The sequence below is a fragment of the Luteimicrobium sp. NPDC057192 genome, assembly GCF_042670205.1.
Lineage (GTDB): Bacteria > Actinomycetota > Actinomycetes > Actinomycetales > Cellulomonadaceae > Luteimicrobium.
In genome coordinates, this window is record NZ_JBHUWD010000021.1 from 1 (window position 1) to 57,671 (window position 57,671).

Sequence of the window (57,671 nt, forward strand, 5' to 3'; positions counted from 1 at the left end):
GCTGTCGAGACAGTTCCCCGCGCCCACGCGTGCCCGACTGAGCGGGCAGTGCGGGCGCTGCTGGCGTCAGCCGGTGACGTTCGCCGCGAACACGTGCAGCCTCGGGTTCGTCCCGAACGTCACGTACGCCACGGTCTTGCCCGCCGTGACGGGGACGGTCGTGGCGTACAGGCTGACCTTCTGGTTCTTCTGGTTGGTCGAGCCCGCCGGACGGTTCCAGTACGGCGTGGTGGCGACGAGCACGCTGCCCGCGACCGCCTTGTTGCTGTACCAGTCGTTGACGTCCACGGTCCCGGACGACGTGCTGCCGTCCGTGTACGTGATCGTCACGTCGCCCTTCTGCTCGCCGTTGGTGCCGACGGCGAGCAGCGCGAGTCCGGTGCCCGCGCCCGACAGCGCGACCGTCTGGCCCGCCGTCGTGACGGCGTCGGGCTTGTCGGCGGCGACGTCCGGGAACACCAGCCCCCCGTACCCGCCCGGGATCGCCTGGCCCGGCACGACCCCGACCGACGCGAGCGCCTGCAGCGAGAACGAGTAGCCGGAGCCGTCGAGGTTCCCGGCGGTCTCGTCGGCGTCGTCGCTCACCCCGACCGTGTCGAACGCGGCGGCGAGCGACGCGTAGGGCACCTGGGTGGTCGCGGTGCCCGACGACGTCCCGCCCGCGTACGTCGACGTCGCGGTGATCGTCGCGTCACCGGGCGCGGCGTCCTCCGGCACCGACACGCGCCACGTGGCGCTGACCGAGCTCCCAGCGGCGACCTTGTTCGTCCTGATCGCGCGGGGCGACGTCGTCCAGCCGTCCGGGAGGTCGAGGCTCGTCCGGACGTTGCGGGCCGTCGTCGTGGACTTGTTGGTGAACGTCGTGCGGACCGTCACCGTCGTCCCGGCCTTCGCGAGGCCGGGCGCCTTCACGGTCACCCAGCGCGGCTGCGTCGTCGTGGTGACCGAGAAGTAGTCCTTCGTCGGCAGGCTCGACGACGAGTCCCCGGCCCGGACCGTGTACGTCCCCGGGGTCAGGGCCCAGGTCTGCGCCTTCGTGTTCCACACCGAGGCCTGCTGGGCGTCGATCGTGACCGACACCTTCGTCGACTTCCCCGGCTTGAGCGTGACCTTCTGGAAGCCGACGAGCGACTTCGGCGGCTCGCCCGCGCTCTTCGGCTGGGACACGTAGACCTGCACGACGTCCGAGCCCGCGACCTTGCCGGTGTTGGTCACCGTCGCGGTGGCCTTGATGCTGCCGCCCTCCTTCATCGTCGCCTTGTTGAGGTGCAGGCCGGAGACCCTGAACTTCGTGTACGACAGGCCGTACCCGAACGGGAACAGCGGGTCGATGCTCTTCGCGTCGTACCACCGGTACCCGACGTCGAGGCCCTCCGAGTACTGCACCTTGCCGTCGACGCCCGGCCACTGGGCGTCCGTCGACGCCGGGACGTCCGCGAGGGACTTCGGGAACGTCACCGGGAGCTTGCCCGACGGGTTCGTATCGCCGAACAGGATCGACGCGATCGCGTTGCCCGACTCCTGACCGGGGTACCAGGCCTCGACCACGCCGGCGACGTCGTCGACCCACGGCATGGTGACCGCGGAGCCCGTGTTGAGCACGACGACGGTGCGCGGGTTGGCCTGCGCGACGGCCTCGATGAGGTCGTCCTGCTGGCCCGGGAGGTCGATGTTCTCCAGGTCGCTGCCCTCGGACTCGTAGTCGTTCGCGTAGACGACGGCGACGTCGGCCTTCTTCGCCGCCGCGACGGCGTCGGCGAGCGGGTCGCTGCCGGGCACGGTCCAGCCGAGGCTGACCTCGTCGCCGCCCCCGGCCTGGTAGTAGTCGACCTCGACCTTGACGGGCGTGCCCTGGGTCAGGTCGAGCGTCGCCGTCTTGGTCTGGGCGCCGTGGTCACCCCAGTTGTCGATCACGGTCTTGCCGTCGACGATCAGGCGCGAGCCGTCGTCGCTGGTCAGGCTCAGCGTGTAGCTGCCCGACGACGGCGGCGTGAGCGTGCCGGTCCAGCGCGCCGAGAAGTTCGTGCCCGGGACGCCGGTGGCCGGGGCCGCGCCATTCCAGGAGAACGCGACCTGCGGGTCCGTCCGCGTCACGACCGGAGCGCCCGAGAGGTCGGTGTTCGCGAAGTACTCGCCGGTCAGACCGGTGCCGGTCCCGGAGGCGGGCGCCAGGTACTGCGCGTCGATCGCCGGCAGCTTGCCGGAGCTCGACGGGCCCTGCGCGTACGTCACGTCGACGCCGGCCTTCGCCGCGCGGTCGGTGATGCCCTGCAGGGGCGTGACCGTCCCGGTCCCGCCGACGGAGGCGCTGCCGCCGCCCGCGCTCATGGTGTTCGAGCCCGCCCCGTCGCCGATGACGGCGACCGAGTGCGTGGCCTTCGTGAGCGGCAGGACGTTTCCGGCGTTCTTCAGCAGCACCGTGCCGTCCTCCGCGACCTGGCGCGCCGTGGCGACGTGGGCGTCCGTGGAGGCGACGGCGTCGGGCGTGTCGGGGCTCGGGTCCGTCACCAGGCCGAACCGGAACTCCTGGCGCAGGATGCGGGTCACCATGTCGTCGACCCGGCTCACCGACACCTGGCCGTTCTGCACCGCCGTCTTGAGCGCCGTCCCGAAGTACGTCGAGCCCGGCATCTCCATGTCCATGCCCGCGTTCGCGGACGCGACCGTCGAGTGCGTGCCGCCCCAGTCCGACGTGATGAAGCCGTCGAACCCGAACTGGTTCTTCAGGATGTTGTTGAGGTAGGCGTTCTCGCACGCGAACGGCCCGTTGACCTCGCTGTACGAGCACATGGCCGAGGACGGCTTCGCCTCGTCGACGATCGTCCCGAACGCGGCGGTGTAGATCTCGTGGACCGTGCGGTCGTCGACGATCGCGTCGTCGGACGTGCTGTTGCGGTTGGTCTCCTGGTTGTAGACGGCCCAGTGCTTGACCTGCGCCATCACGCCCTGCGACTGGATCCCCTCGATGTCCTGCGCGCCGATCTGGCCGGTCAGGAACGGGTCCTCCGAGTACGACTCGAAGGCGCGGCCCCAGCGCGGGTCGCGCACGATGTTCACGGTCGGGCCGAGGTCGACGTCGACGCCCTTGGTCTTGTCCTCCTGACCGATGACCTTGCCGTACGCCTTCGCGGCGGACGTGTCCCACGTCGCGGCCAGCGCCGCCGCGGACGGGAGCTGGGTCGTGTCGTTCATGCGCACGCCGACCGGGCCGTCCTGCAGCTTGAGCTGGGGCACGCACAGGCGCGGGATCCCCGCCACGAGGCCCGTATAGGAGCCGGCCGCCGTCCCGTGGACCATCGTGATCTTCTCGTCGAGCGTCATCTGCGCGACGACCTGCTGGGCGCGCGCCGTGTCCGACGCGTGGACGTGACCCAGGGGCACGCGTCGTCCGACGCCGCGGTGGCCGCGCCGGGCGACCCGGTCGCCGCCTGCGCGACGGCAGGCGCCGCCGCGAGCGCGAGGGCGGCCGCTGCGGCGACGCCGACGGTGCGCGCGCGCCTTCTCCGCCTGGGGTGCTGGGGTGCTGCTGTCGTTCCGGACACCTGTCCTCCTGAGATACCTCGTCGTTGCTCAGGGACCGTGCGGGCGACGTGGGCGGCGGACTGCGTCGTCGGCGTCGTCGCGCCCGGGACGACGCGCGTCCCGAGGCACGGTGGGCACGCGGCCTCGCGCACCCGGGTCCATGTCACTCGCATGATTGACGTTCGGCAACTTGAGACAGCGTTGTCCGAGAAACTGACGGAAGACCGGGCCCGCGGGCCGCGCACGGCATACTGGGGCACCGGCGCACCACGCCCGCGACCCCGCCACGGATGAGGACCCCATGACCGACCCGACCGACTTCTCGCTGCCCGACCCGCTCGAGGACGCGCACGACGCCATCCGGCAGCTCGCGGCCGCCATGCAGTCCGTGGAGCTCAACGTCGCGCAGCTCCCCGACACGAGCGTCTCGAGCAACCTGCTGCTCGGCTTCGGCGACGACGGCTACGTGCTCGTCACCGTCATCGGCGGCAACGAGGTCACCACCTACGTCACGACCGGCGCCGCGGCCGACCTCGAGCACGACCGGCTCGCGGCCCTCGAGTTCGCGAACGCACGCACGCGCGAGAACCCCGCGCTCCCCGTCTTCCTGCACGACGGCGGCGACGAGCACTGGGACCTCCTCGTCCAGCAGAGCCACCCGACGGCGATCCTCACGCAGAACGCCCCGTTCCTGCGCGGCATGATCACCGCGAACATCGCGCGCACCGTCGCGATCCGCGAGTCGCTCGCCGAGACGCAGCTCGGGGGCCGCGCCTACGAGGCGACGCCCGAGGACCTCCAGCGCCTCGCGCAGCGCGCCGTCGTCTGAGGCCGGGACGGGCGAGCGCGGCTCAGCCGCGCGCCCGCCCGGCACCCAGGCCGAGCGCGGCGAGCGTGAAGCCCTCGAGCGCCGTGGCGATCAGGACGCCCCCGACGACGTCCGACGGGCGGTGCGCGAAGCCCGTCACGTTGTAGGTGCCCGCCAGCGCCACGAGGAGCACGACGACGAACGTCGCCTCCGCGCGCCACCTCGCCGTCCCCCACAGGGCGAGGACCGCACACGCGAGCGCCGCCGTCGTCGCCATGTGCGAAGACGGGAACGTGTTGTACGTGTAGGCGTACGTGCCGTGGAACGGCCGGACGAGGACGTCCTTGAGGAGCTCGGAGCCGAGCGCCGCCAGCCCGACCACGACCACCTGCGCGACGACCGCGCGCACCGCGCCGCGTCTGACCGCACGGACCGCGAGCGCCACGGTCGCCACACCGAGGGCGATCGGGACGCCGTCGCGGATCGCGCCCGCGTGCTCGGCGAGCGGCAGCGCCTGGAAGCGCGCGAACACGAGCACGTCCTGTCGCTGGCCCGCGTCCGTGCACACCTCGACGAGGTAGACGAGGACGAGGCCCACCACGGACACCGCGGCCGTGACCAGCAGGTGCACGCGGTCGAGCGGCACCGTGTACGCCGTCCGGCTCGGAGCGGCGGACGGCGCGTTCGGCCGGGCGGGCGCGTCCATACGCGCACCGTACGCGAGCACCTCCGGCCGCCGACGGACGGCGGACGAAGTTCACCCCGGGCGTCCGCGACGAGGTGACCGACCCTCCGTCGCGCTGCGGTTCGGGTGGCCGGGCGGCGGGGCTACGTCCGGTCGGCGGAGCCGATGACCCGCAACCGCCAGCCCGCCGCCTCCCACGCCGCCCGGTCGAGCACACGACGACCGTCGACCACCACCCGCCTCGACACGAGCGCGCCGAGCCGCGCCGGGTCGGCGTCGCGGTACTCGCGCCACTCGGTCAGCAGGACGACGGCCCGAGCGCCGCGCACCGCGTCGTCCAGGTCCGGCACGTAGGTCAGGCCGGGCGCGACCCGGCGAGCCGACTCGATCGCGCGGGGGTCCGTCACCACGACGTCGGCGCCGGCGGCCGCGAGACGGAGCGCGACATCGAGCGCCGGCGAGTCCCGGACGTCGTCGCTGTCCGGCTTGAACGCCGCGCCCAGCACGGAGACCCGCGCACCGACGAGCTCGCCCACCTCCTCGCGCACCAGGTCCGCGACGTGCTCCCGCCGCCGCAGGTTGATCCCGTCGACCTCGCGCAGGAGCCCGCCGGCGCTGTCCGCCCCGAGCTCGTGCGCACGCGCCGAGAAGGCCCGGATGTCCTTCGGCAGGCACCCGCCTCCGAACCCGACCCCCGCCCCGAGGAACCTGCGCCCGATACGCGGGTCGAGGCCGATCGCGTCCGCGAGCGTCCCGACGTCACCGCCCGCGACCTCGCACAGCTCGGCCATCGCGTTGATGAAGGAGATCTTGGTCGCGAGGAACGAGTTCGCCGCGACCTTCACGAGCTCGGCCGTCGCGAGGTCGGTGACGATGCGGGGCGTCCGAGCGTCGAGCTGGCTGGCGTACACCTCGTCGAGCACGGCCGCCGAGGTCGTGTCGCCGGGGGCGAGCCCGTAGACGAGCCGGTCCGGGTGGAGCGTGTCGTGGATCGCGAAGCCCTCCCGGAGGAACTCGGGGTTCCACACGAGGTGCGCACCCGCGGCCTCGACATCCCGTCGGTGCCGCTCCGCGGTGCCCACGGGCACCGTCGACTTGCCCGCCACCACGTCGCCCGGCTGCAGCACCGGCAGCAGCGCCTCGAACGCCGCCTCGACGTGGCGCAGGTCCGCCGCGTCGGAGTCGGCGCGCTGCGGGGTGCCGACGCACACGAAGTGCACGGCCGCACCCTTGGCGTCCGCGACGTCCGTCGTGAACGAGAGCCGCTCCGCACTGCTCGCGCGTGCGAGCAGCTCGTCGAGCCCCGGCTCGTAGAAGGGTGCGCGGCCGTCCGTCAGCGCCGCGACACGGTCGGCTGCCACGTCGACCCCCACGACCTCGTGGCCGAGCGACGCCATCGCCGCCGCATGGACGGCGCCGAGGTAGCCGCACCCGATGACGGAGATCCTCATGGCAGCCTGCCCCCGCACGTGGTGCCGGGGGGACCGGTCTCGCCGTCGTCGAGGCGCACCACTCGATTCTTGCGGAAGGGAGCGCGGCCCGCAGAGGTTCGGGCGATCCGCGGTCATCCGGCGATCATGCGACCGGTGCCACCGGCGGCACGATCAACGGCTCAGCGCGTGCCCACCGCCGCCGCGGCCGACACCTCGCCGACGACGACCGCGTCGATGAGCTGCTTGGCCCACGCGAGCACCTCGACGCCGTGCAGGGGCTTGCCGCCGATGCGCGCCGTCGTCGGGAAGGGGACGAGGATCGTTCGCACGGCGGGCTTGATGATCGCACCCGGGTAGAGGCGCTTGAGCCGCAGGGTGGCGGACTCCGCGAGCTCGACGGGCGCGAACCGCACGAACTTGCCCTGCGCAGTGACGTCGGTGAGCCCGGCGCGGCGCGCGTGGTTGCGGAACGCGGCGACGTCGAAGAGCGCCGACGCGACCTCGGGCAGCGCGCCGTACCGGTCGACGAGCTCGGCGCGGATCTCGGCGAGCGCGGCGTCGTCCTGGGCGCCGGCGATCTTCTTGTACGCCTCGAGGCGCAGGCGCTCGTGGGCGATGTACTCGACGGGCAGGTGCGCGTCGACGGGGAGCTCGACGGTGACGTCGGGCGCCTCCTCCTCGCCGCCCTCGCCGCGGAACGACGCCACGGCCTCCCCGACCATCCGGACGTACAGGTCGAAGCCCACGCCCTCGATGTGGCCCGACTGCTCGCCGCCGAGCAGGTTGCCGGCACCGCGGATCTCGAGGTCCTTCATCGCAACCTGCATGCCCGCACCGAGGTCGGTGTGGGCGGCGATGGTCGCGAGGCGGTCGTGCGCGGTCTCGGTCAGGGGACGCTCGGGCGGGTACAGGAAGTACGAGTACGCCCGCTCGCGGCCACGCCCGACGCGCCCGCGCAGCTGGTGGAGCTGGGACAGGCCGAGCTGGTCGGCCCGCTCGAGGATCAGCGTGTTCGCGTTGGAGATGTCGAGGCCGGTCTCGATGATCGTCGTGCAGACGAGGACGTCGAGCTCCTTCTCCCAGAACGACCGGATGACCCGGTCGAGCTGGCCCTCGCTCATCTTGCCGTGCGCGACGTCGACCCTCGCCTCGGGGACGAGCTCGCGGATGCGCGCGGCCGCCTTGTCGATGGACTCGACCCGGTTGTGGACGTAGAAGACCTGGCCCTCGCGCAGGAGCTCGCGACGCACGGCCGCGGTGATCTGCTTGTCGTCGTACGCGCCCACGTACGTGAGGACGGGGTGCCGCTCCTCGGGCGGGGTCGCGAGCGTCGACATCTCGCGGATGCCCGTGACGGCCATCTCGAGCGTGCGCGGGATCGGGGTCGCGGACATCGCCAGGACGTCGACGTTGGTGCGCAGCGCCTTGAGCGTCTCCTTGTGCTCGACGCCGAACCGCTGCTCCTCGTCGATGACGACGAGCCCGAGGTCCTTGAAGCGGATGCTCCCCGAGATGAGGCGGTGCGTGCCGATGACCACGTCGACCGACCCGTCCGCGAGGCCCGCGATCGTCTCGTTCGACTCCTTGTCGGTCTGGAACCGGGACAGCGCCCGGACCGTGACCGGGAACTGCGCGTACCGCTCGGAGAACGTCTCGAAGTGCTGCTGGACGAGCAGCGTCGTCGGGACGAGGATCGCCACCTGCTTGCCGTCCTGGACCGCCTTGAAGGCAGCCCGGACCGCGATCTCCGTCTTGCCGTAGCCGACGTCACCGCACACGAGCCGGTCCATCGGGACCGACTTCTCCATGTCGGCCTTGACCTCGTCGATCGTGGAGAGCTGGTCGGGCGTCTCGATGTACGCGAAGGCGTCCTCGAGCTCGCGCTGCCACGGGGTGTCGGGGCCGAACGCGTGCCCCTCCGTCGCCATGCGCGCCGAGTAGAGCCGGATGAGCTCGCTCGCGATCTCCTTGACGTGCTTGCGGGCGCGGCTCTTGGTCTTCGACCAGTCCGAGCCGCCCATCTTCGACAGCGAGGGGGCCTCGCCGCCCACGTACTTGGTGACCTGGTCGAGCTGGTCCATCGGCACGAACAGCCGGTCCCCCGGCTGCCCGCGCTTGCTGCTCGCGTACTCGAGCACGAGGTACTCGCGCGTGGCCGCGTTCGCGCCCGTGCCGAGCGTGCGCTGCACCATCTCGACGAACCGCCCGACGCCGTGCTGCTCGTGCACCACGAAGTCGCCCGCGCGCAGCTGCAGCGGGTCGACGACGTTGCGCCGCCGGCTCGGCATGCGGCGCATGTCCTTGGTGCCCTGGCCGGCGCGGCCCGTGAGGTCGGACTCGCTGAACACGGCGAGCCTGAGCTCGGGCATGACGAACCCCGGGACGCCCGGCGCGACCGTGACGAGCACGATCCCCGGTTCGGGTCCGTCGGGGGCCTCGGTCGCCGTCAGCGACGGGACGAGCCGGGCCGCCGTGTCCGACGAGCGGAGCTGCTCCGTCATGCGCTGGGCAGGGCCGTGGCCCTCGGTCGTGAGGACGAGGCGCCACTCGGCGTGCTGGAGGCCGCGGACGTCGTCGACGGCGCGCTCCACGTCGCCCGCGTAGCGCTCGACGTCCCGCGCCGGGATCGTGAGCGTCTCGACGCCGTCGACGGCGCCGTCGGTCAGCTCTGCGAGGTCGTCGGTGCCCAGCCCGAACGACGAGAACGTCCACCAGCCCAGCCCGCGGCGGGCCGACTCGTCGCGGGCGTCCGCGAGCGTGAGGAACGACGCCGCCGACAGGTCGAGCGGGGTGCTCCCGCCGCCCGCGGCCCCCGTCCACGCGGCAGCCAGGAATTCCTCCGTGGTCGCCACCAGGTCGTGCGCACGACGGCGCACGCGCTCGGGCTCGACCGCGACCAGGAGCGCGTCGTCGGGCACGAGCGAGAGCACCGGGACCATCCGGTCCACGAGGACCGGGGTGAGCGACTCCATGCCCTCCACGGCGATCCCGTTGCCGATGCGCTCGAGCATGTCGACGGCACCCGGGAGCCGCTCCTGCAGGCCGAGCGCCCGCGCCCGCACCTCCGGGGTCAGCAACAGCTCGCGGCACGGCGGCGCCCACACGCCGCGCTCCGCGACCTCGAGGCTGCGCTGGTCGGCGACCGCGAACCAGCGGATCTCCTCGACCTCGTCGCCCCACAGCTCGACGCGCAGCGGGTGGTCCTCGGTGGGCGGGAACACGTCGAGGATGCCGCCACGGACCGCGAACTCGCCGCGCCGCTCCACCATGTCAACGCGCGTGTACGCGGCGTCGGACAGGCGCTGGGCGACGTCCTCGAGGTCCACCTGGTCGCCCGCGTGCAGCTCGACCGGTGCCAGCTCCCCCAGCCCCTCGACCACCGGCTGGAGCAGCGCCCGCACCGGGACCACCAAGATCTTGATCGGCCCGGTGTGGCTCGTGCCCGACGGCGCCAGCCCGCTCCCGGGGGTCGCCGCACCCGCGTCCGCGGTCTGGCCGGTGGTGGCGGCCCGGTCGACGGCGCTCGGGTGCGCGAGGCGACGGAACACCGCGAGACGACGCGCCACCGTGTCGGCGCGCGGCGACAGGCGCTCGTGCGGCAGCGTCTCCCAGCTCGGGAGGACGGCGACGGCGTCGTGCTCGTCGTCGGGGAGGTACGCGCGCACCGCGGTCGCGAGCTCGTCGGCCTCGCGGCCTGTCGCCGTCACCACGACGAGCGGACGCTTCGCGCTCGCCGCCGCCAGCAGCGCCGGGCGGACCCCCACCGACGCGACGACGTCCAGCTCGCCGCGCGCACGGACACGGTCGACGACGGACGCGGCGGTCGGATCGGCCAGGACGGCGGGCAGGAGTCCGGTGAGGTTCATGCGATTCCTTCGGAGTGCGCGGACACGGCGGGGCGCGCGCGGGCAAGCACGTGCGGCCCGATCCGTGGGACCCGGGGGCCGCACGCAGAGGCGGGCGCACTCGGGCCCGGAGATCGGGCTGGGGTGATGGAACCAGCCTACGCGGCGGCACCGACACCCGGGCGACCAGCCCAGCAGGATCTCCCCTACTGTGAGGTCCATGCGACTCGGGCGCCGCCGCGGCACCACCACGACCCCGCCCCGACCACCGGCGGTGCTGGTGGTGCTCGAGCAGCCCTGGCACTCGATGATGCAGCTCGCGGCGGGGGCGCGACGACACGGGCTGCACGCCGTGCACGTCGGGCCGACGAACGGCCGCGACGAACGTCTCATGGTCGCGCTCGTGTTCGGCGGCACGACGACCGTGGACGCGCTCGTGCGCGGCGGCGAGCGGCCGTGGACGGCGGTGGACGCGCAGGGCCGCGACGTGGACGTGGTGGCGCTCGCGCGCAGGGCGGACGAGGCCGCGGCGACCGTGCCGGAGGCGGCGGTCCTGGACAACGCGGCGCGCCTGGCCGACAAGCTCGCGGTGTCCCGCACGCTCGCAGGTCACGGCGTCCCCGTCCCCGCCGTGCTCGACGCCAGCACCGACCCCGCGGTCGCGGCCGAGTCGCTCGGCGTCCCTTTCTTCGTCAAGGAACGGGTGGGCGCGGGCGGGACCGGGGTCCACCTGGTGGACGACGCGGAGCAGGCACGCGACCTCGTCACGCGGCTCGGTACGGACGCGACGTTCTTCGAGGCCGCCGTCGACGGCGAGACGGTGCAGTACTGCGCGGCCCACGCGGACGGCCGCGTGATCCTCGACGTCGTCGCGCACACGGCTGCCCGGACCGGCAACATGCCGGCCAGCGAGCTCGAGCTTCTCGACGACCCCGCAGTCCGTGCCGTCGGCCGCGCGACCGTCGAGGCCCTCGGCGGGCGCGGGCTGGTCAACCTCGACGTGCTGCGGACCCCGGAGGGCGGCGCCTACGTCGTCGACGTCAACGCGCGGGCGTGGGACTCGCTCGTGCCGCTCCGGCGCCTCGGCTTCGACTTCGTCCACGCCTACGCGGAGGCGCTGGGCGTGCGGCCGGTGGGCAGCACGCCCATCCCATCCCCGAAACCCGGCAGCAGGATCCGCTCGTTCCCCGGACCCCTGCTCGGAGAGGCACCCCACCTGGGCTGGCTCCGGCTCGCGGGCCGCGCGACGCGCGAGGCGTGGCCGTTCCTGCGCTGGCTCGGGCCGCGCTACGTGCTGCACGTGGCGTGGCTGACGGTCCTCGCGAAGCGCTCGGCCCGGCACCGGACCTGACCGTCCGCGGAACGCCGACCGGGTGACTTTCGGCGGCTGGCACCGCGCGACGGCGCGACCGCGGCCGGCCGTCCGTAGGCTGGCTTGGTGCGGTCACAGGCAGCGCTCAACCATGACGCAGACAAGGTCGGCGTCCCGACGGTCTGGGAGGTCGTCGACGGGGTTCCTCACGACGACCCGGCGCTCGAGTCGGAGTGGGAGGCCCTGGCCGTGCGGCGAGGCGCCCCCCGGTCCGCGCCGAGCTGTGTGCTGCCCTGGTACCGGTTCGTCCTCGCCGAACCCGCGCGCGCACGGATCGTCGTGGCGCGGCGCGACGGACGCGTCGTCGGGATCTGGCCGCTGTTCCACACGCGCGACACGTGGGGCTTCGTCACCTACCGGATGGCCGGGCACCAGACGATCGTCGGGGTCGAGCCGCTGGCCGTACGCGACGACATCGCCGCCAAGGAAGCACTGGTCGCGGGCCTCGCCGGGCTCCGCCCGGTCCCCGACCGCGTCGAGCTCGAGTGCGTCGAGGACCCTTACGACTGGCTCGGCGCTGCACGTGCGGCGTTCCCGTCGTGGCGGGCACAGGTCCGGACCGACGCGTCACGAGCTCCGTTCTTCGAGCTCGACGACGAGACCTACTCGACCTGGGTCGAGCACCGGCGGACCGGCGGCGGGAAGAGCGTCAGGCGCTACACGAGACGGCTCGCCGACCACGGGTACCACCCACGCCGGTTCACGGAGCCCGCCGAGATCGTCGCGAGGCTCCCCGCGCTCCGAAGGCTCTACCTCGCGCGCAAGGCGGCGCGAGGCGGGTGGGGAGCGGACTTCGACGACGCGATGCTCGCCATGGTCTCGGACGTCGTGGCGAGCCTGGTCGACGGCGAACGCGTCGTGCTCTACAGCGTCGAGAGGGATGCGGACGACGTGGCCGCCGTCGACCTCGTCCTGGTGGCCGGGAACAGTGCCAACCTCTGGATCGGGGGGATCGGCGACGTCCTGCCTCAGTACTCGCCAGGGCAGGTGAACCTCACCGCGATCATCGACGACTCGCATGCCGCGGGTCTGCGCATCCTCTCCCTCGGCCCCGGCGAGGAGGACTACAAGTCGCGGTACAGCACCGGGGCGCAGGACGTCGTCGCAGCAGCCCTGGTCCGCCACAGCCGAAGCCTGACCCACCTGAACACCCCCGCGACGTTCCTGCCCAGCGGGGCACGCGACCTCGCGCGGCAGCTCAAGGCCCGCGTCAAGCGCTCCTAACGACGCGGCTCAACGGCCGCACGTGCTCCGCGCCGCCCCGCCGTCGAAGCGTGCGGCCGTCCACCGGACCAGATCGCGTGTCGCCGGCGACGACGCCTCGACGATGCCGCCGTGCGTGGTGTCGGGGTACTCGCGATAGTCCAGGGTCGAGCCCGATGCGCACTGCTCGCTGACATAGGCGGCCTGGGAGTCGGGCGTGACGAGCGAGTCGGCCGCGCCCTGGAGCAGAAGCACCGGGGACACCATCCGCCCGCTGGGGACGTTCTCGGCCAGGCGCTCGCGGAGCCGTCCTGCCTCCGGCCCCTCCGCCCACACCGGGCGGTCCAGCAGCCCGGACGCGCCGACGAGCTCCGCCGCGCGAGGGTCGTCGAGGCACAGGTGCGCCAGCCGCTTCAGGGTCATCACGGCGTCGGGCTGGACGGTCATGGCGTACGTGACGTCGTCGTACGTCGACGTGTAGGCCGCCAGGACGTAGGCGACGTACACGGCGCTCGTGGGCACGACCGGAAGGTCGTCGATGATTCCCGGAAGGTTCGACGCCGGGGCGACGGCGGCGACGCCGTCGATCGCCAGCTCGGGTGCGTAGGTCGGCGCGAGCTTGTCAGCCCAGAGCGCCGCCCCGCCGCCCTCGGAGTAGCCCCAGAGCACCGTCCTGGTCCTCGGTCCGACGACGTCGAGCTGTCGGGCGGCGCGAACGGCGTCGAGGACCGAACGCCCTGCCGGCTGGCCGACGACGTACGGATGCTCGCCAGGCGTCCCGAGACCCACGTAGTCGGTGGCGACCAGCGCCCATCCGCGGCGGAGCGCCTCGCCCGCCACCGTGAGGCCTCCGGCTTCCAGACCGTCGGCCATCCGGGAGGGAGCGCAGTCGTCCGCGACGCCTGTGGTGCCGTGGGCCCAGGCGACGACGTGGTGGACCGTCGTCGGGCCCGAGCGCGGCACGAGGACGACGCCGCTCGAGACGGTCGGGGCGCCGTCGCCGGCAGAGGTCGTGTAGAGGATCCGCCACCCTCGGGCCTCGGTGGGGATCTCGTCCCGGGTCAGAGGCTCGCTGCGGAGGAGCACGCCGGGCTCGGACGGCACCGAGGAGGGCGCCTGGTAGAAGTCGGTCGCTGCCGCGCTCGCCGTCGCGCGACCGCCGTCGTCGCCGCACGCCGCGAGGGCCGACGCCACCGCCACGCAGCAGGTCACCACCCACCCCACCCACACCACCCGACGCCTCGGGGCGATCGGCGCGGCCGGGCGGCCCGGGTCGGCCTGCCCGCGCCGCCGGCTTCGTCGCACGGGACTCCTCACGCCGTTCAGAGGGTCGGGAACTCCGCCACGGGAACGCCGTGGAGGCACATGTCGTGCCATACGGTCTCTCCCGTCTCGCGACGAACCGGGAACGCCCCGCGCTTGACCCCTTCCTTCGGGAGCCCGACCTTGCCGGTGACCAGGCATGCCGCCCGGTTCTCCCGCACGTGGGTGACCTCGAACCGCTGGAACCGCGCGTTCGCGGCGAGCCACTCGAGGAGCACGGTCGAGGCTTCGATGCCGTAGGAGCGCCCGCGAGCCTCGGGCATCATCCCGAGGGCGAACTCGACGGCTCCCCGTTGGTCACGCACCGGGAGCATCTCGATGTCGCCCAGGTAGCGGTCGTCGCCGTCGACGATGGCGAGCGCGACCGGGAGCGTGCCCGCGGCGAGGCTCTCGCGCTGCGACTCGCACCAGCTCCGTGCGGCGGCCTCGTCGCGCATCGGCGAGGCGTACGCGGTGCGCCAGAGGTTCATCCCGGCCGACTGCTCGAGGACCAGTCGGGGCGCCGCGTCGGTCTCGGCCCGGTACGACCGGACGACCACGCCCCGCCCGGCCAGGCCGCCGGCGGGGAACGGCGGGACGACCCGCTCCTCGGGCGGTAGGAGCCGCTTGCGGAGCCGGTCGGCCACCGCTGTCCGAAGCCTGCTCATGACCACGCCACCTCTCGGCACCTCATCGCTCTTCCGCCCCCGAGTGCGGTTCGTACCAGTCACGCCCGTGCAGGGGAACCGGCGCGGAGGTCAGCCTGATGTGCCGGTCTCGCTTGCGCGAGAACACGCTCATGGCGCTCATGAGCCAAGGACGGCGTGCCGCTCGGTCCCACTCCTTCAGCACCGCCGGCCAGTCCCGCTCGCTCGCGTGCCCCGAGACTGCCGACTTGCTGAGCATCTGCTCGCGCGTCCGCACCCAGGACATGTGCACGATCCCCTCCGTGACGGGGATCACCTCGTCCACGCGGACCTCGGCGTGGTTCCAGGGGTCGGTGTTGCGCGCCCGGAAGTCCACGCGGTACACGCTGGCACGAGTCTGGCGGCAGAGCCGCAGCCGCGCACCGGGCCGGACCGCGACCGGGCCCGGGTAGCCGGCCCTGGACCTCCAGAACCGCGTCGAGAGCTCGAGGAACTGGTCGCCCGCCCGCTGGTAGAAGAACCGCAGCGGGTAGTCGAGGGAGTCCGCGCCGACGGCGTCCGCACGCCGCAGGCAGGCCAGCAGACGCTCCGGAGAAGCGACGATCTCGTCCGTGTCGAGCTGCAGCACCCAGTCGACGCCGACGCCCGCGCGCTCGAGCGCAGCCTGCCGTTGCGCGGTGTCGAGCTCGAGCGTCGGCCGGCTCGGGTCCGAGAAGCGCCCCGGCAGCTCGATCACCTTGCCGTCACGGTCCAACGCCCGCAGCCGCGCGAGCGCGTCGTCCACCGGGAGCGGATCGCCCGACCACGACAGCCCGTCCTGGTCGTACGCGACCACGATGTGGTCGACCAGGTCGTAGTACGACCCCACGGAGTCCTCGATCCACGCGGGGTCACCCGCGAGGACGTACGCGCCGAGCCTCACCTCGCCCCCCCGAGCTCTCCTGCGACACCCAGGCGAACGAGCGCGGCCGCCCCGGCGACACCGCCCGCGGCGCACGCGACTGCCCGCGACAGCCCGTTCGCGACGCCGCGCGCCTTGGAGTCCTCCCCGAACAGACGCGGCCTGCGGGCCGCCGCCAACGCGGCGTAGCGCACGTGCCCGAGGGCGGTGCGCGCCCCGACGCCCAGGTAGCGGCGGAACCTGACGTCGCCCACGCCGACCGTCCGGCCCAGGAGGACCAGGTGGTTCCGCTCGCCGTAGTACGTGTACCGCAGGTCGAACCGCCGACCCTTCGCGTAGGGGCCGGCGACGTGCTCGACCACGGCCTCGGGAACGTAGACGATCCGGTAGCCGGCGAGCCGCAGCCGGAGCGCGATCTCCGTCTCCTCGCGCAGGCAGGTCCCCGGGTAGTGGTCGGCGAGACCCCCGACCTCCTCGACGGCCGAACGGCGCACCGACATGTTCGCGCCGAGCATGTGGTCGACCTCGACGTCGCGGCCGGGATCAGCCGCGAAGTGCCCGGTCAGGGTGCCGTTCGGGAGGAAACGGCCGATGACCCCGAGGCCCTCACGCTCCTCCCCCGGCTGCCCGTTGGTCGCGCGGCCTCCGACCGCAGCCACCGCGGGGTCGTCGTAGCGCCGCAGGAGACCCTCGAGCCAGTCGGGCTCGGCGTACGCGTCGTCGTCGACGAAGGCGACGACGTCCACGCCTCCTGCCGCCGCGACACCGATCATCCGGGACGTGGCGGTGTGGCCCGCGCCGCGCTCGTTGCGCAGGTAGGTGACGTCCGGGAAGCCGGCCACGACGTCACGCGTCAGCGTTCCCGGCGAGGCGTCGACGACGATCACCGCTGCCGGCGCGACCGTCTGCGCGGCGAGGTGATCGAGGCAGCGACGGACGTGGTCGGGCCGGTTGTAGGTGGCGACGACGACCGCGGCCGACCGCGGGTGGGGCTCAGGCACGCGGCCATTATCGGGCCGGTTCGACCAGGCTCCGGGACCGCCGTGCCCAATTCACCCGGGCGAGAGCCTCGGCCCCGGCGCAGCCGGCAGCCCGAGGACGTCCCGCCACACGGCCGCGTGCCCGGCCGCGCAGCGGTCCCAGGTGAACTCCCTGGCCCGGGCGCGGCCCGCCGCCACGAGCGGCCCGAGGTCGGAGCTCTCGTCGAGCACGTGGACGAGCCCGTCGGCGATCCCCGAGCCGTCGGGCTCCACGAGCACCGCGCAACCGCCGCAGACCTCCGGCAGAGCGCTCCTGTCCGCTGCGACGAGCGGCGTACCGCACGCCATCGCCTGGAGCGCGGGGAGACCGAAGCCCTCGTGGAGCGACGGCACGACGACGCCGGCTGCGCCGGCCATGAGCCCGACCAGCGTGTCCTCGTCGACCTTGCCGAGCCGGTGCGCGCCCTCCAGAGGGCCGAAGAGCCGGTCCCGACGCTCCGACGGCGGCCCGCACAGGACGAGGTCGACGTCGGGATGCGCTGCCCGCACGCGCGGCCACGCCGCGGCGAGACCCTCGAGGTTCTTGCGGAGCGTCGAGCCGCCGACTGTCAGCACGTACCGACCGGGGACCCCGAGCGCGCGGAGCCGATCCTCGGCGAGCGGGCGGGCGTCGAAGAACACGTCGTCGACACCGTTGGGCACCACGCGTACCCGGTCGAGCCCGAGGAGCTCGGCGGCGTCGTCCGCCGAGTACTGCGAGACCGCGAGCACAGCCGCCGCCGCACGCGTCTCCTCAGCAGCGAACCGCGGCGGCGCGGACTCGTCCGGGAACCGCCACGCCACGGTGTCGTGCACCGTGACGATCTCCGGAACCGACGCCGGCGGCAGCGACAGGCTCATCCGGTGCACGACGTCGTTGCGCCCGTACGCCACCGCGCCCACCGCGCGTCGGACCGACCGCGGTGCACCGTCGAGCACCCAGTGGGGCAGGCGCGCCGTCCCGGGCAGCGGCGAGCGGAGCGTGCGCACGACCGCTTCGCGGACCTCGATCCCCGGACCCGCCGCGCGCGCGGCGCGCTCCGCGATCCGAGCCTCGTAGGCCTGCTGGCCCATGGGGTTCGCGGACGCGAACGTCGCGAGGGCGAGCCGGGAGGTCATGCCGCAACCCTAGGTCGGACGCGCCCGCGCCCGGGGCCCGCGACCGGGCGAAATGCGTCCGGGGGCCACCGCCGCCGCCCCCGTCCCTCTACGATCACGAGCGTGTCAGTCGTGGCCCTCGTCGCCAGCTCCTTCCTCCCCCGCGTCGGCGGAGTCGAGGAGCACGTGCACCGCCTGGCGCCCCGGTTGCAGGACCTCGGCCACGAGGTCGTGATCTGGACCGTCGATCGCGGGGATGCTCCCGTGACCCTCCCAGGGATCACCGTCCGTCACCTTCCCACGCCCCTGCCGGCCGCGAACGCCCGCTCTGCCGCCCGGTTCGCCTGGGAGGGCCCGCGGGCCCTCGCGGCCTGGGTGCGGGCGGCTCGGGCCGACCGCCCGGACGTCCTCCACGTCCAGTGCTTCGGCCCCAACGGGACCTGGGCGACAGCGATGTCGCGACTGCTCGGGATCCCGCTCGTCGTGGGGGCGCACGGCGAGACCTTCATGGACGCCGACCGGGTCTTCGAGACGTCCGTCGTGCAGCGCCGCGCACTCCGCTACGCGCTCGGCCACGCAGCGGCAGTGACCGCCTGCTCGGCCTACGCCGCCGAGGACCTCGCGCGCTTCGGCCAGGACCCTGCCGGCGTCGACGTGGTGCTCAACGGCGTGGACCCTGACGAGCCGGCCGCCCCGGAGCCGGGCTGGCTCCCCGCGCGGTACGTGCTCGGCACCGGTCGCCTGGTCCGCATCAAGGGCTTCGACCTGCTCCTCCGCGCGTTCGCGACGGCGGGCCTCGACGACGAGCTCCGGCTCGTCGTCGCGGGCGCGGGGCCGGAGCGAGACGCGTTGCACGCGCTCGCGGCCGAGCTCGGGGTGGCCGACCGCGTCGTGCTGCCCGGTTCCCTGCCGCGGGACCAAGTCGTGACCGTGATGCGGCGGGCCGAGGCTCTCGTCGTGCCGAGCCGCGTCGAGGCGTTCGGGATCGTGGTCCTCGAGGGGCTCCGGGCCGGGGTGCCCGTGGTGGCCACGGCGCGGGGCGGCGTGGTCGAGATCGTCACCGACGGCGTCGACGCGCTCGTCGTCGACCCGGAGGACCAGCGCGCCCTGGCGGTCGCGCTGCGGCGGGCGGTGGTCGACCCCGCGCTCCGCGAGCGGCTCGCCACCGCCGGCCCGCGGACCGCAGCGCTCTTCACCTGGGAGCGGGTCGCCCGGCTCGACGACGCCGTCTACCGTCGCCTCCCCGCGCGTCGTCGACGCTAGATCACGTCGGCGAAGTTGCGTTCCCAGGACTGGAAGAAGAGCGCACCGAGGTAGAACACGGCCAGCGACACCCCGGCAAACGCGCCGATCTGCCAGAGCGGCGGCCGGTCGAGCCCGAGCAGCGACCAGCGGAACATCCCCAGCATCCAGGTGAGCGGGTTCGCGTTGAACAGGCCCCGGAGGTTGTCCGGCACCTCCGAGACGGCGTAGGCGACGGGCGACGCGTACAGCAGGATCTGGGTCAGCCACGGCAGCACGTAGCCGACGTCGCGGTACTTGACCTGGAGCGCGGCGGCGGCCAGGCCGAGCCCCGACGACAGCAGCACCACGAGCACCACCCAGACGGGCACGAGGAGCACCGGCCACCCCGGGTTGATCCCGTACACGATCAGCAGGACCACGCCGAGCACGAGCGCGACGAGGAAGTCCAGGAGCACCGACGCAGCGCCCGACAGGGGCACGATCATGCGGGGGAAGAACACCTTCGACACGAGCGACTGGTTCGACACGAGCGACGGCGCCGCCCGGCCCAGCACGTTGTTGAAGAGGTTCCAGGCGAGCATGCCCATGTACGAGAAGACGAAGTACGGCACGCCGTCCGAGCTGAGGTTCGCCACCTGGCCGAACACGATCGAGAAGATCCCCGCGGACGCCAGAGGCTGCAGGACGACCCACGCCACGCCCACGACGGTCTGGCGGTACCGCAGCAGCACGTCGCGCTGCGCGAACCGGTACGCGACCTCGCGCGCCTCCCACACCTCCGACCAGCGTGGCAGCGAGAAGCGTCCCGGAGGGGTGATGACGGTGACGCGAGACCGACGCGCGGCAGCCCGGGCCGACGCTTCCGCGCCACGCCCGTGCCGCGCCCCGGTGCTCAGCGCGAGCTCCTCGCGGTTCACGGCGCACCCACCGCGGGCGCGGGGACCGCCTGGTACGAGAAGTCCGACAGCACCATGCCCGCGGCCAGCGCCTCGTCGCCCGCCAGCTCGGGGTAGGGCGACACCGGGATCACCTCGAAAGCCGCCGCTCCCTCCCACGAGTCGAGGATGCCTGTCTTGCACACGTAGACGTCCACCGTGTAGCGGCCGGGCTTGAGCCAGAGGTTGGTGACGGAGAGCGTGACGGACTGCGCGCTCGCCGGGTCGAGCCAGACGCCCACGTTCCGGGAGTCGCACTGCACGACGGTGACGCCGTTCTCGTCGTTCACGTGCACCGACACGAAGTACTGCCCGACCATCTCGGGGTTGGCGTCGAGATCGATCTCGATCAGCTTGTCCTCGGCGGGCTCGTAGCTGTCCTCAGAGAGCCGGACCGCCCTGGCCCGCAGCTCCCCGGTCCCCGCACGCCGCGACGCGACCGCCTGGGTGGCAGCGAACGTCGCGAAGCTCGCCCGGTATCGTTCGAGCGCCCCGTCGACGCCGCCGTAGTACTCCAGCCGGCCACGCTCGAGGTAGAGCGCGGACGTGCACAGGGCGGTCACGGTCTGCATCTGGTGGCTCACGTAGAGGACGGTGCGCCCGTCCTTCGCGACGTCCCGCATCTTGGCGAGCGACTTGTTCTGGAACTCGGCGTCCCCCACCGCGAGGACCTCGTCGATCGCCAGGATCTCCGTCTCCAGGTGCGCGGCGACCGAGAACGCCAGCCGCACGTACATGCCGGACGAGTACCGCTTGACCGGGGTGTCGAGGAACTTCTCGACGCCCGAGAAGTCGACGATGCTGTCGAACTGACGCCGGATCTCGCCCCGGTTCATGCCGAGGAGCGAGCCCGACAGGAAGATGTTCTCCCGGCCGGTGAGCTCGGGGTGGAAGCCCGTCCCGACCTCGAGGAGGCTCCCGATCCGGCCGGAGAGCTCGATCCGCCCCCGGGTCGGGGCGGTGATCCGGGTCAGGAGCTTGAGCAGCGTGGACTTCCCCGCCCCGTTGCGTCCCACGATGCCGACGGCCTCGCCCCACGGCACCTCGAACGAGACGTCGTCGAGCGCGCGGAACTCCTCGTAGACCGTGCGCCGCAGGGGGTGACGGAGCCGCTCCGTCGCCGCCTCGACCACCGTGTTCGGCCGGAAGCCGCGCCGCCCCACGCGATACGACTTCCCCAGGCCCGCGACCACGACCGCCCGGCCGGCGGCGGGGCTCACCGACGGCCTCGCACGCGGGTGTCGCGACCGGGCGACGTCAGGATCAGCACTCGGCCATTATCCGGGCTCGGCCCGTCCAGGACGACGCGTCCACGGCAATTCACCCCGACCCCGTCGGCTGAAGTTGCGCGTCTCCTGGATAGGCTCGGGCCCATCGGAGCGGGCCTCGAGACAAGGCGGATCGCGTGACACGACGTCTGGTCCACGTCATCACCCCCGGCGACCACTTCTCGCCCAGCACCGGAAGCGCCGTCCCGACCGTCGTGCACGGGCTGTCCGCCGCGACGCCGCCCAGCGCGCCCCGCCCCGCCGTCGTCGTCGCGCGGGGCACGTACGCGGACCGTTACCCCAGCGCCGAGGTCCTCGAGTACGACGAGCGCCTCCCCCGGCGCACCGACCGCTACCAGGACCTGCTGGCGGCCCGCACCGTCGGCCGGCGGCCCGCCGCCGCGGCACGCTTCGGCGCAGCGCTGACGGACCAGGCCAGCTGGGACCCGGGGATCGTCCTCGTCCACAACGCGCCCCAGGGCATCCCCGTGGTGGACGACGCCCGGCACGTCCCCGTCCTCTACGCGCACAACCAGCTCCTGCGGACGTACTCGCGGCGCGAGGTCGCCCGGACGCTCGGCGGCGCCGCGCGCCTCGTGTGCGTCAGCGACTTCCTCGCCCGCGCAACCGCCGACCGGCTGCCGCCCGGCCTGCGCGACCGCGTGGCCGTCGTCCGCAACGGCGTCGACACCGACGCGTTCCGCCCGCCCCGGCGCTGGGAGCGCCGCGACCGGCTCGAGGTCACGTTCGTCGGCCGCATGCTCCACGAGAAGGGCGCTGACGTGCTCCTCGGCGCGCTCACGCTCCTGGACCGTGGCGACATCCACGCGACGGTCGTCGGGAGCGCGGGTTTCGACCCCCACGCCGCCCCGACGGCGTACGAGACGGAGGTCGCGCGGTCGGCCGCCGCGCTCGGCGACCGGGTGACCCGCCGGCCGTTCGTCCCGCGCGCCGACGTCGCGGAGCTTCTCCGGGGCGCTGACGTCGTCGTGGTCCCGTCCCGCTGGCCCGACCCGTGCCCGCTCACGGTCCTCGAAGGGATGGCCTCGGGAGCGGCCCTCGTCGCGTCGACCGTCGGCGGCATCCCCGAGCAGCTCGGCGACGCCGGCATCGCCGTCCCCCCGGACGACGCGGCGGCGCTCGCGGAGGTGCTCGGAGCGCTCGCGGACGACGACGCGCTGCTCGCGCGCTCGAGGGACGCCGCCCGCGCCTATGCCCTCACGCGGACGTGGGGCCGCAGCTACGACGACCTCGCGTCAGCCCTGGCGGGCGCGGTCTAGGCCGGCGCGTGCCCTGCGCAGGCGCTCGAGCCTCGCCCGGGGCGACGGCACGGGCGTCCCCAGCGCGTGCGCCACGACGGCGACGGCGTCGGGAGCGTGCGCAGGGACGTCCTCGTGCACCGTCTCCACCCACGGGCTCGAGGCGTCGCGTACCCGCTCCTGCGGGTAGAGGGCGATCGGCGGCACCGGCGCCGCAGCGCGTCGACCGTCGGCCGCCGGCACGGCGCCGAAGTGCGGGGCGAGCAGGTCGAGCAGGCACCGCCCGTCGCCCGTCGGCAGGTGAGCCGTCGGGGTCGCGCGCGGGTTGAGCTCGAGGAACGACGCCCCGCCGTCCGGCCGTGCGTGGAAGTCGAGCCCGCACAGACCCGAGAGCCCGAGCGCCTTGACGACGGCACGTGCGGCCTCGCCGAGCTCCCCTGGCTCGACGGGCTCGACGACCGTGGCGGGCCCGCTCCCGAAGCCGGCCGTGGGCACGACCCGCAGCGCGACCTCACCGAGCACCTCGCCCTCCCAGCACGCCACCGAGACCGTGGCGGGCGTGCCCGGCACGAATGCCTGGACCGAGACGCGCGGGAGCGTGCGCGGGTCCGCGACGTACGAGGCGTCGTCGTCCCTCCACCAGCGGACCACCCCTCGGGGCAGCGACGGCCGGCGCGAGAGCCGTGCCCAGGCCTCGCGGGCCTCGGCGACGTCGTGGACCACCAGGACGCCCTGGCCCGCCCAGCTCCCGTCGGTCTTCAGCACGGCCGGCAGCCCCACCTCGTGGAGCGCCGCCTCGAGCCGGTCGGCGGAGGCGAGTCCGAGGGTGGGCGGCACGTCCACGCCCGCGTCGCGCGCGACCGCCGTCGTCGCGACCCGGGAACTGCGCCGGCCGAAGGTCTCGGGACTGCCCAGCGAACGCGCGACCGCGGCCGCCGCCCGGGAACCGAGCAGACCGCGGCGGTAGGCGTCGACGACCGCCGCCTCCGCGACGTCGTCGACGGGCACGACGGCTGCGCCGTCGCCCACCCGGTCGAGCGCCCGTGCGACCGATCGAGCGCGTCGCAGCGGTGCGAACAGGCCAGGCGTCGTGACCCACGCCAGCCGCGCCACCGGGTGTCCGGCGGGCCCGACGAGCGCCACCTCGAAGCCCGCGTCGCGTGCGGCCAGCGCCAGGTGGACCGTGTGCAGCCAACGGTGCGCCGTCACCAGCACCAGGAGCGGCCGCCGTCCGAGGGGCGACCCGCTCACGCGGCTGCCACCGCGTCCCGCTCGACCGCCCGCGAGACGTGCGCGGCGACCCGCGGAGCGGCGAACTCCGCGCCGACCATGAAGCGCATGAGGGGCCCGAACGAGCCGGCCGCGGCGTTGCCCACGTAGTAGAGCCCGGGGACCGACGACTCGAAGCTGCGGCTCAGCTCGGGCATCGCGCCGACGCGCCGGGTCGCCGCGCGCAGGTCGGACGCGAGGAACGGCAGCCGGTCGAGGTCGGCGTGGTACCCGGTCGCCGCGATCACGTGGTCGACGCGGAGCACGCGCGGCGCGCCGCCGTCCCGGGCCGCGAGCCCGAGCGTCACCTCCCCGTCCGCCGTCGCGCTCACCACGTCGACCCCGGTCACGAGGTCCGCGCCGCCCAGCACCTTGTCCTTCATCCAGCCGCCCGACACCGGTCCGAGAAAGTTCCGGACCACCTCGAGCCGCCGCTCGGGCGGTAGCCTGCGGAAGACGTCGGGAAGGTCCTGGCAGAACTTCTGCTTCCATCCCGCGCCGAGCCCCGAGGACGGCTTGCGGACCCGCTCGCGCCACGTCCGGGCGTGCCCGTCGTCGACGCCCCAGAACGGGATCTCGGACCGACGCGTCACCAGGTGGACCCGCGCACCGGCGTCGAGCAGCGAGCCCGCCACCTCGACCGCCGAGGACCCTGCGCCGAGCACCGCGACGCGCTGCCCTGCGAACCCGTCGAAGTCCCGGTGCGCACTGCTGTGGGTGGCCCGACCGCCGAGCGGAGCGAGCTCGCCGGGGACCCAGGCGAAGTGCGTGATGCCGGCCGCGACCACGACGCGGCGGGCGCGCACCTCGGCACCGTCGTCGAGGGTGACGGCGAACCCTCCCGGCGCCCGGTCGAGCGCCCGGACCGCGCGCGTGTCGAGCCCCGGGACCAGCTCCCGCTGGAACGCGAGCCCGTACCGGACGAAGGTCTCGAGGCTCACCCGCGGAGACCGGTCCCCGTACGGCAGGCCCTCGCGGGCGGCGTAGTCCGCGAGCCGCCACCCGTCCGTCGGCGCGTCCAGGCTCGACGCGAACCCGTCGGACTTGAGCAGCATCCCCGCGGGCATGTGCGCACGCCATGTCACCATCGGGTCGCCGAAGACCTGCGTCGCGATCCCCCGGTGCAGCAGGTGCGCCGCCGTCGAGAGCCCGTACGGCCCCGCCCCGACCACCACGACGTCGGTGTCCATCCCGTCCCCCTGTCCGTCGAGCCGTTCACACGGCACGATCGACCTCCTTCGCGGCGTCGTACGCGCCGCGATACCTTCCGCGGACCAGACGCACCGCGTTGCGCTTCAGGTCGAACGCCAGCAGGCGCCAGTTCCGGCCGTTCCAACGGCGTGCGACGGCGGCCGCGGCGGCCGCCCGCTGACGGGGTGTCCCCGGGCCGGCGAGCGCCGCCCGGTACATGCGCGCGGACACGTACCACTGGGGGAACGCGACCGGACGCCGCCACTCGGGCCGGTACGCCCGGACCTGGTCGAGGACGTCTTTGCCCTGGTCCTTGCTGAGCTGGGCGTCGTGGCGCCGCGCCTCGAACAGCACCTCGGGCACCTGGATCCACGTGCCCCGCAGGGCCATCTGTATCCCGAGGACGTTGTCGCTCCCGAAGTAGTCGCCGAGGCCGCCCATCGCGCGCAGCTCCTCCGTGCGGAGCACACCGCCGTAGCCGATGGCCTCGTAGAGCCCGAAGTCGAGGAACTGGTCGACGCGCCGCACGGCGGACGGGGTGGCGATGACGGCATGCCTGTCGTCCTCGACGCCCACGGGCCGGCCCTCGGAGTCGATCCAGCGGACGCGCGAGAACGCGACGACGGCGGTGGCGTCGGCCGCGAGGGCGTCCGTGCACCGGCGCAGGTGGTCGGGCAGGGCGACGTCGTCGGCGGCGTTCCAGGTGAAGTAGGGGGCGCGCGCCGCCTCGAGGGTCCGGTTGAAGTTGCGTGCGAGGCCCCGGTTGACGGGGGTCGTGAGGAGCCGGAAGCGGGGGTCGTCGCCGACGACGTCGCGGACGACGTCGAGCGAGCGGTCGGTGGACGCGTTGTCGCTGATCACGACCTCGATGTCCGGCAACGTCTGGGCGCGCAGCGCCAGGAGCGTGCTCTCGAGGTACCGCTCGCCGTTGTAGACCGGCACGCCCACGGTGACGCGGGGCGTGCCGGGAGGACCGCCGGTCACCGCAGGACGACCTTGTCCGCCACGAAGCCCTCGGCGTAGCGCGTGCCCGCCTCGACCCCCCGCAGCCGCAGGACGCTGCGGAACGTCTCCTCGTCCCACCAGCCCCGCCCGTGCTGCGACGGGTAGGACTCCTCGAGCAGCCGGACCTTCCGCCGCACGACGTCGTCCGTCAGCGGCACGTAGACCTGCGCGGGACCGTGGTCGCCGTCCCACTTGGGGATCTCGTACCGCAGGACGTTCGCACCCCGGAAGACGGGCTTGACGAGGTCGGCCACGACGCGGTGGTCCTGGTGGGCGTCGTCGAGGCGCGGCGCGAGGACGAGGTCCGGTCGTCCGACCTCCTCGACGAGGGCGTGGAGGAACCGCTTGGCGTCGCCCCACGCCGTGGGGAACCGACCGTCGGGGAGGTTCGCGAAGCGCACGGTTGCGCCCCGCGCGACGGCGGCGGCCGCGGTGCGGGCCTCGGCGCGCCTGGTGTCGTCCCCGCTCAGCACGGCGAACGAGAGATCCGCGCCCGCGTCGGCGAGAGCGAGGAGCGTCCCGCCGGCGCCGAGCTCGATGTCGTCGGGATGGGCGCCGAGCGCGAGCACGCGCGCCGGCGCGCCGAGCAGCTCAAGCATGCGCCACGTCCTCGGGGAAGTAGTGCCGTCGTCGGGCCGGTGGTCCCCCCGCCTCGACGCTCCGGCGCAACCAGTCGTCCTGGGCCCGGACCGCCGCGGAGGCGCGGTCGGCGCGCGAGGCGATGCGCTCGCGCAGGCGGGGGCGGTCGGCGAGCTCTTTGACCTGCGCCACGACCCGCTCGGGGTCGAAGTCGGTGATCGGCCACGCGTAGTCCTCGAGGTCCGCGAGCCTGAGGATCTCGCGCTGCTTGGAGCGGCCGTACCCGAGGGCGACCATCGGCGTCCCCGTCCGCGCCGCGACGAGAAGGTTGTGGTACCGCGATGCCACCAGCACCTCCATCGCGGCGACCTCCGCCTCGACGTCGGGAAGGGTGCTCGCGTCCGAGACCCGGACCTTTCCCCGGGCGACGAGCTCCTCGAGATCCAGCAGCTCCACGAAGGTGCCGTCCGAGTCGGAGCCGCGCAGCAGGACGACCTGCTTGCCGAGGTCGACCAGCCGGACGACGAGCTCGCGCGCGCGCGCGACGTAGGCGTCCCGGGTGACGGCGTCGGGGTTGCGGTAGCCCGCCGCACCGTCGTACGCGAGGAGCCCGAGACCGACCACTCCGGGCTGCGCGGCCACCAGAGCGCTGCGCGGGTCGCCGAGCACCAGGTCGGGCACGACACGCGGAGTGCTGCCGGTGCGGTCGGCGACAGCAGCGGCGGACGCGTCGTCCCGTACGGTCACGAGGGTCGAGAGCCGGAGCGCGGCGGTGGAGAGGCGCCGCGCCAGGGGCGAGCCCGCGTCGTCGGCCCCGACGCTGAGCGCGAGCAGGGGACGCCGGAGGACGAAGGACCACAACCCCAGCACGCACAGGACGAAGGGGATGGCGCCCGGCACGGCCCACTGCGTCTCGAAGACGCCCGTGCCGGGCACCACGAGCACGTCGGAACGGAGCACGAGCCAACCCAGCCAGAAGGTGTCGACGCCCTTCATCACCATCCGCCCGACCAGCGAGCGCGGGTGCCGGACCGGCGCGACGACGGGGCGTGCCCGCACGTGGTGCTGGTCGGAGACCACGTCGGGCAGGTGGCACAGCACCGTGACGTCGACGTCGCGGGCGGATCGCAGGACCTCGAGCTCGTGCTCGAGGCACGCGTCGTTGCCGTAGTTGCCCACGCCGAACTCCCCTACCAGGGAGACGCGCACGTGGCGGCTCACCGGGCTCCACCGTTCGAGTGGTTCAGGTCCGGCACCTCGACGACGGGCACTCGACGGGGCCCTGGTGACCGGTGCCGGTCCCACACCGCCCAGGGCCGGTCACCCGTGCGGTTCATCTCCTCGAGCGTCGACCGCTCCTTGAGGGTGTCCATCGGCGCCCAGAACCCGCCGTACCGCGTCGCCCGGAACCGGCCGTCGTGGGCCGCACGGACGCACGCGTCCATGACGAGGTCCTCGCCCTCCCCCAGGTAGTCGAAGATCCCCTGCCGCAGCACGAAGTAGCCCCCGTTGATGCACATCTCCATCCCGGCGACGGGCTCGAGGTCCGTCATCCGCCCCTCGTCGTCGATCCGGACCACGTGGAACGAGTCTTGCGGCGGGACCGCGAGGAGGGTCCCGACGGCGTCGGTCGCGAGGAACTCGTCGACGATCTCGTCCATGGGCGCGTCCGTGAGCACGTCGCCGTAGTTGGCGAGGAAGACGTCGTCCCCGTCGAGGTACTGACGCACCCGGCGCAGCCGCTCGCCGATCGCCGTGTCCATCCCGGTGTCCACGAAGGTGATCCGCCACTCGCTGATGTCGCTCGACAGCAGCTCGATCTCCTCGCCACCCTTGGTGAGCACGAAGTCGTTGGAGTGGGTCTCGCGGTAGTTGAGGAAGTAGTCCTTGACGGCGTTCGCGCCGTACCCGAGGCACAGGATGAACTCCGTGTGCCCGAAGTGCGCGTAGTACTTCATGATGTGCCACAGGACCGGCCGCGAGCCGATCGGCATCATCGGCTTGGGCAGCGAGTCGGGGCCGGAGCGCATGCGCATCCCGAGGCCCCCGCAGAACAGCACGACCTTCATCGTCCACCTCCCGCGCCGACCATCGGCTCTCTCCGTCTGTCCAGGGCTTCCAGCACCGGGGCCGTGAGGTCCGCGTCGCTGCCGAGCCGCCATCGTGTGACGCCGAGCTCGGCCGACCAGGCCGCGACCTGCTCGGCGACGTCCTGCGCGCTGCCTCGCATCGACGCCGGTGAGTGGGTCACCGCGCCCGAGTCCACCGCCTCGGCGATCCAGCCCGACCGCGAGCCGCTGCCGTCGACCCGCACGTCGTGCACCGTCAGCTGGATCTCGGGCGCGGGCCGCCCCGCCTCGTCCGCGGCACGTCGCACGACCGCGATCTTCGCGCGGATCGCGTCGACCGTCACCTCCGCGGCGAGCGCGCCCGGGTCGTGGTCGGCCATCGCCGGGTGGACGCTCACGACGTCGGCCCGGGCACCGGCGAGACGGAGCATCCGGGGCAGCGAAGCGCCGATCCAGACGGGCACACCGCCAGGACGCGCCGGGGCAGGCAGTGCGTCCAGGCCCTCGACGTGGTGATGCACGCCCGCGTAGCCGACGGTCCCACCCTCGCGCCACCGTCGCAGGATCTCGAGGGTCTCGACCAGGCGCGCGGTGCGGACGGCCGGCGGGTCGAAAGGAAGCCCGCTCGCGGCGTAGTCGGCGGCGAGCCACCCGGCCCCGAGCCCCAGCGCGAACCGTCCCCCGCTCAGCACGTCGAGGGTCGCGGACGCCTTGGCGAGCCAGGCAGGCCGGTGCAGGTCGTTGACCAGGACGAGGGTGGCGAGGCCGATCGCGTCGGTGCAGCCGGCCGCCACCGAGATCGCGGTCCACGCGTCGAGCTGCCACCCCCCGGCCACGTGCTCCGAGACGGCGACCGTGTCGTAGCCCTGCGCCTCCGCGCGGCGCACCGCGTCCCGCCAGGCACCCGGCTCGGGGTCGAAGCGGGGCAGCGAGGCGATGAAGCGGAGCGTGCTGACATCCACGCGGGCACCTCGAGGACGGTCCGGACGACAAGACGTTGCAAGTCTCGGACCGGCGGCGCACCGGGCCAACGTCCCGCGTCCGAATTCATCCGGGATCGACCGCAACTTCACCCCCGTGCCCCATGCACGCTTTCGTACCGTAAGCGCATGCGCGTGACGACCACCCGGCTCGACGGCCCGCTGCTCTTCGTCCCTGAACCGCACCGCGACGAGCGTGGCCTGTTCACGCGCACGTTCGACGCCGACGACGCCCGCGCGGCCGGCCTCGACCCGGGCGCGTTCCTCCAGGACAGCCAGTCGCGGTCCGTCGAAGGCGTGGTGCGCGGGATGCACGGCCGGGTCGGCGGCGGGGAGGCGAAGCTCGTCCGGGTGGCGCACGGGGCAGTCCTCGACGTCGTCGTGGACGCGCGGCCGGCCTCGCCGACGTTCGGGCAGGTCGAGACGTTCCGCCTCGACGACACCGACTTCGTCACCCTCTACGTTCCGCGCGGCTTCCTCCACGGCCACCAGACCCTCACGCCGACGGCGGACGTCTGCTACCGGATCGACGCGCTGCACGACCCCACCGAGGACGTCGGCGTGCACTTCCTCGACCCGGACCTCGCGATCGGCTGGCCCGCGCCCGTGACGATCGTGAGCGAGCGGGACCAGGCCGCGGGCTCGTGGGCGGAGCTGGCGGCGCGGCTCACGGCGTGACAGGGGACGTCACCTCTCGGGGGCGCGGCTCGACGACGACCCATCGGCCGCCGTCCGCCTCGACGTCAGGCAGGGCGGCGCGGACCTCGTCGAGGAGGTCGGGGACGAACAGCAGCACCCGGTCGGGGCGCAGCGCCACGAGCTCCTCGGGCCCGACGATCGGCACCCGGCTCCCCGGCAGGGCACGCCCGTGCTTGGCGGCGGACGCGTCCCCGATCGCCACGAGGTCCTCCGGACCGACGCCCGCCACGCCGAGCAGCGCGACCGCACGGGACGCGGCGCCGTAGCCCGCGACCCGCAGGCCGTCGGCCCGAGCCCGGTCGAGGTAGGCGCGCAGGGCGGTCGCGGACTCCTCGACGTCGTCGCCGAGCTGTGCGACGCGCTCCGGGTCGGTGACCCCGGCGCGGCGCTCCTGCCGCACCACCCGGCGGACGAGGTCGCCGCCGGCCGCGTGCTCGTCGAGCGTCCGCGAGCCCGCCCGGGCGAACGCGACGACGACGGTCCCCCCGTACAGCCCGTACTCCCACGCGCCGACCGGCTGGAGCCCGACGTCCTGGGCCATGTCCACGAGGACGGGCACCGAGTAGTACGCGAAGTGCCCGTGCCGCAGCGCGTTCCAGGTGCCGTCCCGCAGGATCGTCGCGAGCGTGTGCACGTGGAGCGCCAGCACACCGTCGGGGGCGAGGCGCGAGAGCCGCAGCTCGAGCGCAGCCCGCTGGTCGGCGACGTGCATCATGCCGAGCGAGTCGACGACGAGGTCCGCCTGGCGTGGCGCGGCCGGGCCGACCTCGAGCCCGCGCTCGACGAGCCCGGCGTCCGCGAGGAGGCCCAGCCACGAGCCGCCGTGCGGGCTGGGGAACTCCGCCACGGCGGTCCCGGGGCGCGCGAGCCCGGCGCGGACGAGGTCCGACACCGCCTCCGCCGCCTGGTGCACGAGGGCGGCCGGCTCGACACCGCGCGGCTCCTCGGCGTCGGTCGGGTCGTCCTCGAGCTGCGCGAGGCCGCACGACCCGCACAGGACCATGCGCAGCGGGTACGCGGGGTCGGGCCGTGGGTCACCGGGCGCAGGGAAGTGGTCGGCCGCGGGCTGCTCCCCCAGGTCGAGCACGACGACGCCGACGTCGCCGCGACACCAGCGGCACCGCCAGCGCCGCGTCGGGCGCGTGTCCTCAGGCACCGGGCTCCACGACCTCGAGGTGCGGCAGCGCCACGACGAGCTTCCCGCCCCAGTCGGCCACGGACGCGAGCTGCGCGGCGATTTCCTTGCGCAGGTTCCACGGCATGATCACGACGTAGTCGGGCCTCGCGTCCGCGAGCGCCTCCACGGGGTGGACCGGGATGTGGGTGCCCGGCAGGAACCGGCCGTGCTTGTAGGGGTTCCGGTCCACGGAGAAGCGGATCAGGTCGGACCGGATCCCGCAGTGGTTGAGCAGAGTGTTGCCCTTGCCGGGCGCGCCGTAGGCGACGACGCTCTTGCCCTCGCGCTTGGCCTGGAACAGGAAGCCCAAGAGGTCCTCGCGGACCTTCTCGACCTGGTGCGCGAAGCCGTCGTGACCCTCGAGCGTGTCGAGCCCGGCGGCGGCCTCGTCGGCGAGGACCTTCGCGACGGCCGGTGACGGCGCGGGCGCGGTCTCGGTGGGCGCGGACCAGGTGCGCAGGGAGCCGCCGTGGCTGGGCAGCTCCTCGACGTCGACGACGGTCAGCCCGGCCGCGGCGAGCACGCGCTGCGTGGTGAGCAGCGAGAGGTAGGAGAAGTGCTCGTGGTAGATCGTGTCGTACTCGTTGCCGTCGATGAGGCGCAGCAGGTGTGGGATCTCGATGCTGACGCGGCCGTCGTCGGCGAGAAGGGCGCGCAGGCCCTTGCTGAAGTCGACGATGTCGGGCACGTGAGCGAAGACGTTGTTCGCGACGACGAGGTCGGCCTTGCCGTGCTCGGCGGCGACCGCGCTCCCCGTGGCCTCCCCGAGGAACTCCACGACGGTCGGGATGCCCTTGTCGATCGCGGCCTGCGCGACGTTCGCGGCGGGCTCGATGCCGAGGCAGCGGATGCCCTTCGCGACGACGTGCTGCAGCAGGTAGCCGTCGTTGCTCGCGATCTCGACGACGAACGCGTCCGGGCCCAGCCCGAGGTGCGCGACGGCGTCGTCGACGAAGCGGCGCGCGTGCTCGACCCACGAGTCCGAGTACGACGAGAAGTAGGCGTAGTCGCTGAAGATCTCCTCCGCCGGGATGTACGCGGGGAGCTGGACGAGCAGGCACTGCGAGCAGACGCGCACGTGCAGCGGGTAGAACGTCTCGCCCTGGTCGACCTGGTCGGCGGTGAGGAACGACTCGCAGGGCGGCGACATCCCGAGGTCCACGAACGTGTGCTCGAGCGGGGCGCCGCACAGGCGGCAGGCGGGCGCGCTCATCGGGGCTCCCCGCTCGCCGCGGGCGCGAGACGCAGGGTCTGGAGGTCGAGCCGGCCGGCGTCGGCGAGCTCCTGGATCTTCTTGAGCCGCACGAACCGCGGGCCCTCGAAGTCGTCCGTGGTCAGGCCGCGTTCCTGCGCGTGCTGCCAGATCTCGCGGATCCCGTCGGGCACGGTCCAGGCGGGCTGGTAGGCCGGCAGCGTCGAGCGGATCTTCGTGAAGTCGACCTGGTAGTTGCGCGTGTCGGGGCCGGCGCCCGCCGCGAACGTGACGGGCGCCCCGGTGATCTCGGCGACCTGGTTCGCGATCGTGCGGACCTGCACGACGTCTTCGTCGCGCCCGACGTTGAACGCCTGGTCGCGGACGACGTCGGCCGGAGCCTCGAGCACCGCGAGGAAGGCCCGAGAGATGTCCTCGACGTGGACGAGCGGCCGCCACGGCGAGCCGTCCGACTGGAGCCGGACCTCGCCCTGCGTGAACGCGGTGCCCGTGAGGTTGTTGACCACGATGTCCGCGCGCAGCCGCGGTGACGACCCGTACGCGGTCGCGTTGCGCAGGTAGCTGGGCGAGAAGCCGTCGTCCGCGAGCGGGGAGATGCCCTGCTCCGCGAGGACCTTCGACTCCCCGTACGGCGTTACAGGGTTGAACGCGCTCGTCTCGTCGACCGGCGCGTCACCGGCCGCCCCGTACAACGAGCACGACGACGAGAACAGGAACCGGGGCACGCCCGCCTCCTTCGCGACGCGTGCCATGTGGACCGCACCGTCCGCGTTGACCGAGTACGTCGCGCCCGGGCTGAGGTGCCCGATCGGGTCGTTCGAGATCGCCGCGAGGTGCACGACCGCGTCGAACCCCTCGAGGTCCTCCGGCCGCGCGTCGCGGATGTCACCGGTGCGCTGCTCGTAGTCCCCCGGCTGCGCACCGAAGTCGCAGCCGTCGTACCAGCCCACGTCGAGGCCCACGACCTCGTGCCCCGCGGCCTGCAGGAACGGCACCAGCACCGCTCCGATGTAGCCGCGGTCGCCGTCCACCAGCACTCGCATCGCCAGGCTCCGTCCCTCGTCGCGCACCCGTTCACGCCGACCGCCAACCTACCGGGACGCGGGCAGGCCGGAGGATGCCGGTGCGGGGTGATTTACCCGATCACCCGGTGGCGCAGCCACAGCCAGGGGGCTCGCGGTGCGAAGCGCGCGGCCCACACGAGGTCCCCGACGGCGGCACGGCGCTCCCCCGCCCCCCACGAGGCGCGAGCGGCCCGCGCGGCCGACCACGCGGCGAACCGGTCGTTCGCTTGGTCGCGCGCCGTGAGCGCCCCGGCGAGCGGCTCGTCCCCTGCCGCGCGAGCCTCCTCGCGGTGCCGTCGGACGATCACGCGGATCGCGTCGGCCAGGGCGCGGTACCGCCGGGTCGTGTTGCCCTCGTGGTACCGGTAGTCGACGAGCGGCTCCGGGACGAGCACGAGCGTGCCGCGGGCGGCGACCCGCAGCACCAGGTCCAGGTCTTCCGCGAGGCGCATCAGCGGGTCGAACCCGCCCGCGTCGTCGACCGCCGACCGGCGCAGCACGAGGTTCGGCAGCAAGATCCCGCCCAAGCCGCGCGCGATGTCGAGCCGGGAGGCGACCGCGACCTGGTCAGCCTCCACGAGCACGGCGCCGTCGGCGTCGACGGTGCGCATCCCGCAGTAGGTCGCGACGACCCGGGGGTCCGCGAACGGCGCCATACCGAGCTCGAGACGGCGCGGGTCCCAGCGGTCGTCGTCGTCCAGGAAGGCGACGAGCTCGCCCCGTGCCGCGGCGAGCCCGCGGTTCCTCGCGGCCGAGACTCCCGTCGACGCACCCCGCACGACCCGGATCTCGGGGAACGGCCGCAGCATCTCGACCAGGGCGGCTGGGTCCGGGACGCCGTCGTCGACCAGGACGCACTCCACAGCCCCGTAGGTCTGGGCGCGCACCGAGCGCAGGGCCTCCTCGAGAAACGGCCCGCCGCGGTTCGTGCACACGATGACGCTCACGACCGGGCGCCGCGGCGGCTCGCCGAGCGGCTCCCTCTCGGGCGGGGGGTTGCGGTCGTTCACGTCGCTGCCTTCACCGTCCGTGGTCCGAGGTCGTCCGCGGTCCGGGCGGACCCGGCTCGCACCCGGGCTGACGGGAGCCCAGGACCATGCGCGCGTAGCGATGGATCAGCGCACGCTGAGCACGACCCAGCCTGCGGGAGATCGCTTCCCGATCGATGATCTGCCACAGGTCGCACGGGTTCGGCTCGGCGGAAGACGCCCAGCCGAACTCCCGGCGCATCATCGCACGGTGGGACTCGGACACCATGCCCGCAGCTCCGGCCCGCCCGAGGAACTCGCCTCCCGAGCTGACCTGGCCCGACCCCACGCGGTAACCGAGCACCGGCACGGCGCCCCTCCGGATGCGCCCGCCAGCCGCGAGCACGCGGAGCTGGAGGTCGTAGTCCTCCGCGATCGACCCGTCCCGATACCCTCCGACCTCGACCAGGGCCTCGCGCCTCGCGTACATCGTGGGGTGGGACAGCAGGCTCCCGAGCATCAGGTGGAGCGGCGCGGCGGCCACCGAGATGGGCACGGGCAGCGAGGGCCGGAGATCACGCGCGCGCCGGCCGAACGACACGATCGGCGAGAAGAGAAGATCGGCGTCCCCGAGCTCCCGCCGCTGGGCCCAGAACCTCCACGGGAAGGTGACGTCGTCCGCGTCCATGATCGCGACGAACGCGCTGTCCGACTCGTCGAGCAGCCGCTGCCGAGCGGCGGTCCAGCCGAGGCTGCGAGGAACGCTGCCGAGCACGACGCGAGGATCCTGGACCGAGGCCATGACCGCGTACGTCCCGTCGCTCGACCCGTCGTCGAGGACGCGGAGCTCCGCGTCGCGCGGCATGGCACGAAGCGTCGACCTGAGTGCCAGACCCACCGTGTCCTGTGCGTTCTTGGCGCACAGCAGAACCGTCATGGCTGGCACTTCGGCGGCCTCTTTCCTTGGTCGTGACCGGCCCGCACCACGGCGCGAACCGAGAGCGGCGAGAACCCAGGGCGAGCGAGCAGTAGTCTGCCCCGACCCGGGACGAGCCGGACGGGACCGAGCGGGTGATCTTCGCCGTCCCGTGCCGGCCCCGCGAGCCCGTGCGGCAGAATCTGCCGCATGAGGGTCCTGCGCGTCTCGCACAGCGCGGTCGTCGACGCGTGGCGTGAGCGCGAGCGGGAGCTGCGCCGCCGCGGCGTGGGCGTCCGGCTGGTGTCCGCGCGCGCATGGGACGAGGCGGGCCGCGTCGTACCGCTCGTACCCCGTCCGGGCGAGGACGTCGTCGGCGTCCGGACCTTCGGCACGCATCCCGCCCTGTTCCTGTTCGACCCGGTCGGTCTGTGGCGCGAGCTGGGTCGCGACGTCGACGTCCTCGACGTCCACGAGGAGCCCTACGCGCTCGCGACCCTCGAGGTCCTGACGCTGCGCCGTCTGCGGCGCCTCCTGACAGGCAGGCCGCGACACCTCGCGCCGTTCGCCCTGTACTCGGCCCAGAACATCGAGAAGCGCTACCCGCCCCCGTTCCGCTGGTTCGAGCGAGCCGCGCTGCGCCGCGCGGCGGCGCTGTCCGTGTGCAACGTGGCGGGCGAGATCGCCGTCCGCAAGGGCTTCCGAGGGGTCGTCCGGCGGATCCCGCTCGGCTTCGACCCTGACGTCTTCCACCCCGCCGCCCCCCGGCAGGCCGGCCCGGTGGGGAGCCCGGTGCGTGTCGGGTACGCCGGCCGCCTGGTCGAGCACAAGGGCGTCCGCGTGCTCCTGGAGGCCGTCGAGACGTCGGACGAACTCCGGCTCGACCTCGTCGGCGACGGCCCCCTCCGCGACGAGGTCGCCGCCCGGGCGGCCCGGTCGGACGGACGCATCACGGTCCAGCCGAGCACGGACGCGCCCGGGCTCGCAGCGTTCTACCGCTCGGTCGACGTGCTCGCAGTCCCCTCCCTCGTGACTCCCGGCTGGGTCGAGCAGTTCGGCCGCGTCGTCGTCGAGGCGATGGCCTGCGGGACACCCGTCGTGGCGACCTCGACCGGTGCGCTGCCGGACGTCGTCGGCGACGCGGGGCTGCTCGTCCCGCCCGACGACGCCGCGGCCCTCCGCGCCGCGCTCGAGCGCGTGGGGCGCGAGCCGGCGCTCGCGGACCGGCTGCGTGCGGCGGGGATCGAGCGTGCGACGTCGTGCACGTGGGCGGCCGTCGCGGACGACTACGAAGTCATGTACAGATCGATGCTGGGCGACCGTACGGATGTCCGGGACGGCGCGGCCGGCCCGCGTGCGAGCGGGGCCGGTGGGCGGGACGTCGAGGTCGTCGTCGTCGCCTACCACCGCCCCGACCTCCTCGCGCGGGCCCTCGCGCCGGTCGCCGGCCGCTTCCCCGTGACCGTCGTCGACAACTCCTCCTCCCTCGACGTCGCGAAGGTCGCCGCCGACGCCGGCGTCCGCTACCTCGACCCGGGCCGCAACGGCGGCTTCGCGGCCGGCGTCAACCACGCGCTCGGCGACCGGCTCGCGCCCGACGCGGACGTCCTGCTGCTCAACCCGGACGCCGTCGTCGCGCCCGACGACGTCCGGCGTCTGTCCGACGCCCTCGCCGCCGACCCGCGGCTCGCGAGCGTCGGCCCGCGCCAGGTCGACGACGACGGCGCTCCCGCCCGCGTCGCGTGGCCCTTCCCCACGCCCGGCGGCGCGTGGCTCGAGGCCGCGGGGCTCGGGCGGCTGCGCACGCGCGAGGACTTCGTCATCGGCTCGGTGCTGCTCCTGCGCGGCGAGGCCCTCGCCGACGTCGGGCCGTTCGACGAGACGTTCTTCCTCTACGCCGAGGAGACCGACTGGGCGCGGCGGGCCGCCTCACGCGGCTGGCGCCACGCCGTCGTGCGGGACGCCGTCGCGACGCACGCGGGTGGCGCCACGAGCTCGGACGAGACGCGGCGCGAGCGGACCTTCCACGCGTCGCAGGAGCGCTACTACCGCAAGCACTTCGGACGGCTCGGCTGGCAGGCGGCGCGGGGAGCGGCGCTCGCCGGGTCGGCCGTGCGCGGCGTGGTGCTGCCGGGCGAGCGGGGTGCGGCCGCCCGTCGGCGTGTCGTCCTGTACGCCCGAGGCCCGGCAGCCGAGCAGCACCGCGCGAACGGCGCGCCATGAGCCACAGCACCGGCACCGGCACCCGCACCTGGCACGCGTCCGTCCTGACCCGCGCGACGGTGGGTAGGCGGTGGTTCTCCGCCGCCTTCGGCGCGGTGGCGGTCCTCGCCCTGCTCGCCGCGATCGGCGTCGCAGTGCCGGACTACGGCGTGTACGCGCTCGCTGCCGCAGTCGCCCTGCTCATCACGGGGGCGACCGTCTACAACCCGGCGGCGATCCCCGTGCTCGCCATGCCCGCGCTCGTCGTGGTGCAGCGCGTCGGGGGCGCGAGCACCAACCTCTCCTTCAGCGACTTCGCCCTCTTCGGTGCGTTCTGGGCTGCCCTGCTGCTCGGCCCCCGGCCCTGGTCGCGTCCGATGCGCAGCCTCCTGTGGCTCTCCGCCTTCTACCAGGTCGCGACCCTCTTCACCGTGATCGCCAACCCGTACCGTGCCAACACCGTCGAGTGGTTCCACGCGTGGTTGTCCGTCGGCGGCGCGCTCGTCGTGGGCTGGGCCGTCGGGCGGTCGGGGCACGCGCGCCTCGGCGTCGGCCTCTACCTCGGAGCGTGCGGCATCCTTGCGGCCGCCACCTGCGTCCAGGGGCTCACCCAGCTCGCCCAGGGCAACACCGCCGCTGTCTTCCTGAGCTGGCCGTACGGCATGCACAAGAACTTCGTCGGCGACGTGCTCGGCATCGCGGCCCTCGTTGTGTACGCCCGACCACCGTGGCTCGGCCTGTCGCGCAAGGTCGCGTATCCCGCGTTCTGGCTGTTCGTCCTCGCGATCGCCGCGACGCAGTCACGCCAGGCGATCGTCGGGCTCGGGCTCCTCGTCCTCGTGGTCGCGCTGCGCCGCGGCCAGGGTGTCCGGCACACGAAGCTCGTGCTCCTCGCGATCATCCCGGCCGGGTTCTTCGTCGTGCAGGTGCTCGTCGATCAGCTGAGCTCGGGGAACCAGTTCAACTCGGCCTACCAGCGGATCAGCTGGTACCAGGACGCGCTCGTGGTGTGGAACCTCAACCAGTGGTTCGGCGCCGGGCTGCGGTGGTGGTACTCGGGACGCACCCCGTACTCGTTCCAGCCGCCCAACGCGGAGCTCGAGGTGTTGTCGTCGGCCGGAACCGTGGGTCTGGTCGGGTTCCTCGTCCTGATGCTCGGCGCGCTCGTCGTGGTCTGGCGGATCTCGCCCGCCTACGGGACCCTGGCGTTCGCCGTGATCGCGTCCCGCCTCGTCCAGGGGCAGCTCGACCTCTTCTGGGTCTCGGTACAGACCTCGGTGCCCTTCGTCATCGCGGGCGTGTGCGTGGGCGCGCTCGCCCGGCACGAGGCCGCGCCACCGCAACCGGACGACGGCGCCGAGCGCGAGGGCCCACCTGTCGCGACCGACGAGCGCGCGTCCGCGAGCCCGGTCGCCGCATGAGGGTCCTCCACGTCGTCGACTCGGACGCGTTCGCCGGCGTCGAGCGGCACGTCGCCAGGCTCGCCCGAGCCCAGGCCGCCGCGGGGGACCGCGTCCACGTGCTCGGGGGCGCTGTCGACGCGATGCGCGCCGAGGCCGGCCCTCGCGTCGCCGTCGAGCCGGTGCAGGGGCTGCGCACGACCGCGCGGGCCGTCGCGCGGCTCGGGTGCACCGCGGACGTCGTCCACGTCCACATGACAGCGGCCGAGGTCGCGGCGTCGCTCGCCGGGCCCCTGGCTGCGCTGCGCGGGCGGCGGCTGGCGCCCGTCGTCGCGACACGTCACTTCGCGCGTCCTCGGGGCTCGGGCCGCCTCGGTCCTCTGACCGCCGCGATCGCCCGCCGGCCCGTCCGGGCGCAGCTCGCGATCAGCGCCTACGTCGCCGCGCACGTCGACGGCGCCTCCGTCGTCGTCAGCCCGGGCGTCGACACGGCGGGCGACGCCCCACCGGCGTCCGATCGCGCCAGCGTCGTCCTCCTGGCGCAGCGGCTCGAGGCGGAGAAGGACGGCGACGTCGCTCTACGAGCGTTCGCGGCGTCGGGCCTGGCCGCCGGCGGCTGGGAGCTCCACGTCGCAGGCGACGGCGCCCTCCGGGCTGACCTCGAGGACCTCGCAATGCGGCTCGGGATCGGCGCCGCGACGCGCTTCCTCGGGCACCGGGCTGACGTGCCCGACCTGCTCGACCACGCCGCCCTGCTCCTCGCGCCTTGCCGCATCGAGGGTCTCGGGCTGAGCGTGCTCGAGGCGATGGCGCGGGGGCTGCCGGTCGTCGCGGCGGACGCGGGCGGACACACCGAGCTGCTCCAGGGCCTCCACGGCGCGTGCCTCGTCGCCCCCGGCGACCCCGACGATGCCGCCCGCGCGCTCCGCGTTCTCGCCGCCGACCCGGCAGCCCGCGACGCCTACGGGGCGGCCGAGCAGCAGCGCCAGCGCCACACCTTCACGCTCGAGAACCAGGTACGGCACACCGAAGCGGTCTACCGTACGGTGCTGTGACCGCACCCCCGTCCGCGCCCGCGCCGACACCGCCGTCCGCCGCCGCGCCAGGTGAGTCCCTGATCGTCGTGTCGCTCGAGCCGTGGGACGAGGTGTGGCGGCGCAACCAGTACCTCGTCACCGAGCTGCTCCGCGCCGATCCGGCGCTCACCGTGCTGTTCGTCGAGCCGCCCGCCGACGTCACGTACGCCGCCCTGCGCCGGACGACGCCGCGCCCCGGGCGCGGACTTCGGCACGGCCCCGCCCTGGACGGCGTCGGGCCGGACCGCCTGTGGCTGTACGAGCCGACCAAGACGCTCCCCCGCAAGGTCGCCCCCCGCTACGACGACCGCCGCGCGCACCGGGTGCTCCGCGCCGCCCGGCACGCCGGGCTCGCCGACCCCACGCTCTGGGTCAACGACGTCGGCGGCGCGGCGCTCCTCGACGAGCGCCTGCCGACGCTCTACGACGTCACCGACGACTGGCTGGCTGCGGCCCGCACGCCCGACGAGACGGACCGGCTCACACGCGCCGAGGGCGCTCTCCTCGCGCGCGCCGACGTCGTCACCGTGTGCTCGCCCGCGCTCGGCGCCTCCAAGGGCGCGGGTCGGCCGGCGGGCGCGCCCGCGCCCGTGCTCGTCACCAACGGCGTCGACGCGGCGCGCTACCGCGACCCCGTCGCCCGTCCGCACGACCTCCCCCCGGGACGCACGGCCGTGTACGTCGGGACGCTCCACGCGGACCGGCTCGACGTCGATCTGTGCGTCGCCACCAGCCAGGCCCTCGACGGCGACGGGACGCTCGTCCTCGTCGGCCCCGTCGCGCTCGAGGCCGACGACGTGCGCCGGCTGCGCGAGGCCGAGGTGGTGCTGCTCGGGCCCCGCCCGCGCGACGCCGTCCCCGCTTACCTGCAGCACGCCGACGTGCTGGTCGTGCCGCACGTCGTCGACGCCTTCACCGACAGCCTGGACCCGATCAAGCTCTACGAGTACCTCGCGGTCGGCCGGCCGGTCGTCTCGACGCCGGTCGCCGGGTTCCGCGACGCCGCGGCACCCGTCACGGTCGCGAAGGGCGCCGAGTTCGCGACGGCCGTCGTCGACAGCACCGCGGGGCCTCGCGTCGCCGCCGTCGAGCCGCCCGCCGACCTCCCGACGTGGCCGCGTCAGGCCGAGCTCATGCGCGACGCGCTCCGCGACGCGCGGCGACGGTCCGCCACGTCGCGGTGACGGTCGCCGCGGCGCGCGCGACCGGGAACCGCTCGAGCGCGGCGTCGTAGGCCGCGACCGCCCGCGCCCGGCTCGCCGCTGGGTCGTCGAGCACCCCGACGACCGCCGCCGCGAGCGCGTCGCTGTCGCCCGGCGGGACGAGGACCCCGAGCGGGCCGTCGTCGCCGCGCAGGATCTCGGTCACGCCGCCCGCGTCCGCCGCGACGACGGGGACCCCGCGGACCATGCCCTCGACGACCACCTGCCCGAACGGCTCCGGGACGGGCGACGCGTGCACGAGGACGCTCAGCCCGTCGAGGACCGCTGCGACGTCGTCGACGTGCCCGACGACCTCGACCGCGTCGCCGAGGCCCAGCCGGGCGATCTCGGCCGTCACGTCGGCCGCGTAGTCCTCGCCCCCGAAGAGCGGCGCCCCCACGAGCCGGAACCGGGCGCCCGGGTGCGCGGCCAGCACGGCCGGCACCGCGCGCACGAGCTCGAGCTGCCCCTTGGTCGGGCTGATCCTCCCGACGAGCCCGACCACAGGAGGGCTCGGGTCGACGCGCTCGCGGGCACCGTCCGGCCGGACCTGTTCCGGGGCGAACCCCGGGTAGGCGACGACGGCGCCCGGCGGCAGGGTGGCAGCGGTCGCCTCCGAGTTCGCGACCACGGCGCGCGGCACGCGCTCGGCGAGCCACCGGAACACCCTCGCCACACGAGCGGGAAGGTAGTCGTCCGCGACCCGGTCGTGGACGTGCCAGACGACGGGGGCCCGCGCCACCGCGGCAGCGACCGAACCCAGCACGTCGGCCTTGAGCGACTGCGTGTGCACGACGTCGGGCCGCAGCGTCCGGAGCCGCCGCGCGAGGCGCCACACGAACGGCACGGCGGCCCACGCCGACCGGACGCTCGCCCACGCGCCGAGCGTGTCGCGCGACCGACCGCGGACGCCCTCGCCGAGCCGGACCACCTCCACGGGCGTGCCCCCGTCCCGGAGCCGCCCGACCAGCGGCCCGTCGGCGAAGACGATCACCCGGACCCGGACCTCGGCCGGGTCGAGCGCCTCGCACAGGCGCGCCAGCGCGAGCTCGCCTCCCCCGAGGTCCGCCGTGTGGTCGAGGACGACCACCCGCAGCCGGGCGTCCGACGGGATCGGCCGGCTCACCGCGCGTCAGGCGCGGACGGCTGGTCCGTCGTGTCCTCGACGACGGCGATCGCCCCGGTCTTCGGGCGGCCCTGCACGGGGCTCCACGCCGGCTGGATCCTCGGTCGGCCCTGGCGCAGGCTCGGCGGTGCGGTGCGGACCGAGCCCGTCGTCGCGGGAACCGGCCGGGCAGCCGCGGGGGCGGCGGGCGCGGCGGGACGGGCTGGGGAGCTCGTGCCCGCCGGGGCTCCTGCGGGCCTCGTCGCAGCGGGCGGCTGCGCGGGCGAGGCGGACGTGGGGCCGGACGAGGCCGACGCGGGCGTGGGCTGCGGACCGCTCGGCTGGTGCCGGACGGGCTGGGACCGGAGGGGCTCCGGCCCGGCGGCCGGCTCACGCGACCCGAGCGCGGTCCGGCGCTCGGCACGTGACACGCCCGTGGGCGCCGAGGGCTCGGCGGCCCCCTGCGCCGGCGAGGATGCCTGCGCCGTCGAGCCGGCGGGTGCCGCGACCGGCGCTCCGTTCGACCCGCCCGCAGGGGCTGCGGAGGCCTCGCCGTACGTCGCCGCGTACGCCATGCGCCGGCTGCCCTGGACACCGGCCACCGCGAGCCCGGACAGGTGGACGTGGTTGACGCGCAGGCGCTTGACGGCCTCCGCGAGCACGAGCTCGTCGGTTTTCCCGACGCTCGCGACGAGCACGACGCCGTCCGTGTAGCTCCCGAGGATCGTCGCGTCGGCGGCTGCGAGCACGGGCGGCGCGTCGATGACGAGCACGTCGGCCTGGCCGCGCAGCGACGCGACGAGCTCGCGTGCCTGCGCCGTCGCGAGGTAGTCGGCCGGGTCGAGCGGCTGCTCGGGCACCGGGAACAGCGACAGGTTGGGCACACGCGTGGGACGCAGCGCCCGCGGGTCGCCGGTCCAGCCGTCGGGTGCCGGAAGGATCTCGTCGAGCTCGGGCCGGCGCATGTCGCCCGACATCGCGATGGTGCGTCGCCCGGACAGGGCCCACGAGGCCGCAAGGTTGGCCGCGATGAAGGAGCGGGGAGCGCTCGGGTCCGCGGCCGTGACGACGACGGCGATCTGGTCCCGGTGCGCCGCGGACACCTGCACGGCCGTGCGCAGCTCGCGAATCGACTCGGTGTACGGCGTGGCGACACGGCTCGCGACGGGCAGGTGCCCGTGGTGGGTCGCGTCCTTGAGGGCTCGCTTCACGCCGTCGATCTCGGCCAGGACCGGCGCCTCCGCGATCTCCGCGGCCTGCCCCACCGTCCGCAGCCTGAAGTCGACACCACGCCGGGCGAAGGCCAGCCCGACGCCCGCAGCGAGGCCCGCGAGGAACGAAATTGCCAGAACGCTGTCCCGCCCGAGGCCGAGGGGCACGCCGGCGGTCGCGGGCTTGGCGATCTGTCCGGGCGGGCTGAGCGAGCCGTACGCCGACCAGGTCCGCGTGAGGGAGTTGAGCGTATCGGTGCCCGAGCTCTGCAGTGCCTTCGCCTTGGGGTCGTTCTTGTTCTTCCGCAGCGTCGCCTGCGCGTCGGTGATCTGCTTGCTGGCCGCGTCCATCTGCTTGGACACCTTGTCGGCCTGTTGGCCGACGACCGTCGGCAGGTACGCGACGTACGCCTTCGCGAACGCGTTGGCGAGCGCTCCGGCGCGGACCGGCCCGGCGTCCTTGGCCTGGATCGTCATGACCAGCGTCTCGGCGTCGTAGGTCGCGGTCACGCGCGACGCGAGGTCTCGCGGCTCGGCGCCGCCGCCGACGTCCTGGGCCGCGGCCTGCGCGACGGGTGTGGACGTCACGAGGGTCGGGTCGGTGTTGGCCGTCACGGCCGAGCCGCCCTGGTCGCCGCCGCTCTGCACGGAGGCGAGCTGCACGGTCGCCGTGCCCTGGTACGTCGTGACCTGGCGGTTGAGATACAGGACGGCCGCGACCATGACGATCACGACGGCCGCCAGCACGTACCACTTGCCGTCCCACACCGTACGCAGGAACTCGCGGACCGTCACGCGCCGCCTCGCCTTCTGGAGCCTCTCGACGAGCCCTCGCGGCCCCGTCTACCCATCATGACGCTCGTGCTCCACGATCGTGCGGATCCGGTCCAGAAATCGCCCGGTCCCGAAGCGCGCCACGTGGTCCGCGAGCGCCTGATCATCCCACGCCGTCCTGGCGGCTTCCTCGATCGCGCGCGCGATCTCCACAGGATCCGGCTGGTCGAAGAAGGTGCCGGTCACGCCGTCGGCGACAGTGTCGAGGTAGCCGCCGTCGCGCAGGACGACGGCGGGTGCCCCGAAGGCCCCGGCTTCGAGCGGCGAGAGCCCGTAGTCCTCGTAGGACGCGGCGACGAGCGCGCCCGAGCTCGCGTACAGCCAGCGCAGCGACGCGTCGTCGACGCGGCCCAGCAGCCGCACCCGGGGCTCACCCGCCCCGTCGGGGTTCCCGGTCGCTCCCCCGCCCGACGCCGGCACGGTCCCCGCGGCCCGTGCGAGCCCCTCGAGGCGCGCCCGGTCGGGACCGTCGCCGACCACGACGAGGCGCCGGTCCCCCAGCTCGCGCACGGCACCGATCACGGCATCCACGTTCTTGTACGGGAGGAGCCGGGCCACGCACAGGAGGAAGCCCGGGGCGACGCCGTCGACCGGGCGGGAGGCGCCGTCGTCGGGCAGGAGGGCCGGAGGCGGCGGGACGACCTCCGCCTCGATGCCGTAGGCGGCCCGGACCGCACGAGCGGTCACCGTCGAGTTGGCGAGGTAGCGGTCGGCGTGGTTCGCGGCGCGCCGGTCCCACGCACGCAGGGACGGGCCCAGGACGCCCAAGGTGCCGCCGGCGACGGCGCGACGGACCTTGTCAGCCGCACGGGCGCCCTCCTCCCCCGACAGGTAGCGCTCCCGCTGGTAGAGCCAGCGCGCGGGCGCGTGACAGTAGACGACGGTGCGGCGCGCCCCGCGGTAGCCGTGCGCCCAGCCCGTCGAGCTCGCGAGCAGGACGTCCGCGTCGACCCGCTGCACGCCGACCGCGGGCGCGAGGAAGGGCAACGCGTAGTGGTGGTGGCGCCGCAGGTACCCGACGCGGTCGAGCGGGCCCGTCCGAACGTCGAGCTCGGCGAACTCCGGGAACGTCGCCGCCGGGTCGTACAGGGTGGTGTAAAGGGGCGCGCTGGGGAACGCGCGCGCCAGCAGCAGCGCGACGCGTTCGGCGCCGCCGCGCTGGGTGGCGTAGTCGTGCGCGAGCGCGACGTCTGCGGTCATGCGAACCCCCTGGGAGCGGCGTCCACGAGCCGCGGGCACGGATCGCTACGCCTTCGTGTGGAACTTCCCCTGCGCGGCGAGCAGGCCCTGCGTGAGCACCATCTCGACGGCGTCCGCGGCGTCGTCGAGCAGGAACGGGAGCTCCTTCTTCTCTGCCGCGGAGAAGTCCTTGAGGACGTAGTCTGCCGCGTCCATGCGCCCCGGTGGGCGTCCGACGCCCACTCTCACCCGCACGTAGTCCTTGGTGCCGAGCGCCTTGGTGGTGTCGCGCAGGCCGTTGTGGCCGCCCTCGCCGCCGCCGATCTTCAGCTTGAGGTCCCCGAACGGGATGTCCATCTCGTCGTGGACCATGACGACGTTCTCGGCCGCGACATCGTAGTAGCGCGCGAGCGCGCTCACGGCGCCGCCGGACGTGTTCATGTACGACGTCGGCTTGGCGAGCACGACGCGCGGCCCCGGCGCTCCCCCGGGCGCGGTGCCGAGCCGACCCTCGGCCGCGAGGGCGAGGCCGTGCGAGCCCTTGTGCGCGGCGAACGTCGTGCCGACGCGGCGCGCGAGCTCGTCGAGCACCATCTGGCCGACGTTGTGACGGTTGCCCGCGTAGCGGGACCCGGGGTTCCCGAGCCCGACGACGAGCCAACGGTCCGCCATGCGTGATCCTCCTGGTCGCTGCGTGTGGATGCCTGTCCGGACGCCCCGTCTGCCCGGGACGCACGACGGCGCCCGGCCCCTCGCAGGGTACCGGGCGCCGTCGGGCGTGGTGCGTGAGAGCGGGTGGCTCAGGCCTCCGCGGACTCCTCGGCGGCGGCCTCGGCGGTCTCGCCCTCGGCGCCCTCCTCGGTCTCCTCCGGCTCGGCCGCGCGGACCTCGCTGACGGCGACGACGAGCGTCTCGGCGTCGGACAGCAGCGTCGCGCCCTTCGGGAGGGTGATCTCGCCGGCGTGGACCTTCGCGCCGTCCTCGAGACCCTCGATCGAGACGGTGACCGACTCGGGGATGTGGGTGGCCTCGACCTCGAGCTGGAGGTGCGTGGCGTCCTGCAGGTGCGTGGTGCCGGGGGCCGACTCGCCCTCGACGACGACGGGGACCTCGACGGCGATCTTCTCGCCGCGCTTCACGATGATGAGGTCGACGTGCTCGATGACGTTCTTGACCGGGTCGCGCTGGACCTCGCGGGCGATCGCGAGCTGGTCCTTGCCCTCGACGTCGATCTCGAGGAGGGCGTTCGAGTGCTTGAGCGCGAGCATGGTGTCGTGGCCCGGGAGGGCGACGTGTACCGGCGCGGAGCCGTGGCCGTAGAGGACGGCGGGGACCTGGCCGGCGCGACGCAGGCGGCGGGCGGCACCCTTGCCGAACTCGGTGCGGGTCTGGGCGACGAGCTTCGTCTCGGACATGAGGTTCTTCTCTCCAGTGCTGAGCGGGCCGACCGCCAGTGGGGTGCGGACGGCGTCGTCCGTCAGGGGGTTGCCGGGCCGGAGCACCGACCGGAGCGTGAGCTTGAGAGGGCTGCCCGGTGCGGTCCTGCACGGTCCGTCCTGGCGGACGGGCGGCTGCATCGGCGCGGGACGCATGACGGACGCGCGCGTGCACGCCGCCTGTGTCGATCACGGACGCCGGAGAGCCCCGCACAGTTCCGGGGAAATCCGATGTTGTGGATGACGGGCGCTTCTCGCTCTCGCGAGCTGCCGGCCCGTCAGACGTCCCTCGCCGAGGCAACCTCACCAGGGTACCCGCCCGACGGCGCCAGACGAAACCGGTCAGCCGGCCCCGCAGCCCAGTCGCCCGGATCGCTTCGACGGCGGGCCCCCGGGGTACCGGGGCACCCCTGCGTATCAGAGCCGGGCCGCGCACGCTCCGTCCTGGTGAGCAGCGACGCTCCTCGTCGCGACTCCGTCCGCCCCCCGGAGGTTCCGATGGCGACGATCCTCGACCGGCCGCAGGCTCCGGCCTGGTCCCCGCCCGGCGCGAGGGCCAGCGGCCCGTCCGACGCGGCGGGCACGACCCCGGAGTCCCTCCTCGACCAGTGGCAGTCCTTCGTCACGCACGACCTGGCGCCGCTGGGCCGCGTGGCGCTCTCGACCCTGGTCGTCCTCGCGGTCCTCGCCGGGCTCGCACGGCTGCTCGTGGTCGTCGCACCCGACTGGCCGACGGTGCACCGCCGGGGAGCCATGGCGACGGCCGCGGGCGTCCTCGGCGCCGGGGCGGCGGCCGTGCTCACCTTCGGGGTCGCCGCGCGGGGCGGGCGGGCGGTGCCGGCCGGGCTCGCGCTCGGGGCCGGCGCGGTCGTCCTGGGCGCGTGGTGGCTCGCGACGCGCCTGCGCCTCACCGTGAGCGTCACGGCCCGCGACGGCTCCGACTCGAAGGCGTCGTCCGCACACATCGTCGCCCTTCTCGCCGACCTCGGCGCTACCCCGCCGCGCGGGCTCGAGCTGCCCCGCGGCTCGGACGTCAGCAGCCTCACGGGCGCGATCGGGGAGCTCCCGCAGGGCAAGCTCGCCCAGCTCGCCCTCGGCCTCGTCCAGAACGTGCTGGGGTCGTCGCCCTGGCGCGCCCTGGTCGACGTCGTCGACCCGGACACGCTTGCCGTCGCCGTGACGCGCAACGGGCGACAGAAGGGCGCGGCCGTGGTCGACCGCACGGTGCTGCGCGTCGGGGGCGACCTGCACCGCTTCGCGGCGGCCGTCGTCGTGACGACGTTGGCCCGCGCCTACCCGGACGACTTCCGCGGCCTGTGCGGCGCGACCGACTGGCGCAGCCTCGGGCTGCACTACGTCGCGACGACGGACTTCCAGGACGACCGGGCCGAGCAGCGCCGGATCCTCGCTCGCTCCCTCGAGCGCGATCCCGGCAACTGGCTGGCCCAGCTCGCCTACCACAACGTGACGATGCGGTACGGGGACGACCCGGATGTGCTGCGCGCGTACCGCTCCTGGTTGACGGAGGTCCTCCGCCGCCGGCTGGGCGGCCCCGGCGAGCGTTCCCTCGCGCTGCGCGCCCTCTACACGAGGCTCAGCGTGGACGTGAACGCCGCGTTCGCGGAGAGCACCCCGGGGCCCGACGGCGCGATCAGCGGGGTGACCCTCGGAGCCCAGGACCTGAGCGACGCCGCCGAGCTCGTCGCGGCGCTCGACGCGCTGGACCCGTCGAAGCGCCCGCCGGCACGCTGGTGGCGCGGGCGGTCGACGTCCGCGGCCGGCGAGCCCGCCCCCGCGCTGGCCGACGACCTGCGGGCGTGCGCGGCTCCGCTCGTGCGCCTCGTGGCCGACCGGGTCGACCCGGAGGCCTCGGACCCCGTGCGGATCGGGCGTGGGGACGTCTGCGACCTGAGCGGCCTCGGTGCTCGCCAGTCCGACGGATGCCTGCCGGACTCCGACCAGCGCACGGCCTCGGACGGCGCCGCACGCAGCCCGAAGGGCTACTACACGCTCGCGTGCGCGATCGCGACCTACTGCGACACGCCGTCAGCCTTCATGATCGACCGCGCCGTGGGCGCGTTGCGGCTCGCCGCCGGCGCACCCTCGCTGCGGGACTGGATGTGGCGGGACCCCCAGCTGCGTGCCCTGCGGACGACGGCCACGTTCCGTCGGGCGTTCGGAGCCGCCCCGAGGACCGACCTCCTGGCCCTTCCGCTCCTCCTCCCCTTCGCCGACGCGCTCCGGCGCGCGGCGCTCACCTCCGTCTCGGCGATCCGGCGCACCGGCGCGCGCGACCTCGTGCTCCAGCTCGGTGCCGCGCCGTCCGAGGTCCAGGCCGTCCAGGGACTGGCCGCGCTCGCCCAGTCCCTCCTCGACGACGCCGAGCTCGGACGGTGGGCCGTCGAGGTCCTGCACGAGCTCGGGGCGAGGGGGATCGTGTCCACCCGAGCGCTCGTCGAGACCGTGAGCGCGGACGAGGCGCGGGAAGATCTCGTCGAGACGGTCGTCACCGCCGTCGTCGCACGCACCGCACCGCTCGGCGCCTCCGACGCCGTCGAGCTCCGGGGTGGGCTCGACCGGTGGACGCACCGGGTCGTCGCACTCCACCTCGTCGTCGACGACTCCACGGCGCTCGAGGCCATGGCCGGCCACGCGTGACGCGGCGCGGTCGGGCGGGCGGCGGGCGGGGCAGCGACCGCGGAGGGTCCGTCAGTCCGCGAACGCCCAGCGGACGGTGACCGACGCCCCGACCTCCTGCTGGCCCGGTTCGACGACGAACGCCGCCGCCCGGAGCGCGCCCGGCGGCGGGGAGCCGGCGGCGCCGTCCTCACGGACCTCCAGGACGTCGCCGAGCGTCCTTCCGGCCAGCCGCGCGTACTGCTCCGCGCGAGCCCGGGCGTCGCCGAACGCGGCCTCGCGCGCCTGCTCGGCGAGCGCGGCGACGTCGGACAGGGCGGTGGTCAGGGACTCGAGGCGCGCGACCGGCCCGGCCGCGGCGAGCGCGTCCCGGACGACGGCGCCCGCGGCCTCGACGTCCCGCAGGACGACGCGCAGGGTCGTTCGTGCGGTCGTCCGGGACGCCGGCTCGGGGACCGGAGCGGCGCGCAGGCCTGCGGGCTCCGCGGCCGGTGCGGGACGCTCCGTCCAAGTCGAGGTCTGCGACGTCCGCACGTCGGCGGCGTCCACCCCGGCCGCCGCGAGCGAGGCGCGCAGGGCCGTGAGACCCGCGGTGGCGGCGTCGAGCGCGGCCTGGACGTCTGCGGCCACCGCCTCGGCACCGAGCTCCGCCACGACGACGTCGGGCACCCCGCTCGCCGTGCCCGCGCCCGTCACCGTCACGCTGCGTCGCGGTCCGCGGGGGCGGTCCTGGTCACGTCCGTCCGGCCACGCCATCGCACGTCCTCCCGAGAGCTGGTTCGTCCCTCTGATCCTGCCGTGGCCGGGGCCACGCCGCCCGGGCAGCGACGGGCGCGTCCGCCGGGCGCGCGCAGGCGTGTCAGCGCTCCGGGGCGAGGCAGAACTCGTTGCCCTCCGGGTCGGCCAGCACGACGTGGTCCGCGTGACGGGCCAGCACCGTGGCGCCCAGCGCCGTGAGGCGCCCGACCTCGCCCTCCAGGTCCGGCGCCAGCAGGTCGAGGTGGACGCGGTTCTTCACGACCTTGCCCTCCGGCACGCGCTGGAACCAGAGGCGCGGGCCGCCGTCCGCGGGCTCGACGAGCACCGTCGGGTCGTCGGCCACGTCCGTGACGCCGAGCGCTCGCAGGCGCGCGAGCTCGGCGTCGTCGTACGGGGCGACGGCGTAGCCCTCGAGGGCCGCGGCCCAGAAGTGCGCGGTCGCGGCAGGGCTCCCCGAGTCGAAGACGACGTCGCGGAGCCGGGCCACGGGACTACCTCCGGGTCAGGAGTTGCCGTCGAAGAGCGAGGTGACGGAGCCGTCGTCGAAGACCTCGCGGATCGCCCGCGCGATGACCGGAGCGATCGACAGGACCGTGAGCTGGCCGAACTGCTTGTCGGCCGTGATCGGCAGCGTGTCGGTCACGACGACCTCGCGCGCACCGCACTCCGACAGGCGCTGGGCCGCCGGGTCCGACAGCACGCCGTGGGTCGCGGCGACGATGACGCTCTTCGCGCCGGCCGCCAGGACGACCTTCACGGCCTCCGCGATGGTGCCGCCGGTGTCGATGAGGTCGTCGACGAGCACGCAGTCGCGGCCCTCCACGTCGCCGACCACACGGTTCGCGACCGACTGGTTGGGCCGCGTGATGTCGCGCGTCTTGTGGACGAACGCCAGCGGGCCCCCGCCCAGCTTCGCCGCCCACTGCTCCGCGACGCGGATCCGGCCCGCGTCCGGCGAGACGACCGTGACGTTGCCCAGGTCCACCCGGCCCCGCACGTAGTCCGTGAGGATCGGCATCGCCCACAGGTGGTCGACCGGGCCGTCGAAGAAGCCCTGCGCCTGCGCCGAGTGCAGGTCGACGCTCATGATGCGGTCCGCGCCCGCCGTCTTGAACAGGTCCGCCATGAGCCGGGCCGAGATCGGCTCGCGACCGCGGTGCTTCTTGTCCTGGCGCGCGTACCCGTAGAACGGCACCACGACCGTGATGGTCCGCGCCGACGCCCGCTTCGCCGCGTCGACCATGAGCATCTGCTCCATGATCCACTGGTTGATCGGCGCCGTGTGGCTCTGCAGCAGGAACACGTCCGTGCCGCGGACCGACTCGCCGAACCGCACGTAGATCTCGCCGTTCGCGAAGTCGTACGCCGTCGTCGGCAGGAGGTCGACGCCCAGCTCACGAGCCACGTCCTTCGCGAGCTCCGGGTGCGCCCGGCCCGAGGCCAGGACGAGCGTCTTCGTGTTCTTCTCGCCGGTGAGCAGCGTGGTCATCGGTCGGCCCCCTCGGTACGGGTCGTGCGGATCGTGAGCGTGTCGTCCAGCGCCTCCGAGTGGGGCGACGTCGGGCGGGGCTTGTCGGCGGCGTCCGCGTGCTTCGCGAGCTCGCGCAGCGCCTGGGCGCCGAGCGTCGGCATCGCGCCCGTCAGCGTGGCCGGCTCAGTCGCCGGCACGACGGCGTCGTCGGACGAGTCGTCGTCGCCCGTCGGCTCCGTGCCCTCGCCGCGGGCCGCGGCGGCGGCCTGCGCGGCCGCGGTGCCCGGACGACGGCGCTCCACCCAGCCCTCGATGTTCCGCTGCGCTCCCGCGCTCACGCCCAGCGCGCCCGCGGGCACGTCCTGGCGGATGACCGACCCCGCACCCGTGTACGCGCCGTCGCCCACGGTGACCGGGGCCACGAACAGGTTGTCGGCGCCCGTGCGGGCGTGCGAGCCGATCGTCGTGTGGTGCTTGTGCACCCCGTCGTAGTTGACGAAGACGCTGGCGGCACCGATGTTCGTGCCCTCACCCACCGTCGCGTCACCGACGTACGACAGGTGCGGCACCTTCGAGCCCGCGCCGATCTGCGCGTTCTTCGTCTCGACGAACGTGCCGATCTTGCCCTTCTCGCCGAGCACGCTGCCCGGCCGCAGGTAGGCGAACGGGCCGACGTTGGCCCCCGCTCCGATGACGGAGAGCGACGCGTGCGTGCGCGAGACGACCGCGCCCTCGCCGACCTCCACGTCCGTGAGCGTCGTGTCCGGACCGATCGTCGCGCCCGCCGAGACGACCGTCGCGCCGTGCAGCTGCGTGCCCGGCAGGATCGTCACGTCCGGGGCCAGGTCCACGTCCACGTCGATCCACGTCGTGGCCGGGTCGACGACCGTCACGCCCGCCCGCATCCAGTCCTCGACGATGCGGTCGTTGAGGATCCGGCCCAGCGTCGCGAGCTGCACCCGGTCGTTCACGCCCTCGACGGCGTACGGGTCCTCCGAGACGATCGCCCGGACCTGCCCGCCGTCCTCGCGCGCCAGCGCGACGACGTCCGTCAGGTACAGCTCGCCCTGCGCGTTCTGCTGCGTGATGCGGGCGAGCCCCGATCGCAGGACCCCCGCGTCGAACACGTACACCGACGTGTTGATCTCCGAGACCTCGAGCTCGTCGGCGCTCGCGTCGCGGTGCTCCACGATCTTCAGGACGTCGCCCGTGCCGCCCTCGCGGACCACGCGGCCGTAGCCCGTGGGGTCCGCCACGACCGTCGTCAGCACCGTCACCGCGTTGCCGTCGGCGACGTGCGCCGCGACGAGCTCGCCCAGGGTGCCCGCGTCCAGCAGCGGCAGGTCGCCCGCCACCACGAGGACCGCGCCCTCGAGCCCGTCGCCCAGCACCTGGCCCTCCTGGCCCAGCGGCACGCCGTGCGACGCCCGGTCCGCGTGGGCCGCGGCGTCGAGCACCGACATCGCCGACCGCACCGCCGCACCGGTGCCCGGGACCTCGTCCTGCTCGACGACCAGTACGCCTTCCGAGACCGACCGGGCGTGCTCGGCGACCCGCTCCGCCTGGTGCCGCACGACGACGGCCGTCCGGCGCGCGTCGAGCTCCCGGGTGGCCGTCAGCACATGACCCAGCAGGCTGCGCCCACCGATCGCATGGAGCATCTTCGGCGTCGTGGACCGCATCCGCGTGCCCTCACCCGCCGCGAGGACCACCGCCGCGGCGAGGCGCGGTCTGTCCTGCGTGGATCCGGAGTCGTCGGTGGTCGGTACGGTCTGGGCCGTCACGTGAGCTCCCGTCGTCGTTCGTCGCGCTCGCTCCGCCCCCAGGACTCGAACCTGGACCAAGGGCACCAAAAACCCTTGTGCTGCCGATTACACCAAGGCGGACAGCCGGCGGGTCTTTTCTCCACCGGGCGGGGGCGTGCGCAGGTGGCGCGTCCAGCCCTAGTCTGCCAGGTCCGGATCACCCCTCCGAGACACCGGCCGTTCACCGACGGAGACGCGGTGTTCGCCGACGGTGACGTGGAGTTCGCCGACGGTGACGTGGTCGGGGCGGGAGGGTGCGCCCCGCTGAGTGCGCACTTCTTGTGCGACTCGCCGGGTGTGTCGCACAAAAAGTACGCACTCACGAGATGACGGGGCCGAGCGACGTGGCTGATCACACGCTCGACGCGCGGACGGGCCGGGCGAGACGACGGTCGAGCGGGCGGGTGCGGGGAGGTGGTGAAGGGCGTCAAGGAGTGCGCACGGACCCAGGGCCGAAGCACGACAGCCCGAACCAGCTCGCCGCGCCCGACCGCGAATCCGACCATGACACGTCACCATCGCCGAACACAGCGTCACCGTCGGCGAACACAGCGTCACCGTCGGCGAACACAGCGTCACCGTCGACGAATGGCGCGACGGGCACAATGGGCCCATGACCCCCGAACCGAAGCGGCCGGTACGCTCCCGCATGACGGCGACGCAGCGGCGCGAGCAGCTGCTGGCCGTGAGCCGGGGGTTGTTCGCCGAGAAGGGCTTCGACGGGACGAGCGTCGAGGAGATCGCGCAGCGTGCTGAGGTCTCGAAGCCGGTCGTGTACGAGCACTTCGGCGGCAAGGAGGGCGTCTACGCGGTCGTCGTCGACCGCGAGATCCAGGCGTTGACGGCCGCGCTCATGGGTGCGCTGACGTCGCGCGGGCATCCCAAGGTGCTGCTGGAGCGCGCGTCGCTCGCGCTGCTCACGTACATCGAGAACTCCGAGGACGGCTTCCGGATCCTCGTGCGTGACTCCCCGGTCGCACAGGCGACGGGGACGTTCTCGAGCCTGATCGGCGACGTCGCCACGCAGGTCGCGACGCTGCTGCGCGGCCAGTTCCGTGACCGTGGCCTCGACCCGAAGTACGCGGCGCTGTACGCGCAGATGCTGGTCGGCAGCGTCGCACTGACGGGCCAGTACTGGCTCGACGCGCGACGTCCGCCCAAGGCGGAGGTCGCGGCGCACCTGGTGAACCTCGCCTGGAACGGGCTGTCGAACCTCGAGAAGCGGCCGACGCTGCACGAGAAGCCGTAGGCGCCGCGAGCGCCTCGTCCTCCCCGGCTCTGCCGAGTCGCGACCGTCTGCGCAGGTGGGCGGGCGAAAGCCGTGTGATCGCCGTCTCAGACCGAGGGGGCATCCCGGACGCTCTCCGCGAATCGCTGGTTACCGACGCGTAACGTGGCGCCGGTCCCGCCCACGAGACCGCCCAGCGGTCGAGGAGAATCCGTCCCCATGCAGCACGCCTTCCGTTCCCGCAGCACGCGCCTCGGCGCGACGATCGCGACCGTGGGGGTGGTGGCGCTCGGCGCCGTCAGCGCGCTGAGCGCCAGCGCGGCGACGGGACGCGCCGCCGCGGCCGAACCCGCCCCGGTCTGCACCGGGTACGACACGGACGGCTTCACGATCTTCGTCCAGGACGACGTGGACCTCGGCAACAGCGAGACCGAGGGCTCGCTCGCCCTCGGCGGCGACCTCACGCTGGCTGCCGACACGAACCTCGTCCACAGCACCGGCCTCACGCCCGCCGGGTACACGCTGCCGGTCGTCGACGGCGACCCGACACGCCTCCTCGTTGGGGGCACGCTCGACCTCACCGCGCCGGGGAGCCTGCAGGTCACGTCGCGCGACGACGTCGGCCCCGCCCAGGCGGACCGCATCGGGGCGATCAAGTTCGGCGACACCGGCGGGCTCGAGCTGACGGCGCGCTCCGGCGTGGACCGGCTGCACGAGGCGGGCGGCTCCGTCGACGCGAAGCCGTGGGTCGACGTGAACGACGCGGCACAGCAGACCTTCGACGGCGCCCACGCCGTCACGTACCCGGGCGCCGCGTCGGTCGTCGACAGCCGCTTCCCGGCGCTCGTGGCGCAGGGCGAGGCGCTGCGGACCGCAACCGGTTCGGACGTCGCGACCGCGACGCTCGACGGCGGCGTCGTGACCCTGACCCCGGGGAAGCTCAACGTCCTCACCGTCGACGCGGCGACCCTCGGCGCGAACGCCCAGCTCACGTTCGCGGGCGGCACCCCGGGCGCCGACACCCCGTTCGTCGTCAACGTCACGGACGCGTCGGGCAGCACGGTCCACGTCCCGCCGCTGCGCGGCCCCGAGATGCCCGGCCAGCCCTCGGCCACGGATCCCAACCCCTGGGCTCCCTTCGTCACCTGGAACCTCACGGGCGCCGGCACGACGACGGTCACCGGCGAGCTCGTGACCGGCACGATCCTCGCGCCCGACGTCGACCTCACCCTCGACGCGAGCAGCCCGGTCGAGGGCCAGATCGTCGCGAGGTCCCTGGTCGCCCGGGGCGGCGAGATCCACCAGTACCTCGCTGCGTCGTCGTGCACGACCCCGACCCCGACGCCCACGGCGACAGAGACGACTACCACGCCGGCCCCGACGACCCCCGCCCCCACGCCGACCGAGTCCACTACCACGCCGACGCCCACGGGCACGACCACGTCCCCCGCGCCCGTGCCGTCGTCCACGACGACGAGCCCCGCCCCGGTGGTGCCCGTGACCTCCGCGACGCCCACCGCGACGGTGCTCGGCACCGGAGGCACCGCGCCCTCGTCGCCGGGGAACCTCGCGACGACCGGCGCGTCGCTCGTCGGGCCGCTGGTCGCGGGCGTCGCGCTCGTCGCGGCAGGCCTCGCGCTGCTGCTGGTCCGGCGCCGCACCGCCCGGGGTTAATCCCCCGCCCGCCGACGGCCCCGGTTCCCGCACAACCGCGGGGACCGGGCCGTCGCGTGTCTGGTCGACACGTGCCCGGGGCGTGTGATTCCGTATGACCGGAAGTGCCTGAAACGGACAGCGGACGTGCGGAGAGCGATGCCCACCCTCGAGATCGACCACCTCGACAAGGCGTACGGCCCGGTCCACGCCCTGCGCGACATGACGTTCGACGTGCACTCCGGTGAGATCTTCGGCTTCGTCGGCTCGAACGGCGCCGGCAAGACGACGACCATGCGGATCGCGCTCGGCGTCCTCGCGCCCGACTCGGGTCAGGTCCGGTGGGACGGCAGCCCGGTCGACCTCGAGACACGGCGCCGCATCGGCTACATGCCGGAGGAGCGCGGGCTGTACCCGCGGATGCGCGTCGACCAGCAGCTCGTCTACCTGGCGCGCCTGCACGGCAAGGCGCCCGCGGAGGCCAAGGACGCGATGGAGCGGTGGACGGAGCTCCTCGGCGTCGCGCACCGGCGCACCGACGAGGTCCAGAAGCTCTCGCTCGGCAACCAGCAGCGCGTCCAGCTCGCCGCGGCGCTCGTCCACGACCCGGAGATCCTCGTCCTCGACGAGCCGTTCTCGGGCCTCGACCCGGTGGCGGTCGACGTCATGAGCGGCGTGCTGCGCGAGCGGGCCGCCGCCGGTGTCCCGGTCCTGTTCTCCTCGCACCAGCTCGACCTCGTCGAGCGGCTGTGCGACCGGGTCGGCATCATCAAGGACGGCCGCATGGTCGCGGAGGGCGCG

Annotated in this window: 46 protein-coding genes and 1 tRNA gene (1 of these 47 running past the window's edge); 14 read left to right on the forward strand and 33 right to left on the reverse strand. The window is 74.0% G+C overall.

What is annotated here, in order from left to right; all coding sequences use genetic code 11:
• Positions 1-66: 66 nt before the first annotated feature.
• On the reverse strand, positions 67-3,381 hold the full coding sequence (locus ACFT5B_RS11230; protein WP_386798167.1) for a glycoside hydrolase family 3 C-terminal domain-containing protein: 3,315 nt from the start codon (positions 3,379-3,381) through the stop codon (positions 67-69).
• A gap of 442 nt (positions 3,382-3,823) precedes the next feature.
• Here ACFT5B_RS11230 and ACFT5B_RS11235 point away from each other — a divergent pair, with 442 nt between their 5' ends.
• Positions 3,824-4,351, forward strand: coding sequence for a hypothetical protein (locus ACFT5B_RS11235; RefSeq protein ID WP_386798169.1), 528 nt, complete (start codon positions 3,824-3,826; stop codon positions 4,349-4,351).
• Positions 4,352-4,373: 22 nt separating this feature from the next.
• Here ACFT5B_RS11235 and ACFT5B_RS11240 read toward each other — a convergent pair whose 3' ends face one another.
• From ACFT5B_RS11240 to mfd, 3 genes are all read right to left on the reverse strand, one after another.
• Positions 4,374-5,036, reverse strand: a complete 663-nt coding sequence (locus ACFT5B_RS11240) for a phosphatase PAP2 family protein (protein WP_386798171.1) — start codon at positions 5,034-5,036, stop codon at positions 4,374-4,376.
• A 122-nt stretch (positions 5,037-5,158) separates the two neighbouring features.
• Complete coding sequence (locus ACFT5B_RS11245) at positions 5,159-6,466, reverse strand: UDP-glucose dehydrogenase family protein (RefSeq protein WP_386798173.1); 1,308 nt, start codon at positions 6,464-6,466, stop codon at positions 5,159-5,161.
• 161 nt (positions 6,467-6,627) lie between these two features.
• Entirely contained in the window at positions 6,628-10,314 is a 3,687-nt protein-coding gene (mfd, locus tag ACFT5B_RS11250; protein WP_386798175.1) for a transcription-repair coupling factor, read from the reverse strand.
• 199 nt (positions 10,315-10,513) lie between these two features.
• On the opposite strand from mfd, the gene ACFT5B_RS11255 reads away from it, so the two are divergent.
• On the forward strand, positions 10,514-11,644 hold the full coding sequence (locus ACFT5B_RS11255; RefSeq protein WP_386798177.1) for an ATP-grasp domain-containing protein: 1,131 nt from the start codon (positions 10,514-10,516) through the stop codon (positions 11,642-11,644).
• A gap of 87 nt (positions 11,645-11,731) precedes the next feature.
• A complete protein-coding gene (locus ACFT5B_RS11260; RefSeq protein WP_386798179.1) occupies positions 11,732-12,889 on the forward strand; it encodes a GNAT family N-acetyltransferase in 1,158 nt (385 codons plus the stop codon).
• Between the two features lie 9 nt (positions 12,890-12,898).
• On the opposite strand, the gene ACFT5B_RS11265 is transcribed toward ACFT5B_RS11260, so the two are convergent.
• Genes ACFT5B_RS11265 through ACFT5B_RS11285 form a run of 5 tightly spaced genes read right to left on the reverse strand, consistent with a single transcriptional unit; the run spans position 12,899 to position 17,856 of the window.
• A complete protein-coding gene (locus tag ACFT5B_RS11265; RefSeq protein ID WP_386798181.1) occupies positions 12,899-14,173 on the reverse strand; it encodes a lipase family protein in 1,275 nt (424 codons plus the stop codon).
• A 17-nt stretch (positions 14,174-14,190) separates the two neighbouring features.
• Positions 14,191-14,838, reverse strand: a complete 648-nt coding sequence (locus ACFT5B_RS11270; RefSeq protein ID WP_386798183.1) for a GNAT family N-acetyltransferase — start codon at positions 14,836-14,838, stop codon at positions 14,191-14,193.
• 22 nt (positions 14,839-14,860) lie between these two features.
• Positions 14,861-15,739, reverse strand: a complete 879-nt coding sequence (locus ACFT5B_RS11275; RefSeq protein ID WP_386798185.1) for a hypothetical protein — start codon at positions 15,737-15,739, stop codon at positions 14,861-14,863.
• Positions 15,736-16,719: a glycosyltransferase family 2 protein gene (locus ACFT5B_RS11280; protein ID WP_386798187.1), complete on the reverse strand. Its 984-nt coding sequence runs from the start codon at positions 16,717-16,719 to the stop codon at positions 15,736-15,738. Before ACFT5B_RS11280 ends, ACFT5B_RS11275 begins: the two co-directional genes overlap by 4 nt.
• Before the next feature lie 51 nt (positions 16,720-16,770).
• Positions 16,771-17,856 carry a glycosyltransferase family 4 protein gene (locus tag ACFT5B_RS11285; RefSeq protein WP_386798189.1) on the reverse strand — a complete coding sequence of 362 codons (1,086 nt, stop codon included), beginning with the start codon at positions 17,854-17,856 and terminating at the stop codon, positions 16,771-16,773.
• Positions 17,857-17,958: 102 nt separating this feature from the next.
• Here ACFT5B_RS11285 and ACFT5B_RS11290 point away from each other — a divergent pair, with 102 nt between their 5' ends.
• Positions 17,959-19,098, forward strand: coding sequence for a glycosyltransferase family 4 protein (locus ACFT5B_RS11290; RefSeq protein WP_386798191.1), 1,140 nt, complete (start codon positions 17,959-17,961; stop codon positions 19,096-19,098).
• On the opposite strand, the gene ACFT5B_RS11295 is transcribed toward ACFT5B_RS11290, so the two are convergent.
• Both ACFT5B_RS11295 and ACFT5B_RS11300 read right to left on the reverse strand, forming a co-directional pair.
• The gene (locus tag ACFT5B_RS11295; RefSeq protein ID WP_386798193.1) at positions 19,095-19,997 is read right to left on the reverse strand and encodes an ABC transporter permease; all 903 of its coding nucleotides are present in this window, start codon (positions 19,995-19,997) and stop codon (positions 19,095-19,097) included. The two genes, ACFT5B_RS11290 and ACFT5B_RS11295, sit on opposite strands and share 4 nt — an antisense overlap.
• Positions 19,994-21,235: a polysaccharide ABC transporter ATP-binding protein gene (locus ACFT5B_RS11300; RefSeq protein ID WP_386798194.1), complete on the reverse strand. Its 1,242-nt coding sequence runs from the start codon at positions 21,233-21,235 to the stop codon at positions 19,994-19,996. Before ACFT5B_RS11300 ends, ACFT5B_RS11295 begins: the two co-directional genes overlap by 4 nt.
• 185 nt (positions 21,236-21,420) lie before the next feature.
• Between ACFT5B_RS11300 and ACFT5B_RS11305 the strand changes: the two genes are divergently transcribed.
• Positions 21,421-22,563 carry a glycosyltransferase family 4 protein gene (locus ACFT5B_RS11305; RefSeq protein ID WP_386798196.1) on the forward strand — a complete coding sequence of 381 codons (1,143 nt, stop codon included), beginning with the start codon at positions 21,421-21,423 and terminating at the stop codon, positions 22,561-22,563.
• Here the strand turns inward: ACFT5B_RS11305 and ACFT5B_RS11310 are convergent.
• From ACFT5B_RS11310 to ACFT5B_RS11340, 7 genes are read right to left on the reverse strand one after another with little or no spacing between them, the layout of a single operon-like run.
• Positions 22,540-23,793, reverse strand: coding sequence for an ATP-grasp domain-containing protein (locus ACFT5B_RS11310; RefSeq protein ID WP_386798198.1), 1,254 nt, complete (start codon positions 23,791-23,793; stop codon positions 22,540-22,542). The two genes, ACFT5B_RS11305 and ACFT5B_RS11310, sit on opposite strands and share 24 nt — an antisense overlap.
• Positions 23,790-25,001 (reverse strand): FAD-dependent oxidoreductase, encoded by a 1,212-nt coding sequence (locus ACFT5B_RS11315; protein ID WP_386798200.1) that lies wholly within the window; start codon positions 24,999-25,001, stop codon positions 23,790-23,792. Before ACFT5B_RS11315 ends, ACFT5B_RS11310 begins: the two co-directional genes overlap by 4 nt.
• Positions 25,002-25,026: 25 nt before the next feature.
• Positions 25,027-25,986 carry a glycosyltransferase family 2 protein gene (locus tag ACFT5B_RS11320; RefSeq protein WP_386798202.1) on the reverse strand — a complete coding sequence of 320 codons (960 nt, stop codon included), beginning with the start codon at positions 25,984-25,986 and terminating at the stop codon, positions 25,027-25,029.
• Complete coding sequence (locus ACFT5B_RS11325) at positions 25,983-26,606, reverse strand: PIG-L deacetylase family protein (protein ID WP_386798204.1); 624 nt, start codon at positions 26,604-26,606, stop codon at positions 25,983-25,985. The genes ACFT5B_RS11320 and ACFT5B_RS11325 overlap by 4 nt, the downstream gene beginning before the upstream one ends.
• Complete coding sequence (locus tag ACFT5B_RS11330; protein WP_386798206.1) at positions 26,599-27,807, reverse strand: polysaccharide pyruvyl transferase family protein; 1,209 nt, start codon at positions 27,805-27,807, stop codon at positions 26,599-26,601. Before ACFT5B_RS11330 ends, ACFT5B_RS11325 begins: the two co-directional genes overlap by 8 nt.
• The gene (locus tag ACFT5B_RS11335) at positions 27,804-28,655 is read right to left on the reverse strand and encodes a sugar phosphate nucleotidyltransferase (RefSeq protein WP_386798208.1); all 852 of its coding nucleotides are present in this window, start codon (positions 28,653-28,655) and stop codon (positions 27,804-27,806) included. Before ACFT5B_RS11335 ends, ACFT5B_RS11330 begins: the two co-directional genes overlap by 4 nt.
• Positions 28,652-29,617 carry an LLM class flavin-dependent oxidoreductase gene (locus tag ACFT5B_RS11340; RefSeq protein WP_386798210.1) on the reverse strand — a complete coding sequence of 322 codons (966 nt, stop codon included), beginning with the start codon at positions 29,615-29,617 and terminating at the stop codon, positions 28,652-28,654. Before ACFT5B_RS11340 ends, ACFT5B_RS11335 begins: the two co-directional genes overlap by 4 nt.
• Before the next feature lie 147 nt (positions 29,618-29,764).
• On the opposite strand from ACFT5B_RS11340, the gene ACFT5B_RS11345 reads away from it, so the two are divergent.
• Positions 29,765-30,313: a dTDP-4-dehydrorhamnose 3,5-epimerase family protein gene (locus ACFT5B_RS11345; RefSeq protein ID WP_386798212.1), complete on the forward strand. Its 549-nt coding sequence runs from the start codon at positions 29,765-29,767 to the stop codon at positions 30,311-30,313.
• Here the strand turns inward: ACFT5B_RS11345 and ACFT5B_RS11350 are convergent.
• The 5 genes from ACFT5B_RS11350 to ACFT5B_RS11370 all read right to left on the reverse strand — a co-directional run bounded on the left by ACFT5B_RS11350 (position 30,303) and on the right by ACFT5B_RS11370 (position 35,693).
• A complete protein-coding gene (locus ACFT5B_RS11350; protein ID WP_386798214.1) occupies positions 30,303-31,490 on the reverse strand; it encodes a class I SAM-dependent methyltransferase in 1,188 nt (395 codons plus the stop codon). The two genes, ACFT5B_RS11345 and ACFT5B_RS11350, sit on opposite strands and share 11 nt — an antisense overlap.
• Positions 31,483-32,724 carry a methyltransferase domain-containing protein gene (locus ACFT5B_RS11355; protein WP_386798217.1) on the reverse strand — a complete coding sequence of 414 codons (1,242 nt, stop codon included), beginning with the start codon at positions 32,722-32,724 and terminating at the stop codon, positions 31,483-31,485. The genes ACFT5B_RS11350 and ACFT5B_RS11355 overlap by 8 nt, the downstream gene beginning before the upstream one ends.
• Entirely contained in the window at positions 32,721-33,767 is a 1,047-nt protein-coding gene (locus ACFT5B_RS11360) for an NAD-dependent epimerase/dehydratase family protein (RefSeq protein WP_386798219.1), read from the reverse strand. The genes ACFT5B_RS11355 and ACFT5B_RS11360 overlap by 4 nt, the downstream gene beginning before the upstream one ends.
• Before the next feature lie 92 nt (positions 33,768-33,859).
• Positions 33,860-34,798, reverse strand: coding sequence for a glycosyltransferase family 2 protein (locus ACFT5B_RS11365; RefSeq protein WP_386798221.1), 939 nt, complete (start codon positions 34,796-34,798; stop codon positions 33,860-33,862).
• A gap of 10 nt (positions 34,799-34,808) precedes the next feature.
• Positions 34,809-35,693, reverse strand: coding sequence for a glycosyltransferase family 2 protein (locus tag ACFT5B_RS11370; RefSeq protein WP_386798223.1), 885 nt, complete (start codon positions 35,691-35,693; stop codon positions 34,809-34,811).
• Positions 35,694-35,882: 189 nt separating this feature from the next.
• Between ACFT5B_RS11370 and ACFT5B_RS11375 the strand changes: the two genes are divergently transcribed.
• From ACFT5B_RS11375 to ACFT5B_RS11390, 4 genes are read left to right on the forward strand one after another with little or no spacing between them, the layout of a single operon-like run.
• Positions 35,883-37,895, forward strand: coding sequence for a glycosyltransferase (locus ACFT5B_RS11375; RefSeq protein WP_386798225.1), 2,013 nt, complete (start codon positions 35,883-35,885; stop codon positions 37,893-37,895).
• The gene (locus tag ACFT5B_RS11380; protein ID WP_386798227.1) at positions 37,892-39,295 is read left to right on the forward strand and encodes an O-antigen ligase family protein; all 1,404 of its coding nucleotides are present in this window, start codon (positions 37,892-37,894) and stop codon (positions 39,293-39,295) included. The genes ACFT5B_RS11375 and ACFT5B_RS11380 overlap by 4 nt, the downstream gene beginning before the upstream one ends.
• The gene (locus ACFT5B_RS11385) at positions 39,292-40,329 is read left to right on the forward strand and encodes a glycosyltransferase family 4 protein (RefSeq protein ID WP_386798229.1); all 1,038 of its coding nucleotides are present in this window, start codon (positions 39,292-39,294) and stop codon (positions 40,327-40,329) included. Before ACFT5B_RS11380 ends, ACFT5B_RS11385 begins: the two co-directional genes overlap by 4 nt.
• Positions 40,326-41,534: a glycosyltransferase gene (locus ACFT5B_RS11390; RefSeq protein ID WP_386798231.1), complete on the forward strand. Its 1,209-nt coding sequence runs from the start codon at positions 40,326-40,328 to the stop codon at positions 41,532-41,534. The genes ACFT5B_RS11385 and ACFT5B_RS11390 overlap by 4 nt, the downstream gene beginning before the upstream one ends.
• On the opposite strand, the gene ACFT5B_RS11395 is transcribed toward ACFT5B_RS11390, so the two are convergent.
• From ACFT5B_RS11395 to ACFT5B_RS11415, 5 genes are all read right to left on the reverse strand, one after another.
• The gene (locus ACFT5B_RS11395) at positions 41,482-42,678 is read right to left on the reverse strand and encodes a glycosyltransferase family 4 protein (RefSeq protein ID WP_386798233.1); all 1,197 of its coding nucleotides are present in this window, start codon (positions 42,676-42,678) and stop codon (positions 41,482-41,484) included. The two genes, ACFT5B_RS11390 and ACFT5B_RS11395, sit on opposite strands and share 53 nt — an antisense overlap.
• The gene (locus ACFT5B_RS11400) at positions 42,675-44,663 is read right to left on the reverse strand and encodes a hypothetical protein (protein WP_386798235.1); all 1,989 of its coding nucleotides are present in this window, start codon (positions 44,661-44,663) and stop codon (positions 42,675-42,677) included. The genes ACFT5B_RS11395 and ACFT5B_RS11400 overlap by 4 nt, the downstream gene beginning before the upstream one ends.
• A 48-nt stretch (positions 44,664-44,711) precedes the next feature.
• Positions 44,712-45,902: a glycosyltransferase gene (locus tag ACFT5B_RS11405; RefSeq protein ID WP_386798237.1), complete on the reverse strand. Its 1,191-nt coding sequence runs from the start codon at positions 45,900-45,902 to the stop codon at positions 44,712-44,714.
• A gap of 45 nt (positions 45,903-45,947) precedes the next feature.
• Positions 45,948-46,553, reverse strand: a complete 606-nt coding sequence (gene pth, locus ACFT5B_RS11410) for an aminoacyl-tRNA hydrolase (protein WP_386798239.1) — start codon at positions 46,551-46,553, stop codon at positions 45,948-45,950.
• 128 nt (positions 46,554-46,681) lie between these two features.
• Positions 46,682-47,296 carry a 50S ribosomal protein L25/general stress protein Ctc gene (locus ACFT5B_RS11415; RefSeq protein WP_386798241.1) on the reverse strand — a complete coding sequence of 205 codons (615 nt, stop codon included), beginning with the start codon at positions 47,294-47,296 and terminating at the stop codon, positions 46,682-46,684.
• A gap of 519 nt (positions 47,297-47,815) precedes the next feature.
• Here ACFT5B_RS11415 and ACFT5B_RS11420 point away from each other — a divergent pair.
• A complete protein-coding gene (locus ACFT5B_RS11420) occupies positions 47,816-49,975 on the forward strand; it encodes a hypothetical protein (protein ID WP_386798243.1) in 2,160 nt (719 codons plus the stop codon).
• A 51-nt stretch (positions 49,976-50,026) separates the two neighbouring features.
• Here the strand turns inward: ACFT5B_RS11420 and ACFT5B_RS11425 are convergent, their stop codons facing one another.
• The 5 genes from ACFT5B_RS11425 to ACFT5B_RS11445 form a co-directional block, all read right to left on the reverse strand.
• Positions 50,027-50,710, reverse strand: a complete 684-nt coding sequence (locus tag ACFT5B_RS11425) for an SIMPL domain-containing protein (RefSeq protein ID WP_386798245.1) — start codon at positions 50,708-50,710, stop codon at positions 50,027-50,029.
• 103 nt (positions 50,711-50,813) lie between these two features.
• Complete coding sequence (locus tag ACFT5B_RS11430; protein ID WP_386798247.1) at positions 50,814-51,200, reverse strand: VOC family protein; 387 nt, start codon at positions 51,198-51,200, stop codon at positions 50,814-50,816.
• Between the two features lie 15 nt (positions 51,201-51,215).
• The gene (locus tag ACFT5B_RS11435; RefSeq protein ID WP_083890737.1) at positions 51,216-52,202 is read right to left on the reverse strand and encodes a ribose-phosphate diphosphokinase; all 987 of its coding nucleotides are present in this window, start codon (positions 52,200-52,202) and stop codon (positions 51,216-51,218) included.
• Positions 52,199-53,866: a bifunctional UDP-N-acetylglucosamine diphosphorylase/glucosamine-1-phosphate N-acetyltransferase GlmU gene (gene glmU, locus ACFT5B_RS11440; protein ID WP_386798281.1), complete on the reverse strand. Its 1,668-nt coding sequence runs from the start codon at positions 53,864-53,866 to the stop codon at positions 52,199-52,201. Before glmU ends, ACFT5B_RS11435 begins: the two co-directional genes overlap by 4 nt.
• Before the next feature lie 132 nt (positions 53,867-53,998).
• Positions 53,999-54,070, reverse strand: a tRNA-Gln gene (locus tag ACFT5B_RS11445).
• Positions 54,071-54,638: 568 nt separating this feature from the next.
• Between ACFT5B_RS11445 and ACFT5B_RS11450 the strand changes: the two genes are divergently transcribed.
• From ACFT5B_RS11450 to ACFT5B_RS11460, 3 genes are all read left to right on the forward strand, one after another.
• On the forward strand, positions 54,639-55,238 hold the full coding sequence (locus ACFT5B_RS11450) for a TetR/AcrR family transcriptional regulator (protein ID WP_386798283.1): 600 nt from the start codon (positions 54,639-54,641) through the stop codon (positions 55,236-55,238).
• Between the two features lie 198 nt (positions 55,239-55,436).
• Positions 55,437-56,891, forward strand: a complete 1,455-nt coding sequence (locus ACFT5B_RS11455) for a collagen-binding domain-containing protein (RefSeq protein ID WP_386798250.1) — start codon at positions 55,437-55,439, stop codon at positions 56,889-56,891.
• Positions 56,892-57,029: 138 nt separating this feature from the next.
• Positions 57,030-57,671 carry the 5' portion of an ABC transporter ATP-binding protein gene (locus tag ACFT5B_RS11460; RefSeq protein ID WP_386798252.1) on the forward strand. Its footprint extends 306 nt past the window's final position, so only the first 642 of its 948 coding nucleotides appear in the window; the start codon lies at positions 57,030-57,032; the stop codon falls past the right edge of the window.

What these genes read in the sequence shown, in the direction of transcription:
- ACFT5B_RS11415 (WP_386798241.1), bottom strand. Translation starts at nt 47,296, where the DNA reads ATGTCCGAGACGAAGCTCGTCGCCCAGACCCGCACCGAGTTCGGCAAG.
- ACFT5B_RS11335 (WP_386798208.1), bottom strand. Translation starts at nt 28,655, where the DNA reads ATGAAGGTCGTGCTGTTCTGCGGGGGCCTCGGGATGCGCATGCGCTCC.
- ACFT5B_RS11325 (WP_386798204.1), bottom strand. Translation starts at nt 26,606, where the DNA reads ATGCTTGAGCTGCTCGGCGCGCCGGCGCGCGTGCTCGCGCTCGGCGCC.
- ACFT5B_RS11315 (WP_386798200.1), bottom strand. Translation starts at nt 25,001, where the DNA reads ATGGACACCGACGTCGTGGTGGTCGGGGCGGGGCCGTACGGGCTCTCG.
- mfd (WP_386798175.1), bottom strand. Translation starts at nt 10,314, where the DNA reads ATGAACCTCACCGGACTCCTGCCCGCCGTCCTGGCCGATCCGACCGCC.
- ACFT5B_RS11375 (WP_386798225.1), top strand. Translation starts at nt 35,883, where the DNA reads ATGAGGGTCCTGCGCGTCTCGCACAGCGCGGTCGTCGACGCGTGGCGT.
- ACFT5B_RS11455 (WP_386798250.1), top strand. Translation starts at nt 55,437, where the DNA reads ATGCAGCACGCCTTCCGTTCCCGCAGCACGCGCCTCGGCGCGACGATC.
- pth (WP_386798239.1), bottom strand. Translation starts at nt 46,553, where the DNA reads ATGGCGGACCGTTGGCTCGTCGTCGGGCTCGGGAACCCCGGGTCCCGC.
- ACFT5B_RS11345 (WP_386798212.1), top strand. Translation starts at nt 29,765, where the DNA reads ATGCGCGTGACGACCACCCGGCTCGACGGCCCGCTGCTCTTCGTCCCT.
- ACFT5B_RS11435 (WP_083890737.1), bottom strand. Translation starts at nt 52,202, where the DNA reads ATGACCACGCTGCTCACCGGCGAGAAGAACACGAAGACGCTCGTCCTG.
- ACFT5B_RS11420 (WP_386798243.1), top strand. Translation starts at nt 47,816, where the DNA reads ATGGCGACGATCCTCGACCGGCCGCAGGCTCCGGCCTGGTCCCCGCCC.
- ACFT5B_RS11235 (WP_386798169.1), top strand. Translation starts at nt 3,824, where the DNA reads ATGACCGACCCGACCGACTTCTCGCTGCCCGACCCGCTCGAGGACGCG.
- ACFT5B_RS11370 (WP_386798223.1), bottom strand. Translation starts at nt 35,693, where the DNA reads ATGACGGTTCTGCTGTGCGCCAAGAACGCACAGGACACGGTGGGTCTG.
- ACFT5B_RS11240 (WP_386798171.1), bottom strand. Translation starts at nt 5,036, where the DNA reads ATGGACGCGCCCGCCCGGCCGAACGCGCCGTCCGCCGCTCCGAGCCGG.
- ACFT5B_RS11245 (WP_386798173.1), bottom strand. Translation starts at nt 6,466, where the DNA reads ATGAGGATCTCCGTCATCGGGTGCGGCTACCTCGGCGCCGTCCATGCG.
- ACFT5B_RS11380 (WP_386798227.1), top strand. Translation starts at nt 37,892, where the DNA reads ATGAGCCACAGCACCGGCACCGGCACCCGCACCTGGCACGCGTCCGTC.
- ACFT5B_RS11355 (WP_386798217.1), bottom strand. Translation starts at nt 32,724, where the DNA reads ATGAGCGCGCCCGCCTGCCGCCTGTGCGGCGCCCCGCTCGAGCACACG.
- ACFT5B_RS11425 (WP_386798245.1), bottom strand. Translation starts at nt 50,710, where the DNA reads ATGGCGTGGCCGGACGGACGTGACCAGGACCGCCCCCGCGGACCGCGA.
- ACFT5B_RS11450 (WP_386798283.1), top strand. Translation starts at nt 54,639, where the DNA reads ATGACGGCGACGCAGCGGCGCGAGCAGCTGCTGGCCGTGAGCCGGGGG.
- ACFT5B_RS11270 (WP_386798183.1), bottom strand. Translation starts at nt 14,838, where the DNA reads ATGAGCAGGCTTCGGACAGCGGTGGCCGACCGGCTCCGCAAGCGGCTC.
- ACFT5B_RS11385 (WP_386798229.1), top strand. Translation starts at nt 39,292, where the DNA reads ATGAGGGTCCTCCACGTCGTCGACTCGGACGCGTTCGCCGGCGTCGAG.
- glmU (WP_386798281.1), bottom strand. Translation starts at nt 53,866, where the DNA reads ATGCGGTCCACGACGCCGAAGATGCTCCATGCGATCGGTGGGCGCAGC.
- ACFT5B_RS11285 (WP_386798189.1), bottom strand. Translation starts at nt 17,856, where the DNA reads ATGACCTCCCGGCTCGCCCTCGCGACGTTCGCGTCCGCGAACCCCATG.
- ACFT5B_RS11255 (WP_386798177.1), top strand. Translation starts at nt 10,514, where the DNA reads ATGCGACTCGGGCGCCGCCGCGGCACCACCACGACCCCGCCCCGACCA.
- ACFT5B_RS11360 (WP_386798219.1), bottom strand. Translation starts at nt 33,767, where the DNA reads ATGCGAGTGCTGGTGGACGGCGACCGCGGCTACATCGGAGCGGTGCTG.
- ACFT5B_RS11405 (WP_386798237.1), bottom strand. Translation starts at nt 45,902, where the DNA reads ATGACCGCAGACGTCGCGCTCGCGCACGACTACGCCACCCAGCGCGGC.